Below are 50,372 nucleotides of genomic sequence, written 5' to 3'. Positions count from 1 at the left end.
AATATCCGACTCGCGAACGAGCCCGCCGCGACGTTGCTCGTTACATCGAATTCCGATACAATTCGAGGCGCCGCCACTCAGGACTCGATTACCGGACCCCGCAACAGGTCCACGACGAGTACCTGAACCAGCAGCTCGCAGCGTGAATTAGCCGTTAAGCAGCTGTCCGGAAAGCGTAGGGCGGATCACTGGCCCGTATCGCTCGTTGCCGGGCCTGGATACTGGCGCGGAGAAACCGCTCAGAGCGCTCCGAGACTAGCGGGGACCCGGCCGGATCTCCCTTCCACTGCGCGTGCGCTTCCTCAGCGTCGACCAGCCGAGTCCCGCTGAATAGATAGGACGGATCCTCCTGATGATCGGCCCAGTCCCGAGCCTGGTGATCGAGCCGCTGACGGGCCAGCAACGCAGCCCGGTTAACGGCGATCCACTCGCGTAATCGAGGCCAAGCGCGAATCAACGCCTCATGACTAATCTCGACCGTGTCCGCGTCCACAGTCAGCAGACGCGCTGCGACAAAACGGTCCAGGGCCTGCCGCCAAGCCCCATCACGCTCATCGGCGACCGGTAGCAAGTCAGTAATGGGGATCCTGATGCGGGTGTCCTCGGCACCCTCTCCCAGCCGCACCAACCGGGGCAGGAACTGCTTGACGGCCGACTGGCCAGGTAAATCCAGCCCCGCCAAAGTCGCATCGGCCGTCTTAGCCAACGCCCGACTGACCCCCCCGGTCGCCAGATAGCCGGCCACGGTCAACATATCGCCCTCGCGACGTTGCCAGATCGCCAACAACACGTGCGACAACAACGGCAACACGCTTGCGGAGCCACTGGCGTCCAGGTCAGCTCCGACATCCTCTAGCAACAGGCCGACCAGGCCGGGCTGGACGGTGAGCCCAGCCACCCGAGCCGGCCCCTCGATGGCCGCACGTAACTGCGCCACCGTCATCGGTGTGACGACCACCGGATGTTCCAGACCGGCTGCTAACTCGGGGTAACCCACGCACTTACCGAAAAAGTCAGCGCGCACCCCGATGACGACAACCGCGACGGCACACGCGGCGTGCAACGTGGCAAGAAAAACGCGACGCTGCGACTCCTCCTGACATTGAGTAAACAATTCCTCGAACTGATCCACAATGAGAACCCGCTGCTCAGACCCGGCCAGCAAAACCCGCAGCCGATCGGGATCGGACATCAGGGTCTGCCTCACCTCACCCGGCAGCGAGCCATCCAGGGGAGCAAACCGCTGCGCCAGCACGCCCACCGGGTCCTGGCCGGGCGTGAACACCACCACCCCGGTTCCCTGCGCCTGTTCCAGCGCGGGAATCAGCCCGGCCCGCAACAACGACGATTTACCCGCCCCAGAAGGGCCCACCACAAGTAAAGGCTCCTGGCGGACCAGTTGGTCGGCGACGCGATCAACTAGCTGAGCAGTCAGTTCGCTCCGGCCGAAGAAGACGTTCGCGTCCTGCGGCCCGAACGAAGCCAACCCCGGATAGGGGCTCTCCCGTCCAACCTGCTCACCGTCTAGGTGAGAGCGGGCCGGGTTGATGGTCAGAGGCTGCCGCTCACCGAATCCGGTGGCCTGTCGGCGAGGTACCGGCAACCCCTGCTCGTCCAGCGCGACCGACAGCGACCGATAAACATCGTCCACTGTCAGGTACAGCCCGGCCCTTGGGTCACCTCCGGCCAGCACGGAGATCAATGCCCCGGAGAAAGCGGTATGCCGCTCCCCTTCCACCGCCCAGGCCGCCTCATCGCGCCCCGCCGCAGCCAGCACGTAACTACCATGTCGAGCAGGAGCGAATACCGGATCCAGGCCCTGCTGAATCACCGCGTGCGCCCGCCCGGAAATACAGCAATCCAGCACGATCAACACGAGCTTCGCCCGGCACCCCGACAGCACCTCAGCGATCGTGGAATAAGGCAGCGCCTGATGGCTGGCGATACCTTGGGTCAGATCCACTGCCGAGCGGGTGCCCAGATGCAGCTGACCACGCGTGTCAAGCAGACCATGGCCCACGTAGTACAACATCAAGACGTCCTCGGCCTGGCCGACGACGTCGACCAGGGCAGAACCGACCTCTTGAGGATCTTTCGGGTTCACCAGCATGCTCAGGTGATCCGGATCAAGTCCGGCCCGCTCGATCAAACAGCGGCCCAGATCGGCGACTGTTCGCTCAACCGCGGGCACGGAGGACAGCCGCGATTCGATCGTGTATGCGCCGGATCCGACCAGCAGCACCCGAACACCTGGCCGGGCCAGCATCAACCCATGCGACTCATCCGGTCTCATCGCTCGCCCCGGCGTCGTTCAGAACCTGCGCGATGTGCTCGGTAAGCGCTTTGGTCGCTGCCGCGTCCAGATTCTTGACACCCGTGGCCGTCACTTCCAAACTTGCCTGGCCCTCACGACTGAGCTTCAGGCTCACTGTGCCGCGTCGGGTCCGCAACCAGGTGACCAGCACGGTGGCCGTCGAAGCAAACACCCCGCTGCCCAGCGCGAGTTGCAATACCTCAACGACCGGCCCCAGCGCACCCGGCTCAGGCTCCCGCTCCCGCAGCTTCACCCGCCCCCGCGACTCCGGTTCCTCCGACAACCAGCCGTAGAGGTCTCGCAACGTATCGGAGGCGTTCTCACTCTCGATACTCAGCCAAACAGCCAAGGACCCTCCCATGCCTGTGGCCCCCGCCCCAGTCCCGCACAATATGCAAGCATCTCGCCTACACACAGCAGACAACCGGAATGTATCTCGCGGCGGGCTGCACACACCACCGGTACGCGGCGCGGTCGTAGCGCCTCGCGACGTTGGCCCCGCCCGCAGTTCGCATCGAAGAGCTCACCTCTTGTGCGATCAGGCATGGAGGGTACGGCTGGATCGATGACCTTGCTAACACGGATGCTAACTGCGTCCCCAGACGGCCGTAGATGCCGGTAGAGGCCGATCAAGTGAATTGGGGCTCTGGGCAGGGGCAAAGAGATGCCGATGGGCGTCAGGAGACGATCTTCTTCCGGCTTTAATCCGTAGGTTCGGGGTTCGAGCCCTGGCGGATTGCGGGGAGCCAGGCAGGCTTTAACTATCGATTTCGTACCGGTACCAGCGCCGCCGGTCGCCGTCCTCGTGCAGCCACAGTGTCCAGTCCCGGCCGATCTTGCCGCGCGCCCAGCCCGCCGGCAGCCGGCCTTCCGGCAGCACCAGGGGCTCGCGGCCAGTCTCCACGACAGCTCCGCCCTCCTTGCGGGCCCTGCGGATCTCCCAGTGATACTTGCCGTTTACACCGCGCTGATCCAGAGAGGCGAGTTGGGGACCGCAGACGGCCAGGCCGCTACATCTGGTGACAGGGTTCGGCGTGACGGCACGGATGCCATTCGCGTCGATCTGGACTAGCGGGAAGTCGGTGTAAGGGCAGGCGTGGACCGTCTCGCGGCCGACGTTCAGTGCGTAGCAGTCACACCAGACGACACCTGGAGTGTCGGACGCCAGCCACGGCGGGCCTCCACCTTTGTCCCATCGGGCGAGGCCGAGCATGAATCGGTTGGAACAGGTGCCGTCCGGGTTGGCAGCCCAGTAGTTCGACTCGTCGAAGTAGCTGGTCCAGATGTTCCCCTGCGGGTCGGTCATGAGCTGCTCGATGCCGTCACCCGCGTAGAAGGCCGCCCGGGTCCACCCGTCGCCGTCGATCAGCCGGACGTTGGCGGTGAGCAGGAGCTCATCACTGGGCACCGGCTCCAGGTAGCGCTCGTACGGTATGCCGGAAGGAGGGCATCGGGCGGCCGCCAGCACGACGCCGTCGCCGAGGGTGTCGATGTCGGTGAACCACAGGCCGAGGTCGTCCAGCGGGATCTCGTGGATTTCGGTTTCGTCGCAGATGACAGCGATCGCGTTATAGCGCGGAGGCGGCCGGAGCGCGGAGAAGTGAGGGATGGAGACGAAGCCCTGGGCGGGATCAGCAACCAGGGCGACGAGCCGGCCGAGATGGTCGACGGTCGAAGCCAGGACCTCAAAACGGGCGTAGCGGTCGGGGAGCGTCGCGTGGAGCGCGAGCCGGCGGTCAGCAGGCATGAGCCTTTCTGGTCGTCATGGCCCCATGATCGCACACCTGAGGGGCCGCAGTCTTGGACGTACAGCCTCATAGGATCGCTCTGTGCAACGGCTTGCGCTCTTTGACCTGGACAACACTCTTGTGAACCTTGACGAGGCGTTCCGGGTGTGGGTCGCGGAGTTCGCCGGCGAGCATGACCTGGGGGCTGAAGCGGTTGACTGGCTGATCGCTCTTGACCGGGAGGGCTTTCCTCACCGAGAGGTGTTCTTCGCCACGGTCCGTGAGCGCTTCACGCTGCCGGAGTCGGTTGAGGAGCTGTGGAGCCGCTACCGGAGACGCATGCCCCACCTCGTGCGCTGTCAGCCCGAAGTCCTGGACGGCCTGGCCCGGCTACGGGCGACCGGGTGGCGCGTGGCGATCGTGACCAACGGGATGGCGGACAACCAGCTCGGGAAGATCCAGCAGACCGGGTTGGCCAAAGCCGTAGACGCCTACGCCCTGTCGGGAGTCGAAGGAGTCCGCAAGCCCGATGTCGCCCTGTTCGAGATCGCGGCCAAGCGCTGCGGCATGACTCTCACCGGGGGCGGGTGGGTGATCGGCGACAACCTCACCGCCGACATCGCCGGCGGACGCGCTGCGGGTCTTCGGACGATCTGGATCGACCGGGGCACCTGGCCCGGTGTCGATCACCAGGCCGACCACGTGGTCACGGACGTACTCCAAGCTGTCGAGATCTTGCAGGTAGGGAACGAGGGCGGCGGCTCGCCGCGACAGCAGCGGTGACAGCAACGTCGGCCACCAGCGGCATCGGGCCGCAGCCGTGCACCACCCTCTGACCTCGGTCTCAGGCAGGGGAGCAGGGTGGTTGTTCCGCCTGAAAAGCGGAAGGTCGGCGGTTCGACCCCGCCCCTGACCACCTTTAGACCAGCGAAAACTCCGAACCATGATCACGGTTCGGGGTTTTTACATCAACGGGTACATCAACCCGTTAAGCGATCTCTTTTCCAAGTCGCTTGAGCGCCTTCGTCTTCTCTTCCAATGACGCGTGCGCGTACACGTCCATTGTGACCTCTATGGCGCTGTGCCCGACGATCTCGCGAACCACGTGCGGAGGAACGCCCAGGTCGAGGAGGAGTGAGACGGCCGTGTGCCGGATGTCGTGAAACCGGTACGCCTCCAGCCCGGCCCGCTTCCGCACCGCGTAGAAGTGGCGCAGGAGGTTTCGCGGATCGATCGGCCTGCCCGACGAGGTAGTAAAGATCAGTCCCGTGTCTTCCCACTCCGAGCCCGCCTCTGCCCGCTCCTCCGCCTGGATCTTCTGTCGCTCCTCCAGCGCAGTGATGCAGAAGTCGGGCAGGGGCACGACTCGCTTCGAGCGCCGGGTCTTGGGGACGTTGATCCGAAGTTCGCCGGCGACCCGCTGTAAGGTCTGCTCGACCCGCAGCGTGCCCGTATCAAGCGGCGGCGCGGCGCGCCGCCGTACCTCCGTACCTCCGGCCCTCCGCCCGCCCGCTGTCCGGGCGTGCGGCCTGGGGGCCGGTCCCGAACGGCGGCGGGACACCGGGCCGGCCACCGCACGCCGACCCGCCATACCAACCGAACGCACCGACCGGGGTTGCCGTACCGCCGCACAGATGCAGCCCTACGATCGCCACCGCATGGCTGGCCACGGTACGTGCTTGGGGGCGATCGACGATCCAGGGTTCGTTCCTCACCCTGGCTCACCGTTCACGGTGGCTGATCGCCGCCGAGCAGTTGCTGCTGACTGGCCCGTAGATCATTCCGGCTGCGAAAGGTGGCGCCAGGCGTCCGCCCAGCGGGCTTCCAGTGACATGAAATCCGAGACAGTCCACCCGCCGCCCGACTGTCCGGTCGCATGCCTGGGCCGACAGGGTCGTGACCGAGTTATTCCTTGGTTGAATGACAAGGTGAGGGAGCCTCGATGCAGCAATGCACCGCGGCTACCCGGCGAGTGGAGGGTCGGATCAGGCCGCCTCGTCCTTGGGCTTGGGAGCTGGAGCCAGCCGCACGCGGCCAGGGTGAACCTCCTCGTCGGGGAAGACCCACTTCCGGAACGCCCAGAAACGGAAGACCATGGCGATCAGCGTGCCAATGACCTGCGCGCTCATGAAGTCGGCGATCTCCTGGGTGACCAGGCTCACGTCCGGGGTCTCCAGTAGGAACACGTACCGGGAGATCCATAGCGGCACGGAGCTGAGCACCAGACCGACGCCGCTGATCAGGAAGAACAGCGCAGCCTCGTGATGGCGCTCGCGACCGCCTCTGGTCCGGAACGACCATTCACGGTTCAGCACGTAGGACACGATTGTCGCCACGAGCACCGCGATGACCTTCGCGGTCACCGGCTTCGGTTCCAGAATGGTCAGCTTCAGCCCATAGAACACCGTGTTGTCCACCAGGAACGCTGTTCCACCCACCACCGCGAACTTCAGCAGCTCACGGTGCTTCAGCGCAAGGGCGTGCAGCGGTTCCGGCAATCTTGCGAGTACTGTGTTTGCTATTTCGAAGCATCCCGATCTTCTCATCAGCCCGTCTGCATCGAGCGCCGCGCCGCCGGGCGGCATGGATTCGGTCATCGGCGAAGCCTACTGCCCGCAACCCGACCTGGGTTCGGTTGTAGGCGCCGGAGCAGGCCCGCTGCCAGGACAGGCTGGTACAGCCACGAGTACAGCCAAGCCGGCGAACATCGGCGGAACTCAGCGAACATCCACGGACACCGAACACCCAGGTCAGAGCCGCAGTCCTTGATCGAGGCGTCTTCTTTTAATCCGCAGCTTTCCGAGTCGGCTGGCTCCCTGTTACGCAGGAGTGAGGACGGTCTCCGGTGCTATCCAGCCTCCCGATGTCGTGCCCGAGCGCCTACGGCCTGGCGGACCAAGCCGTACCCCTGCGGGGAGGGGCGGCGCAATGCCGGAGACTGTCCTTGATGAGGGTACCGCCGTGCCCGTGGCGTGCCCGATGGGGCGGGGAACAAGGGGGAACAGCGGGGAGTCGCGGGGAACGAGGTCAGCGCTGTGAGCTGCGTTGCCGCAGGTGAGCCAAGATCGGCGGGGGGTGATCGCCCGCGCAAGAGCGGGAGGCCGTAGCCTGCTGAGGTGGAAGCCTGATCACCCCGCCTGCCACGACCCAGGCGGAGCCCAGCAGACCGGCTCCTCCGGCGCTAGCCCGTCTGTGCCGGTAGGGCAACCAGCGGGCGAGGAAGCTCACCGGGAACAGGTACACGCCAAGACGGGCTTGCCCCGCCGTCCCCGGCCCGCTGCCGCTTCGCGGTGGGTCGAGGCATACGGGGCAATCAGTCAGGGGCAGGTGTGCGCGTCCGCGCGGGTATGTGCCGGTCGACCGCATCGCAGCACACCGTGAACCCGCTGTGCCGGGGACACTCCACCTCCTGTGAGGTCGGACAGAAGTAGATATCGGGACAGCCGCAATCGAAGAAATGCGGAAGCGGACTAGGGAGGTCGGCGCTGGGCATGTCGCCTAGCATGCCTGATCGACGGCAGACGGGACGCGGGGGGCAACGTGTACGTGTGCCGACAAACGAAGATCGTGCGGGGGCCGCAGGCCATAGCGTAGCCGCCCGCTGAGCGCTGGCATCAGCACAAGGGGTAGTGTGTGCGCCCAGTCAGGGGTTCGAATCCCCTAGGCTCCACCAGCAAAAACGCCGCTTCCCGCATCAGGGAAAGTGGCGTTCGTGCCATTAACGTGCCATCAGCCCGCCGGGACCAGCGCGCCGGCCAAGCCATCATCGCCATCCTTCCTTTCCGCTTCCACGCGCGCGCTCAGGGTATCCGCGATCTTCTGGTCAGCATCGCCCGTGGCGTGCTGGTAGATCAGCGCGGCCCGGTCGCTGTCATGTCCCATCCGTGCCTTGAGGTCCGCGAGGCTCGCCCCTGACTGCGCGGCGAGCGTATTGCCCGTGTGTCGAAGGTCGTGGAAGTGCAGACCCTTGAGACCCATCTCCTTGAGCGCGTCCGCCCACTTGGCCTCACGACGGAAGTTGCCACCCCGCAGGAAGCCGCCCCGAACGCCGAGGAAGACAAAGGCGTCCTGATCGTCCGCGACGAAGTCACGAAGGTGATCCGTCAGCGCGGGAACGATGGCCGCAGGGATACCGATCGTGCCCGTTGCGTGCCCGATCAGGCGGTGATCAAGGGGGAATCACGGGGAGTCGCTGGCAGAGGCACACGGTCTCTGACCAGCGGCGCAGCAGGTCAGGTGATCGTGAGCCGAAATCTTCCAAACTGGTGTCTCTGGTCATCGCCAAACCGCGAGATCACCGCCCGGCAGGGAAACGAGGAGCAGAGCGCCCGGACCGTGTGCGCTCCACGCCTCGTACTGATGATCAGGTTTCACGCTCAGATGTGCCCCGGTGTCGAAGACCAACCGCAGCGCACCGGACTTGAAGGCGACCGATGAGAACCGTTACGCCGAAGAGAGCCAGAGCCGGCGCTACTTCCTGGCGCTCGGGGACGAGCCGAGCCATCGTCGCGTCTGGAGCGCTCAGTGGACCGTGGCTGAGCATCGCCTCTGCCTCTATGTCCACGTGAGCACCGCTGTCCAGGAGCAGCGTCAATTGATAACTCACCCGAACGTGAATCACCTGCATCCCCCGGTAGGGCAGAAGCCAACGATCCTCCAGCTCGGCCAGCTCTATCTGTGCGTCCACACGCAAACCTTGCCAGGTGTCGACTGCAACCCGCTTCATCATTTCGACGCTCGGTGCTCGGCGTGCCCGTTGCGTGCCCGTTAGGATAGGCAAGGTGCGTTAGGGCGAACCCTCTATTCGACCCGGACGTGGGTCGTTCGGCACTCGCATGTGCTGTGATCGCCTTCCTGGTATAAGACTGTTCCACGTCCAATAACATCGCCTGATTTATCCCTGAGTACCAAATCTATGGTGCCGTCATAGCGGGGAGCGCTGATTCCCAACATTGCTCGCTCGCCCTTGTATTCTGCGACACCGGTTTTGGGGTCGCCCCATACCTGTGTCGCGCATGGATGCCCTGTTGGGCATACATCGAGGGCGTGAGCGCGGCTTGCCAGCGCGAGAGGGACGTCAGCATAGAACCCGTACCCAGGGCAAGGCCCGCACGAGACGGGCTGCGAGCAACCGCTCAGCACGATTACCAGCCCAAGTGCTTGCAGCGCCATGGCCCACCAAAGTCGACGCTCTCTATTCATGGGCTCACGTTAGTTGAAATGGCTGAACGAGTGTCTTGGCTGTACAGCCACGGGTACAGCCAAGAGGGTGAACGAGGGCGGAACTGAGCGAACGTCCACGGACGCCGCGCCCGCAGGTCAAAGCCTCAGACCTCGATCGAATCGTCCGAGCTCACACCAGCCCATGCACCCACACTTCAGCAATCACCCGGAGTGCTGGTGAGGCCGGAACACCTAGGTGAGCGATCATGGTGCCTACTCCTGAAAAGCGGAAGGTCGGCGGTTCGACCCCGCCCCTGACCACATCACCTGAACAGCCAAAACGCCCCGAGCGGATCTCGCTCGGGGCGTTCTTGTTTGGCTTTGACGACAACCGCTTCCTCGGCAGGTCGGGATGTCAGGTTCAGGAAACCCTGGCATGGGAGTGAGGGCGGTCTGGGGGAGCCGCCCGCCTGTGACGAGCCGATACCACGGGCCCTGGCCTTCCACCACGGTTAGGCACCGGACGTAGGTGGGGCGTCCACTGTGGTCCCGCCTGTCGGGCTCTCGCTCACCGAGTTGGAAGTCTTCGTACGGGCCAGCGCACCGAGCGTGAGCAGCAGCAATCCGGCCGAGGCCCACGCGACCCAGTCGCCCAGGGCGATGTAGAGGGTGGGCGAGCCCTCCCGAGGCAGGGTGGCCGTGACCGTGGTCATGCCCGTTCTGTCGCTGTAGCGCTCGGTCACGATCCGGCCGCGGTTGTCGCTGACTGTCAGCCATCCCTCGCGTGCGGCACGGGCCACCGCCACGCCGTTCTCTACGCCGCGCACCACCGCCATGCGGCTGTGCAGCCACGCGTCCTCGTCGAAGTCCCAGGCGGGCGCGAGCAGGGCGGCGACGCCGGCCTTGCCGTACTCCCTGACCAGGCCGGGGAAGTCGAGGTCCTTGCAGATGATGAGGCCGAGCCGATTGCCGTCGAGGAAGGCCAAGCTGGTGCCGGGCCGGAACTTGCGCTCCACCCCGGGGATCATGTGGTGCTTGTCGTAGCGCACGCCGGAGGGGTAGCTCACCGCGCTGTTGGTCTCCATGGCGATCCCCGCGACGACCTCCACGCCCGGGCGAGCGAACGGCAGGTCGGCGGTCTTGAAAACCTTCTCGGGCAGCACCACGATCTCCGCACCGCGAGCCACCGCAGTGTCAATGGCCTCGCCGTACCGGCGGACAAGATCCTCGGAGTTGTCCGTCGCGACCAGCGCGACCTTCCGTCCTCCGGTGTCGGCGGGCGTCGCGAGCCGTACGAAACCATGGCCGAGCGTGAGCGCGACCAGCACGCCCGAGACCAGCGCCGCGCGTGGCCGCAGGACCGCGATCGAGGCGGGCACGAACAGCAGGAGGAAGGTGATGCCCCAGACCCCGGTGACGGAGGCGGTCTGCAGCACGGGCAGGAAATCGGCCTGCGTGTACGCCAGGCTCCACCAGGCCCCGTGCGGTCCGGCGAGGTTCATGACGTACTCGGTGGTGACCCAGACGGCCGGTACGGCTGCCGCCGCCAGGAGCGGCCTTCCGCGCACGAGCAAGGTGCGGAAGAGCAGCATGCCCAGGCCGTAGCAGAGCGCGGGGCCGGCGATGAGGGCGGCGGCCAGCGCGGGCGGCATCTCGAGGGTCCGGGTGAAGTACGGCCACATCTGCGCCTGGCCGGCGAGCCAGACGAGCGTCCCGGCGGCGAAAGCCGTACCCGTGCCCGCCCGGCGAGCCAGGAACAGGACGGGCAGCGGCGCGAGCCAGGTGAGCCACCAGACGGGGTGGAGACCGGTGCCGAAGTGCATCAGGACGGCGGAGGCGAGGGTGAGGAGGATGCGTTCCATGCCGACGATCGTGCTTTTTCCCACCCTGCCGGCGCGTCAGTCTCGGGTGTGATCTCCGTTGTCACTCTCACCGGCGACCACCAGCCCGGACTCGTAGGCCAGCACCACGGCCTGGACCCGGTCCCGCAGGTCCAGTTTGGTGAGCATGCGGCTGACGTGCGTCTTGACCGTGTGCTCGGTGACCACGAGCGCGGCGGCGATCTCCGCGTTCGACAGGCCGCGCGCGACCAGCTTCAGCGTCTCGCGCTCGCGTTCAGTCAGTGCGTCCAGCCTGGCCGCCAGCCGGGGGGCGACGCCGTGGGCGGGCCTGCGCACCAGGTCCTCGAGCAGTCTCCTGGTCGCCGCCGGGGCGAGCAGGGCCTCACCCGAGGCGACGGTACGCACAGCGTGGGCGAGCTCGTCGCGCCGGATGTCTTTCAGCAGGAAACCGCTCGCTCCCGCCCGGACCGCGTCGTAGACGTACTCGTCGAGGTCGAACATGGTCAGCACGAGCACCTTGGCGGCGGTGGTGGCGCAGATCTCCCTGGTCGCCTCGATGCCGTTCTTGCCCGGCATGCGCACGTCCATCAGGACCACGTCCGGCTGGAGCCGCCTGGCCTCGGCGATCACCTCCTCGCCGTCGGCGGCCTCGCCGACCACCTCCATGTCCGGCTGCGCGTCCAGGATCAGCCCGAACCCCGCGCGGAAGAGGTCCTGGTCGTCGGCGATGAGCACCCGTAACATGCGGGCTATTCAAGCGGAAATTCAGCTTCCACCACGAATCCCCCGTCTCGTCCCGCCCCGGCCCTGAGCGTCCCGCCGCATACCGCCGCCCGTTCCCGCATCCCAGCCAGCCCGTACCCGCCGCCCTCACCCGGCCCCCGGCCGTCGTCGGCGATCTCCACCGTCAGGCTCTCCCGCCAGGTCAGAGTGAGGTGTACGGCACGCGTACCGGCGTGCTTGCGCACGTTGGTCAGCGCCTCCTGAACGATGCGGTAGACGGCGGCCTCAACGCTTTCGGCGACCGGGCGCGGGATACCGACGGTCGTGCTCACCACATCGAGGCCGCTGCGCTCGACCAGCGCAGGGAGGTTTGCCAGACGGGGCTGAAGCAGCATCTCGCCCAGGCGCTCGCCGGCATGGCCCCACGCCGGTCCGCCACCTTCGCTCTGGCTCCGCAGCGCGGCGAGCACCCCTCGAAGCTCGGCCAGCGCACCCCTTCCCGTGCCGGCGATCGCATCGAAAACCGCCTCGGCCTTGTCTGGGTCGCTGCGCACCACCACCGGCCCGGCTTCGGCCTGAACCACCATCAGCCCAACGGAATGGGTGACGATGTCATGCATGTCGCGCGCGATCCGGGTGCGCTCCTCGGCCGCCGCCGCGATGTGCTCCTGCTCCCGCCGCCGCGCCCGCTCGGCCAGCTCGGCAGCTCGCGAGCGGCTCGCCCTGACACTTGTGCCCAGCGCGTATGCGGCCACGAAGGCAGTCCCCACCAGGCGGAAGGTCTCGTCGTTCTCCCCCGGCAGCACCAGCGAGATACCCACAGCCGCCACGATCACCGGAGTCGCCGCCAGCCTCTTCCACGTGGGGCTCAGGTCGGCGATCGTGTAGACGGCCAGCAACGGCCCAAAGGGCAGAAACGGCTTCTCCCACGTCACCATCACCGACATCGCCGTCCCAACCACCACCGCTACCACCATCGGCGCCCGCCTACGCCACCACACCGGGACCGACGCCAACAGCCCCAGCCCGATGATCCACCACGGTTTAGGATCGGGCAGTAGAAGCGGCCCCACCGTAGCCAGGACCACTCCCACCGCAAGGGCCGCGTCAACCGCCCTATCAACCCGGCCCGCTGCAAGCATCCGCCCATTATCAGGATTTATCAGCCCATTGCCCTCACTCTCTAGAGTGATCATTTCCGGCCATGCCACCCCACTACACGCTGAACGCGCTGAGCTACTTATCGCGCTGGGCGAGAAGCTCGTGCGCCGCCACGTCTACGACAGTCGGCCTCCGTGATGTGGCGAGCCACCGCGGTGACCTGCTCGCCCATCCCGGCCAGCAGCCGCACCAGGGCCCGGCCGATGTTCCCTGTGGCACCCGTGACAACGATCAGAGCTGGGGCAGCCGGATCCCGACGGGCTCGCGGTGACCTTAGTGAGCGCGTATCAGGGCATGTCGCTGCTGGCCAACGCGCTGCGAGACCCGGAGATCATGACACGTGAGGGAGCCCGGCTCATCGCCTGGCTGAACTCTCTGTGAGCGCCTCGCGCTCGCGGGCCCGCTGGCGAGCACGAGGACGCAGCCGCCAGCTGAGGCGCAGCGCGGGGCCGGGGTCGATGCCGAGCTCTTCGGCGAGCTCTTGCCGTACGGCGCGCAGCGTCGCGACGGCGTCGGCCTGCCGCCCTCGCTAGTAGGACCGCTGGACGTAGGAATCGGGGCGGTCTGGGTGTGCCCTTGCCGTGGTGGCATACTCGTTTTGCCTGGTAGACAAGGCCGCCGGGCAAAGAACCACCCCTTGAGGAGAACTTCCCGATGAGCACCGTTGCCGCTTACGCCGCGCCAGCCGCCAAGGCTGCGCTGGAGCGCACCACTATCAAGCGTCGCCCAGTCGGCGAGTTCGACGTCCTGATCGAGATCAAGTACGCGGGCATCTGCCACTCGGACATCCACCAGGCCCGCGAGGGTTGGGGCGAGGCGATCTTCCCGATGGTGCCAGGCCACGAGATCGCCGGTGTCGTCGCCGAAGTCGGCTCGGGCGTGACCAAGTACGCCGTAGGCGACCGGGTGGGTGTCGGCTGCTTCGTCGACTCGTGCCGCGAGTGTGAGTACTGCAAGCAGGGTCTGGAACAGTACTGCGTCAGGGGCAACATCGCGACGTACAACGGCCTGGACAAGAATGGCGAGCCCACCTACGGCGGCTACTCCACCCACATCGTGGTCGATGAGAACTACGTCCTCCGTATCCCTGACTCGCTCTCGCTGGACGTGGCCGCGCCGCTGCTGTGCGCGGGCGTCACCACGTACTCGCCGCTCAAGCACTGGAACGCGGGCCCCGGCAAGAAGGTCGCCATCCTGGGCATGGGCGGCCTCGGCCACATGGGGGTCAAGATCGCACACGCCCTCGGTGCCGAGGTCACCGTCCTCAGCCAGTCGCTGCGTAAGAAGGACGACGGGCTCAAGCTCGGCGCCGATCACTACTATGCGACCAGCGACCCGAAGACCTTCGAGTCGCTGGCCGGCACCTTCGATCTGGTTCTCTCCACGGTGTCCGCACCGCTGGACTTCGGCGCGTACCTGGCCCTGCTGAAGACGGACGGCACGCTGGTGAACGTGGGGGCTCCTGAGGAGCCGATCTCGCTGAACCTGTTCCCGCTGATCGGCGGGCGCAAGAGTCTTGCCGGATCGATGATCGGCGGCATTCCCGAGACCCAGGAGATGCTCGACTTCTGCGCCCAGCATGGCCTCGGCGCCGAGATCGAGCTGATCCGAGCCGACCAGATCAACGAGGCGTACGAGCGGGTGCTCTCCAGCGACGTCCGCTACCGATTCGTGATCGACATCGCCACGATCTAGGCCGTGCCTCTTAGATCTTCTACCTACTCGCGACGAACCGGAGCTTGCCGGCGACCCGCAGGAGAGTCTGGACCCCTTCGAGCTTCTCGCCATCGAGGTCGACGTCTTCCCAGCGGAGCCCGAGCAGCTCACCGTGCCGCAGGCCGAGGCAGAGCGCCAGGACGTACAGCGCGAAGAGTCGATGATCCTGGGCGGCCTTGAGGACCGCACGAGACTGCGGCACGGTCAGGCCGCGGTTGACCCTGTACTTGGGCACCGGGACTTTGACGAGCTTGGCCGCGTTGCGCGGGATGATCTCCTCGCGGACCGCGCACTCCAAGGCGTTCCGGAGTACGGCATGCACTGACTGAACCATCCGGGTCGACAACCGCGAGGCGCAGCACTCGCCGTTCTTGGCCGCACAGCAAACGGGCACCTCCCGGGAGGCGTCCCATCCGTGCTTGCAGCACTGGCACTCCGTACGAGTGCGGGTGATGAAGAGCCGGACGTCCTGAGCGTTGAGCTTGTTCAGCCGCCGGCTGCCGAGGCCGGGTAGCGCGCCGGCCCGGCCAGGTATCCCACCTCGGCCGGGCCGGCGCCATTTCCGATTCCACTGGTTTGCCGGACACTCCCCGCGGATCAGGGGCGGGAGGCGAGGTAGGCGGGCCAGCTTTGGTGGGTGGTGATGTCGGGGGCATGGGTGAGGGCGTGGGGTTCGCAGAGGAAGCCGTGGACTTGGCGGCCGTCTTCCAGCTCTACGGTGCCGAGGCCGAGTGGGGGCGGGATGCGTATCAGGAGTCTGCCCAGGGCTTCTGGGGTCATCTGGTGGAGTTCGACCTCGATGTGCGCTCCGGCGGGATCCCTGATCATGCCGGGGCGGTCTCCGAGGTCGTGCAGGCGGTAGACAGGGGCCGTACGGGCCAGGCTGTCGCGCACGGCGCCGAGGGCGGCCAACTGGGGGTGGAGGGGCTGGCCTGTGCGATGGGCGCCGACCACGGCAAGCAGGGTGATTTCGGGTGGTTCCGGCACAGGCTGGATCCCGATGGAAGCCGTGGAGGGTGGCGTGGGCTCCTTGAGGAAGGTCGAGCCTAGACCCGCGAGCAGACCGTCGAAGCCTGCGGGGGCAAGCAGGGTAACTCCGTGGGGTCTGCTCGCGGGAGTCATTCCGGCCGGTACGGCCACCGCGGCCAGGTCCAGCAGGTTGGCGAAGGTGGTGTAGAGGCCAAGGGCGGCGTTTCGCCCGATCGGGTCGGCGGCCATCTCGGTCAGGGTGAACGTGGTCGGCACGGTCGGCACCGCCAGCACGTCGATCTCGCCCCAGGATCGGGCGGTCTCCGCACGTAGCTCTTCCAGCCTGTGCCGGCCTTGAAAGACGTCCACTCCGGTGATCTGCCGACCGCGTTCGAGCACCTGGCGGGTCACCGGATGCACCTCGCCGGGATGCGCGGCGAGGAAGTCCCCCACCGTCGCGAGCCGCTCGGCCAGCCACGGCCCCTCGTAGAGCAGCCTCCCGGCCTCCAGAAACGGCGTCAGGTCGATCGGGACGATCTCGTGGCCGAGGGCGGCCAGGCGGGCGGTCGCCTCGGCGAAGCCCTCCGCCGCGCCCGTGTCGCCGAGGAAGTCCGGACTCCGGGGCACGCCGATCCGCATTGCCCGTACGGGCGTGACGGGCACAGGCGAGGGCAACTCTCGGGACCAGGGGGCGCCCGCGTACGGCCCCGCCATGACGGCGAGCGCGGCGGAGGCCGTGGACACCGATCTCGCGAACACGCTCGGGCAGTCCAGCGACGCGCACGCGGGGAGCACGCCGAGCATCGGGACCAGGCCACGGGACGGCTTGAGCCCGACCGTCCCCGTCATCGCCGCGGGGACCCGGCCCGAGCCGGCCGTGTCCGTGCCGATGGCGAAGTCCACGAGCCCGGCGGCCACCGCGACGGCCGAGCCCGAGCTGGACCCGCCCGAGATCAGCCCGGCCACCAGCGGAGACTCGCACGACCCGTACGGGCTGCGCATGCCCGACAGGCCCGTGGCGAACTGGTCGAGGTTGGTCTTGCCGATCAGCAGCGCTCCAGCCGCGACCAGCCGTTCCACCAGCGGCGCCGAGCGCTCCGGGTGATAGGCGAAGGCCGGGCAGGCGGCCGTCGTGGGCAGGCCCGCGACGTCGATGTTGTCCTTTACGGCGAACGTCATGCCGTACAACCGGCCACCGGGATCGAGCCTGGCCAGGTCGGCGAGGACCTCCTCCTCAGGCCTAAGGGTGATCCAGACCCCGTCGTCGCCTCGCTCCTTGATCCTCTGGAAGATCCCGACGACCTTGGCCGCCAGGGTTTCCCTCCCCTGACCCGCGTCGCCGGATTCTCCGGCCGCGCCGATCGCCTCGGCCGCGCTGGACTCCCTGGCCGTACCTGACTCCCTGGCCGTAGGGGGGTGCGTGGGCTCTCTGCTCTCTGCGGTCCTGCTGGTCTCTTCTCGCATTTCCTGCTCAGCCGACACGCTCGGCCGCCCCTAGGGTGCGCAGGAGTGCCGATGACGGGGCGATGGCGCCGAAGACGCCGCCCTGCATCGTCACCATCTTGAGTGCCGCCTCGTAGTTGCCCTTGTCGGTGGCGCCCGTGCAGTCGGTCAGCAGGAGGCACTCGTAGCCCCGGTCGTTGGCCTCGCGCATCGTCGTGTGCACGCACACGTCGGTGGTGATGCCGGTCAGGATGAGGTGAGTGATCCCCCGGGTGCGGAGCAGCAGGTCCAGGTCGGTGGCGTAGAACGCGCCCTTTCCTGGCTTGTCGATGATCGGCTCGCCGTCGATCGGAGCCACCTCGGGCACGATCTCCCAGCCGGGCTCGCCTCTGACCAGGATCCGCCCGCACGGCCCTGAGTCGCCGATCCCCGCGCCGATCCTGCGTGAACGCCAGAGCTTGTTGGGCGGGCAGTCGGACAGATCGGGCCGGTGCCCCTCGCGGGTGTGGATCACCAGGATGCCCCGCTCCCGTACGGCCGCGAGCACGACGGCCGTGGGCTCCAAGCCCGCCCGGGTGAGGGAGAGGTCGTAGCCCATTTTGTCGACGTAACCGCCGGTACCGCAGAAGTCGACCTGCCAGTCGATGCAGATCACCGCAGTGGTCGCGGGATCCAGCTCGCCGTTGAACGGCCAGCCGTAGGGCTCGGCCTCTATCGTCGGATACTTCATGACATCGTCCTCTCGGTCGTCAGGACATGAAGAGCGTTCGCGACGGTTGTGCTGTCACCGACCGCTCCGAAAATCCCACCCGCCGCCGGCGGGGCCTGTACGGGCGACGGCCGTGCGCCCGAGGGCGTACGCGCGGGAGGCGCGGGGGACGTACGCGGACCGAGAGGATCAGACCGAGCTCGCGTACGGTCGCCGTCAGCTTCTCGACCGGGTGGTCCTGCCCGGTGAGGTGGGAGCAGGAGACGGCGAGCAGGGCCAGGCGGGTCCAGGCCGCCGTCCCAGGGCCACGGGTACGGCGTCGTGCCCTCGACCACGGTCACGACTTCGGCAGGGAGCCGACGACACCGGAGACGAAGTAGTCGATCTTCTCGATCGTCTCGTAGTCGGGGATGGTGCCCTTGGGGATGCGGACCTTGCCGCCCTGGTCCGTGATGGGCCCGGCGAACGGGGAGCCGGTGGAGAGCATGGCCTTCGCCTTGTCGATCGCCGCCTTGGTGCCGGCGTCGACCAGGGGCCCATACGGCGACTGGACGAAGGGGTTGTCGCCGGTTTTGTAGCCGACCCGGAAGTTGGCGTTGTACTTCGACCCGGTGAACGACCCGGCCCGCGCCGTCTTCACGATGTCGGTGTAGAGCGGCCCCCAGTTCCACTGGGAGCCGGTCAGCCAGCCCTTGGGCGCGATCGAGGAGGCGTCGGCGTGGTAGCCGACGCTGTACTTACCCGCAGCCTCGGTGGCCTTGATGACCGTGGCGGTGCAGTCCTGGTGCTGGGTGATCACGTCCACGTCCTGCTTGAGCAGGTTCGCCGCCGCCTCCGCCTGCTTCGCCGGGTCACACCAGGAGGAGGTGTTGACCGTGTACGTCTTCGCCGACGGGTTCACCGACTGGGCGCCGAGTTCGAAGGCGTTGATGTTGTCGATCGACTGGCTGATCGGGAAGGCGTAGACGTAGCCGAGCTTGCCCGTCTTGGTGGCCTTGCCAGCGGCGATCCCGGCCAGGTAGACCGGCTCGTAGACGGTGCCGAAGAAGGTGCCCGCGTTCTTCGGGGGCGTCCCAGTGATCAGGTTGCCCTGCTGGACCACCGCCACGTCCGGGTGCTCGGCGGCGACCTTGAGCGCCGCGTCGAGGTGGCCGTACGAGGTCGCGAAGATGATCTTCGCGCCCTTCGCGATCATCGAGTTCATCACGCGGGCGGCGTTGTCGTCCTCGGGCACGTTCTCCGCCGTGATCACCTTCAGATCGGGGAACGCCTTCGCCACCACCTGGCTGCCCTGGTAGGCGGCCTGGTTGTAGCCGTAGTCGTCCTTGGGGCCGACGAAGATGAAGCCGACCGACGTCGCGTCCTTGCCGGGGGCCGCGGGAGCGGCGCCGGGCGCCGCGGCGTCGGAGGTTCCGGCGGTGTTGGCGGAGCAGGCGGTCGCCAGTAAGGCGGCGGCCGCGAAGATGACGATCTTACGCATGGGAGGGCATCTCCTACTTGGACGGAGCGGATTCGAAGACGCGGCGCAGTTCCTCGGGGGCCGCGCGCAGCGTGCGCTTGCCGAGGACGGCGAGGATCACCAAGGTGATCACGAAGGGCAGGGCGTCGAGGGCGAACTGGTTGAGCGCGTACCCTCTGGCCTGCAACGCGGGAGCCAGCGCGAGCGCCGCCCCGAAGAGGTACGACCCCGCCATGACCCAGATCGGCCGCCACGCGGCGAAGATCACCAGGGCGACGGCGATGAACCCCCGGCCCGCCGTCATCCCCTCGAACCAGGCGTGCGCGTACGCCGTGGACAACTGCGCGCCGCCGATCCCGGCCAGCGCGCCTCCCGCGACCACCGCCCTGCCCCTGATCAGGCCGGGCCGGTAGCCGTGGACGTGCAGCACGTCGGCGCGTTCCCCCGCCGTACGGAGCAGGAGGCCGCCCTTGGTGTTGCGCAGCCACCACCACAGCGCGGGGGCGGCGACGAAGGACAGGTAGGTGACCGGGTCGTGCCGAAACAACACCTCGCCGATGACCGGGATATCGGCCAGCAGCGGCACGTTGACGGGGGCGAAGCCGGGGGCGGCCTTCCCGACGTACGTGGCGCCGTACAGGCTGGTCAGGCCGAGGCCGAGGAACATCAGCGTCAGGCCGGTGGCGAACTGGTCGGCGCGCCGCCAAATGACCAGCAGGGCGTGCACGAGGGCGAGCAGGCCGCCCACCACCGCTCCGGCCAGCAGCCCGAGCCAGGGGCTCCCGGTTTCTGCGGCCGTGGCGTAGCCACCGAGGGCCCCGATGAGCATGCAGCCCTCGGTGCCGAGGTTGACCACTCCCGCGCGCTCGGACACCGTCTCCCCGAGTGCGCCGAACATGATCGCGGTGCCACCGCGTACGCCTCCGGCGAGCACGTCAACGAAGAGCATCGGTCCTCTTTCCTGTTCCCTTCGAGGCCCAGCCGAGCACTGCGAGCAGCACCAGGCCCATCAGGACGTTCACGGTGGCGGCGGGCAGGCCGCTGTCGAGCTGGAGGCTGTCTCCGCCGATGCTGATCACGGCCAGCAGCACCGCCCCGCCGACGGCCGGGAGCGGCTTGTGCCTGGCCAGCCACGCGGCCAGGAAGGCGATGTAGCCGATGTTCGCGGTCAGGCCGGGACGGAGCTTGAACTCCACTCCGGCCAGTTGCATCACGCCCGCCAGCCCGGCGAGGGCACCGCCGAGCAGCATCGCGGTGAGCAGCAGCCGTTTCACCGGCAGTCCCGCCCGCCGCGCCGCCTCGGGGTTGCCTCCTGTGACGCCGAGGCGGAACCCGAACGCGGTGCCGCGCAGCACCAGCCAGACCAGGACCGCCGCGACCAGCGCGATCACGAGGCCCATGTGCACTGCCGTGGTCCCGATCAGCGGCAGCCTCGCCGCGACGGCCAGTGGCCGGGTCGCCGGCTGGCCTGAGCCGTTCGGGTCCTTCCATGGCTCGTAGATCAGGTAGAGCATCACGTCGAGCGCGACATAGTTGAGCAGCAGGGTGGTGACGGCCTCGTTCACGCCGACGGTGAGCCGCATCGCCGCCGCGATCCCGGCCCAGAGCGCGCCGCCCGCGGCGCCGGCCACGAGCATCGCGACCAGGGCCACCGGCCCCATCGAGTCGAACGCCAGCCCCACGCCCGCCGCGCACACCGCCCCGATGATCACCTGTCCTTCGCCGCCGACGTTGGCGAGACCGGTCCGCGCGGGCAGCACCACGGCCATCGCCGCGAGGATCAGCGGCGTGGCTTTGATCGCGATCTGCTCGATGCTGGCCGAGGTGAAGATCGAGGCGACCATGTCGCCGAGTGCGGCGATCGGGTCGGCTCCTTTGACCAGCAGCAACGCGCTGAAGATCACGACGGCGCCGACCAGGGCGCCGGCCCACCTGCGTACTCCGTCAAGGAGGTCGGCGGAGCGTCGCGAGGGGACCTTGACGGGTTCTGCAGGGGTGAGGGTCGTCGTCATCGGGCCCCACCCAGCATCAGGCGGCCGATCTCCTGGCGGTCGGCGTTCTTGGCGGAGACGATTCCGGCGATCTCGCCGTTGTGCATGACCGCGATACGGTCGCTGATGGCGATCAGCTCGTCCAGGTCCTCGGAGACGACCAGGACCCCCGCCCCCGCGTTGCGCCGTTCGAGCAGCAGCTCCTGGGTGCGGCGGGTGGTGGCGACGTCGAGCCCCCTGCTCGGGTAGGCGGCCACCACGAGCACGGTGTCCTCCCTGCCGAGCGCCCGGGTGAGCATCACCCGCTGGATGTTGCCGCCCGACAGCTCGGCCACCCGCCGGTGCCCGGCCGCCATGCGCAGCTCGACCCGCTCGCCGAGCTCGTCGCTCGACGCGCCGACCCGCCGCCAGTCCACGTTCAGCATGCGCCGGGGGATCTCCGCGAGGCCGAGCGCCATGTGTTCCACGACGCTCAGCCCCGGCACCACCGCGTCGGCCACCGGATCCTCCGGCACCTCCGCCACCCCGGCGGCCAGCGCCTGCCGGGGGCCGGTCAACGGGGTTCCCGCCGCCGTCACCGTTCCCGAGGAGACGGGCCGCAGCCCGCAGGCGACCTCGCACAGCTCCCGCTGTCCGCTGCCCGCCACCCCGGCTACCCCGACCAGCTCGCCGGGCATCACGTCGAGATCCACGTTCTTCAGCCGCAGCACCCCGCTCTCGCCGTACGCGCTGGCGCCCGACAGGTGCAGCGCCGCGGGCCCCGCGTCCTGCGGCGGCGCGGGACGGTCCGCGGGCAGCGGCGGCACGGCCCTGCCGACCATCGCCTCGACCAGCTCGGCGTCGTCGTACGCCGCCGGATCGGCGCCGTTGAGCACGACCTTGCCGCCGCGCAGCACGGTCACGCGGTCGGCGATCGCGCGCACCTCGTTCAGCTTGTGGGTGACGATCACGACGCCGTAGCCGGTGTCGCGCAGCCGCCCGACCACCTCGAACAGCGCGGCGACCTCCTGCGGCGCGAGGACGCTTGTCGGCTCGTCCAGGATCACGACCCGTGATCCCGTCATCAGGACCTTGAGGATCTCGGCGCGCTGCCGCTCGCCGATGGACAGATGGGAGATCCTGGCCCGGGGATCGACCGCCAGTCCGTGCTCGGCGGCGGCCTCGGTGATTCTCTTGGAGAGCCGGTCCAGCTTCGGCCTGCCCGGCAGGGCGAGCGCGATGTTCTCCGCGACCGTAAGGGCGGGGACCAGGCGGAGGTCCTGGAAGACCATGCCGATGCCCAGCGAACGGGCCTGCGCAGGGCTGGTCATGCGTACCTTCGCGCCGTCTACGGAAACCTCGCCGGAGTCGGGGCGGTGCACGCCGTACACGAGCTTGAGCAGGGTGCTCTTGCCCGCGCCGTTCTCACCGACGAGGGCGTGCACCTCACCGGCCCGTACGTCGAAGTCGACCGCGTCGTTGGCGAGCACCTCGCCGAACCTGCGGGTCAGCCCGCGCACGGCGAGCAGAGGAATGTCGGTGATATCAGTAGGACTGGCTTCGGTCAGGGTCATGGCGCCTGCCTCGATTGAGGGCCATCTGAGTAATCGCGTGGGCGGCCCGCCGCTCCACGACGTCCATGGACTCCCCCACGTGGCGATGCATCGCGGTCAGAGCCTCGGCGAGCCGGCCTGCCAGGACCTCCTCGGCTATCTCCAGATGCTGGAGGATCGTCAGGGTGATGCGATCCGCGGTGAGGAAGTCGTACATGCGTACGGCCCGGATCCGCGAGTTTACGGAGGCCAGGGTGTTCGTCAGCGTCGCGTTCCCCGAGGCGCGGCTCATCGTGATGTGGAAGTCCTCGTCCATCAGTACGAACTGCGGGTCCGGCTCCGGCTGGTCGTCACGCAGCGCCCGCCACTGATCCCGGAGCGGCTCCAGTACGGCCACGTCGTGCCCGCGCACGTTGGCGTCCAGGGCGCGGCTGATCCCGCGCATCTCCAGGGTGATCCGCAGCTCGTACAGATCTCTGAGGTCGGATAGGTCGGGCTGGGCGACGTAGTAACCGCCGTCGTCACCCCGCTCGACAAGCCCATCGGCGAGCAGCCGCACCAGCGCCTCGCGCACCGGGGTCCGCGAAACCCCGAGCAACCCGGCGACCCGCTCCTCCACCAGGCGGGTCCTGCTGCCGAACTCGCCCACCATGAGCCTGCGCCGCAACTCGCCGTACACCTGGTCGCGCCGCAGTTTGATCGGTGTATTCGAGTCTGTATACAGCCCCGTATCCATGGCTCAGAAGCTAGAAAGCCCAGATTTCCCGACAAGTAGGCCGCAGTTAATTCACCGTTGCCAGATCATCACCCCACACCGGTGCACCCGGTGCGGGCCGGAACCGCACTAACAGCGCTCGTCCCGTCCGCGGCGGAATACCACGGGCGTCGAGAATGCCCGACGCCAGTCACTGCATCAGCCAAGGTGACGAAGCCGAGCCGAGTAATGACACCCTTCAGCCTGAGCGCATCCCTGTTCCGTCGTGGCGGGGCCGAACCAGGTTCGGGGCTGCGCAGGTCACCGAGGCCGGTGGCCCTTCCTCTTACGGCTGGCTGGTATGGCCCGGCGACCGGAACCATTCTGTGCGGGTTTTTGTGCCTGCCGATGTGCCGGTTTCTCCGCAGGGGAGGCAGGGGTACGGCCCCGCGAGCTGTTCACTGTCCGGCCGCGGACGATGCCGATGAAATCTTCCACCAGGTCAGTGGTCGCGTCCGTGGGCCAGGTCAGCGCGACCTGAGACCGCGGCGCGTCCAGCACCGGCCGGTAAGTGAGATCCCTGCGGTGGTGGAGGCGTGCCAGCGACTGCGGAACCAGGAGGATCCCAGCGCCGGCCGCTACCAGCTCGACCGCGTCCGCCGTTGTAGCCGGGCGAGTGAACGCGGGCAGCCCGGGCCGGACCGTCCACTCGATGGTGTCGTCCAGAGGATGGAGCACCTCGTCGTCGATAAGGTCGGCGATGGCCACCTCGTCGTCGGCGGCCACCGCATGGTCCTTAGGCACCACGACCACCGTGGTCTCCACGTAGAGAGGAATCACGCTGAGCCCGTCCCGGTCGACCGGCAGCCTGACGAATCCGGCGTCGGCGCCGCCATTCCGCAGGAGTCCCACCACCTCGGCGGCAGGAACCGCGACCAGGCTGACCGGCACGCCGGGCATCCTCTCGGTCCAGACGTTGACCCATTTCGCGGGTGTCACCCCGGGCACGTACGCCAGCCGAAACACCTTGCCGGTCTCTCCATCAGTCACTTCTTCAGGGTAGCGATGTCAGGGGAACCCGTTCCGACTGACTACTCTTGGCGCCATGACCTCGCCCAAACCGAAGACCATCCAGACGATGAAGCCCGCGACCGCGGCCAAGAAGCTGGGTGTCCTCCTCTCGGCCACTCCCGTCGAGTTCCAGGAGGGTGTCGTCTCGAGGGACGAGCTGAACGAGTTGCAGTCGACGCCACCCGCCTGGCTCGCTGACCTGCGTCGCAATGGCCCGCACCCCAAGCAGGTCATCGCCGCGAAGCTCAGGGTCTCCGTTTCCGGTCTGATCAGAGGTGGGATCACCGGACCGCTCACCACCGCTGAGATCGATGCGCTGAAAGCGGAGAACCCGGCGTGGCTGGAGCGAGAGCGGTCCATCCAGGCCGAGGCCCGCAAAGAAGCACTCCGCCTCAAGCAACGCTAGACAGCTGAGATCCTGCCGTCTCCGACCCCAGACGCGCTGGTCCCTGCGTCAAGAAGCACGGCGTGGAAGCGGGTGCGGGTGGCGTTCAAGGGCGCCGAGGTGGACGCCATCGCGGCGGCCCCCGGTGGCCGTGCGTGGCTGGCCGCGGGGCCGTACCTTCGCGCTTACAAGGGCGGCAAGTGGCGCGCCGCCGCCCTGCCGCGCCGCCCGGACGGCAGGCCGCGCGTGTGCGCCCTGACCGCGGTGCCGGGCAAGGACCGGGTGTGGGTGTACGCGAGCGTGGGCGGCGACGTGGAGGGCGAGAACCTGATCTACGAGTTCTCGTAGACGACACGCCACCGAGATCGAGCGCCCGGCGCAGCTCGCCGGACCGGTCCGCGGTCGAACGTCACGGCGAGCAGTTCCTCAGCCATGGCGGGAAGCGACTCCGACGCCGCCTCAGTCCCGGTCGCGAACAGCTCGGACACGGCTTCAGCTCTCAGGGCCGAGGCCGGCGAAGGCGGCGGCGATGAGGCCTTCCACGAAGGCGGCGTCGGGCGGGTCGCCGATGATCAGGAAGCGATAGTAGAGCGGCCCGTAGAGCTGGGCGATGACCAGGTCGGCCGGGATCGCCGTAGCCAACTGGCCCTCTTGCTGGGCCTGCACGATGCGGTGCTTGGCGGCGGCGTAAATCGGACCTATCAGCCGCTCGGCCATGAGCTTGGCCATGTCGGGCTGCTGCTGCGCCTCGCCGATCAGCGCCGCGTATTGGGGTCCGAGATCGGGGTCGGCCATGAGCGCGGCGACGGCCGTCATCTGGTTCCGCAGGTCGGTGACGATGTCGCCCGTGTCCAGAAACGGCGAACGCGCCTGTGCCTGGGGAAGCAGCGCGTCGAGCAGCACCGCCCCCTTCGAGGGCCACCATCGGTAGATGGTCTGCTTGCCCACGCCCGCACGCGCGGCGATGCCTTCGATGCTCAGGCCGGCGTAGCCGACCTCGGAGGCCAGTTCCCAGGCCGCCCGCAGGACGGCGTCGTGGGACTGCTGGCTGCGGCGAGCCGGATTCGGCGAAGGCGTCGGCATCCGCCAAGGTTACCGCCAAACGAGACGATTCGGTTCGTCTTGACGCGATCGCGGGCCTGTGGCACTCTTCTAACGAGACGGACCGGTTCGCCTCGTTAGCGCCACCCTGCACGAAGCCCGTCGAGCGCTTTGGTTTTCCGCGCCACCTCGCGAAGCCTCGCACCCAAGTAAGACAAGGACCCAACATGCGCCAGATCAGCACGTCCATCGAGGTCAAGGCCCCGCCCGAGGCGGTGTGGATGGTCCTCACCGATCTCGACCGCTACCAGGAGTGGAACCCGTTCATCCAGAAGGCCTCCGGCCGCCTCGCCGAAGGAGCGACCCTGGAACTCCTCATGTGTCCCGCGCAGGGCAAGGCGCGGACCTTCCACCCTCGCGTCCTCACCGTCGATCCGGGGCGGCGTCTTCGCTGGATCGGGCGGTTCATCATGCCGGGCGTCTTCGACGGCGCCCATGAGTTCATCCTGGAGCCCACTGTCGAAGGCGCGCGCGTCGTGCAGCGGGAGGACTTCTCCGGGATCCTCGTCCCGTTCGTCGGCAAGATAATCGACAACACCGAGCGGGATTTCACCGCGTTGAACCAGGCGCTGAAGCTCCGAGCCGAGAGCTGAGCGCGTCCCCCCGAGGGCCGGACCCCATCGCCGGCCCTCGGTGCCGTGAGACAAGTCGCATACCCGTTTGCAGCCATGTAATCGACTACATGCCGGTTCTGCCGGCCCGGCGGTCGCGCCGATGAGCGGGGGCGAGATCGTGGCCGCGTCCGCAGTGGGGCAGTCCACTGTCTCGCACCATTTGAAGATCCTGTTTCCCGACCGCCGGCGACGCGGTCATGGGCAATCCCGTTCCGGCCGCGCCTCAGCTCACCGCCTGCTTCACCAGCGCGCTGATCCGCGCCTCCACCTCGGGTGTCACCTCGGTCAGGGCGAATGCGGCCGGCCACATCGTGTCCTTGTCCAGTTTCGCCTGGTCGCTGAACCCGAGTGTCGCGTAGCGTGTCTTGAACTTCTCCGCAGGCTGGAAGTGGCAGACGATCTTGCCGTCCAGCGCGTAGGCGGGCATCCCGTACCAGAGCTTCGGTGCTAGGACCGGAGCGCTGGCCATGATGACGGCATGGACGCGCTCGGCCATGATCCGGTCCGAGTCCTGCATCTCGGCGATCTTCGCGAGCACGTCCCGCGCCGCCTCCGCCGCCTTGTCCGCGCGCGAGCCGCGTCGCGCTGCCTTCTTCCCATCTTTGGCGTGCTCCTTCATCGCGGCACGCTCCTCGACCGTGAATCCCTCGTACGTGCTGCTTTCGGTGCTGCTCATGGCGGAACTTCCCCCTTGAAGATCTTGATGTTCGGAGTTCATGGTCCTCGGGTCGGTGTCACCGGGCCGTGGTTGGCCCTGCCCGACCGCGAGCTCATGCGCGACGCGGGAGATTCGAGTCCATCGGCGGCTCATTGGGTTGCCCCCCGAATCGGGGGCGCCGTACGGCGGCTGCCCTGTCGGTTTCCCTGGATGACCTCGGCACCACTGGCCCGTACCTGCGTGATGATGGTGTTGAGGTCGGCCCATTGCCTGCCTCAGACGGATGCGGTCTCCCACACGAACCCGTCCGGGTCGGTGAAGGGCCCGGCATCGCTGCCGATCACGAGCCGGTGCGATCCAATGCCCTCCCGGGAGACGCCGGTGTCCTTGGCGAGGGCGCGGTGCGGGTAGAGCGCCAGCGTGACGGCCGACGACGGGGTGTCGAACTCGACGTACTTGCCGCCGAAGCTCTTGGCCACGGCCAGGCCGCGCTCGACGTAGAACCGCTTGCTCGCCTTGACGTCCGCCACTCCCAGCAGGAGCGCGACCTGGTCGATGCGCCGGGCGGCAGGGCCGGTGTCCTTCTTCTTCGAGGTCGCGACCTTGCAGATCGTCCCGTCCGGGGCGCATACGACGCCGCCGTAGCCCCAGAACCCCTTCGTGGCGGGCTTCAGCGCCGTGGCGCCGGCGTCGAGGGCGGCGCCGATGAAGGCGTCGACGTTGCCCGGCTGGGACACCACGAGTGACAGCGCGAACCCACGGAAGCCGGTCGTCGGCGCATCCGAGGCGCGTACGTTCACGTAAGAGCCCAGACCGAAGGCGTTGTAGAAGGCGTCCGCGGCCGTGGGGTTGGGAACTTCCAGGGTGACGGATTCGAAGGAGGTCATGGCAGGTCCTTTGAGCGAGGTGGGTTTGTCGGCGGCCGCTACGCGGCGGGTATGGCAGGGGCAGGTCGGCGCTCACCGGTCCTGGATCAGCCCGAGGACGTTGCCGTCGGGGTCGGTGACGGTGGCGACCAGGCGGCCGCCACCGACCTCGTGCGCGGCCTCCTTCACGGTGGCCCCCGCGGCGGTCACCTCGGCCAGCTTCGCCTCGATGTCCGGTACGTGCCAGTAGGCCACCGGTGAGGTCATGCCCTGCGGTCCACCGCCCGGCACCAGTCCGATGTGCTGGCCCTCGGCCTCGAAGCCGACGTAGTAGGTCGAGTCGGTCTGCGGCGGGATACCGAGCAGGGCCTCATACACCGCCTTGGCCTTTGCCAGGTTGGACACGGGGTGTAGCACGGTCTTGATTCCCTGGGTGGAAGAGCCGGTCATGGTCACTCCTGTAGTCGTGGGTCACATCGACCCGCTGTTTGCGTATTCACAGCTTTTCTTCCGGTCTGGCCGGTCCGCATCCGTGGTGACCACGGAACCGCCCACGGATCGACGGCACGGATCGCGGACGGTGGCCATTGCGGATGGGGGTGCGGAGGGGGTGCGGCAAACTGGGACAGTGGTGACAGGAGTGGAGATCTCACCTCGGGAGGCCGAGGTGCTGGAACTGGTCGGGGCCCATCTCAGCAACGCCGAGATCGCGGCACGGCTGTGCATCTCGGTGCGTACCGTGGAGAGTCACGTCTCCTCGCTGCTGCGCAAGCTGGAGGTGCCGGATCGGCGGGCGCTCGCCCAGCGTGCGCCCGAGCCGGCCGGCTCCGGCCCGTTTCACCCGGCACCGGTTCTGCCGGCCCCGCTGACCTCGTTCATCGGCCGGGTGAGCGAGCGGACCGAGCTGACCGAGATGATCAAGGCACACCGCCAGGTGACCGCGGTTGGTCCCGGCGGAGTGGGCAAGACCCGGCTCGCATTGGCGGTGGCTGCCGAAGTAGCCGGCGCGTACGCCGACGGGGTGTGGTTCGCCGACCTGGTTCCGGTCACCGATCCGGGCATGATCGCGACTACGGTCGCCGGGGCGCTCGGCCTCGGTGAGCAGCCCGGCCGCGACATGACCGAGTCCGTGGTCGCTGCGCTGGCCGACCGTCATGCGTTGCTGGTGCTGGACAACTGCGAGCAAGTGGTGGACGGGGTGGCGCTGTTTCTTGAGCGGCTGCTGGTGACGTGCTCTCGGGTGACGGTGCTGGCGACCAGCCGGGCCCGGCTGATGGTGCCGTTCGAACGGGTGTATCCGGTCCCGCCGCTGTCGCTGCCCGTTGATGGTGAGTCAGACGCGGTCGCGTTGTTCATGGAGCGGGCGGCGGCGGTGGGCCGGTCGCTGGATCCTGCACTGTGCGACCAGATCGCCTCGATCTGTGAGCGGCTGGATGGGATGGCGCTGGCGATCGAGCTGGCCGCTGCCCGGTATCCCACGCTCGGGCTGGACGGCATCACCGCCGCCCTGTTCCACCCGCTGCGGATGCTGACCGGCGGCTCCCGTGCCGATGAGCGACACCGTTCGGTGCGGGGGGCGCTGGACTGGAGCCATGCTTTGCTGGAGCCGGCCGACCGGGCGCTGCTTCGCCAGGTGTCGGTGTTCGTGGCGCCGTTCACCACCGTGGCAGCGGCGGAGGTAGCCGGGGGCGAGGAAGGCATTGTCGCCGAGGGACTGGCCCGGCTGGCCGAACAGAGCCTGCTAGTGGTGACGGCGTCCCCCGGCAGGACCGAGTACCGGGCATTGGAGACCATCCGCCAGTACGGGATGGAGCGGTTGTCCGAGGCCGGTGAGCTGGTCGACACTCGATCCCGCCACGTTCGCTGGTGCCTGGCCAAGGCCGCCGAGCTGGCGGTGGCACGGGAGGACTGGCGGGCTCGGTTCGACTCGGTGGCGGACGACCTGCGCGCCGCCCTGGCGTGGGCGGCCGACCGGCCGGAACAGCGCACGGACGCGTACCGCCTCGCCCGTTCCCTGGCGGAGCTGACCTTCACCCGTCACCTGATCGGCGAGTCCCAGGGGCGCTATGAGCAGGCCGCCGCGCTTGCCGACGACCCCGCCGTCTCCGCGTCGATGCTCCGGCAGGCCGCGGCCGTGGCCGGCTGCCGGATGCATGGTGATGACATGTCCCGCCTGCACCGCGCGGCCGCGGACGCCGCCCGCCGGTCCGGCGACACCGCCGGCACCGCCTGTGACCTGGCGACCGCCGCCGCCAACGCCTACAGGTTCTCCAGCAAGTTCGTACGGAAGCTGCCACAGGAAGAGGCGATCGCGCTCATGGCCCAGGCGCGGGAGCTGGCCGGCGACGACCCGGCCGCCCAGGCAGCGGTGGCGCTGGCCGAGGCCGGGCGGGCGCTCACCGACGCGATCGGTGCCGCACAGGGCCTGTACGACACCGCGGTCCCGGTGACGATCGCGCGCGCCGAACGAGCGGTCGAACTCGCTCACCGCACGGGTGACCCGCTCGCCGAGTCCGCCGCACTCGATACGCTCGCCGGCGCCCAGAGCTGGGCCGGTGACACGTTCGCCGCCGCCGACACGGCTCGGCGCCGGATCACGTTGCTCTCGTCCACACCGGATACCCCGGCCGGTACCCACGAGCTGATCGAGGCGCTTGGTGAGGCCACCGAGGCCAGCCTCGGCGCGGGGGACCTGCCGGCTGCCCGCCGGTGGGCACGGCAACTCGCGGATCATCCGTTGCTGGCGGAGGTCGGCCATCGTGCCACGGGCTGGCTACTTGTGGCCGACGCGTTGGCGGGCAACGTAGAGGAGATACTCGCCGGCAGCGTTCGGTTCCTCGACGCGTGGCAGCGGGCCGGCGGCCCCGCCAGGTCCATCCTCGGTCCGCCGGCGGCCGCAGTGGCGACGATCCACGGTCTACGCGACGACCACGACGCGCGGCGTGACTGGAGCGCGGTGCTGATTCAGCTTGACTCCTCACCGGGGAATACCTACGGCTATGGGGCGGTCTTCGATGCGATGCTTCTGCTCCACCGTGGGCAGGCACCGGAGGCGCTGGAGCGGATGGCGCCTGAGCCCGCCGAGGTGTGGCAGTGGGTCACCTGGATCTGGCTTCACTGGTATGTGGCGCTGCGCGCCGAGGCCGCCGTGCTCGCCGGGAGCCCCGACGCTCGCGACCGTGTGGCCGAGGCCCGGACCATCGTGGCCGGCAACCCGGTCGCCGGTGCCATCGTGGAGCGAGCCGAAGCCCTGCTCGATGGCGACCAGGAGGCGTTGCTCGCCACGGCAGATGCCTTTGACGCCGCCGGCTGCCGCTACCAGTCCGCACGGACGCTGGTGCTCGCCGGCGGCGACCATGCCGAGCGCGGCGCGGCCGCGCTCGCCGACCTCGGCCTCGCCCCGATGGCCCCTGCTCCGACACCGATGTGACCTAACAGCGATAGTCGCTGAACAGCGGCACCATCGCCCGCATCCTCGGCGACTTGCAGAACTACCTGCACTTTTGCTGCTGACCACCTCAGGCGCTGGCGGTGTGCTCAACCGGCTGCCGCGGACTGGCGAGCCGGTGACGAGCCTCTTGCACGTTCAGCTGGGTGCCGCAAGGGACAGAGCGAAGCTGATCCGCGTGCTCGAAGCACAGTGAAGGGCCCATGGCGCGGCTCTCGGCGTCCGGCTAATCCACGGCCTCAACCCGGACCAAGAAGCAAACGACGTCGGCGAGCAACCACCCTCGACTTTCAGCCCAAAACGGGCTCTCCCGCGGGGAGATCGGGGACTAATCCGATGCTCTACCCGGCGTGTCCAACCCCCGCGGGGCGGGGCTGCCACTGGCGCTAGAAATCCCAGCAGCTCTCGCGAGCAAGGGTGAGTGACCAACCGAGTGACAACCGCCACGAACAGCAGGGGACGCCAGCGAGCTCTGCTCGTCGGGGACCGGTCCCGGGAAGTCCCCCTCCAGCAGTTTCTCCACCCGCTGCTTCTCGCGGGTTCGTTCGCGTACCAGGCTGCGCCGATACCGGGTCAGGTCGCGGAGCTGGCGGATCGGCTTGGGGTGCACCAGGCTGGGCCGGCACATGCCGCGTTCGACGACCTTGGCCAGCCAGACTGCATCGAGTTTGTCGGTTTGGGTCGTCCGGGGACGTTCTTGACGTGCTTGGCGTTCAGCAGCCAGCAGGTGAATCCCTCGGCTTCTAGCAGGTAGTAGACGGGCTTCCAATAGTCCGACGTCGCTTCCATGGCGACCAGGGTGACGCTCTGGCAGCGCAGCCAGTCGGCCAAGGCGAGCAGGGACGCGTGCCATCCGGCCGTAGAGGTCGGTGACCTTGCTCACACGAGCCCTGATGGCCATTTAGTAATCGGTACCGTATCGTTTATTAAGTGACTGACACTGTACTCATCACAGGAGCCGGCCCCACGGGGCTCGCCCTGGCCATTCATCTGGCACTGCACGACGTCCCCGTTCGCGTCATCGACGCCGCTAGCGGCCCTGCCACCACCTCCCGGGCTCTTGGCCTGCAACCACGCGGCGTGGAGGTGCTGGAACGGATCGGCGCGCTCGGCGACCTGCCGGAACGCTCCCAGTCCTCCCTCAACATGTCCTACAACGAAGGATCGCGCACCGTGCTGCGCCTCCACGTCGGCCAGGCCGTTGCGGACCGGCCGAAACAGGCGCTGCTGATCTCGCAGGCCGAAGTCGAAGGTGCGTTGCGGCAGCGGCTGGCCGAACTGGGCGGCACGGTGGAGTGGGGGACCCGGCTGGCGGTAGCCCAACAGGAGGCCACGAGCGTCACCGTCACCGTCCAGACAGCCGACGGCGCCGAGCAACAGATCGAGGGCCATTGGTTAATCGGCTGCGACGGTGCACACAGCACGGTACGCAAACTCGCCGGAATCGGCTTTCCCGGCCGCAAACTCCTAGAACGCCTGCTAATGGTCGACGTACGGGCTCAGTGGCCATTCGACAAGAACGGCAGCACGACCTGGATGGAGTCCGGGCACATGCTTTCGGTCACCGCGCTGCCGGACGACACCTGGCGGGTCTTCACCGAGCCATCGCCAGACCTGCCCGACCAGCTGTCCGATAGCGAGATCACCGATCGGGTGCTGAGCGAGTTCTCCCACCGCAGCGGCGTCAGCCTCGACACGGTCACCGAAATCCGCTGGGCCTCCGAGTTTCGGATCCACCGCCGACTCGCCGACGCCTATCGCCACGGTCGGATCCTGCTGGCGGGCGATGCTGCGCACATCCAGAGCCCCACCGGCGGACAGGGGCAGAACACCGGACTGGGCGATGCGGAAAACCTCGCCTGGAAGTTGGTACTGGTCGCCCGCGGCCGCGCCGACCAGCGGCTCCTCAACACCTACGAAGGCGAGCGGCGCCCACTGGCCCGCAACGTCCTGCGCGCCACCAGCGCCGCAGTCGACATCATGTTGCCCCACAACCTGTGGAAACGTCTGGTCCGCGACAAGCTGGTCCTGCCGGCCGTCCGCCTGCCCGCCGTACAGCGCCGGCTGTGGCTGGCCGCCTCCCAACTCGGCATCAACTACCGGGGCGGGCCGCTCGCCCCCACCTCGCACCGGTGGCTGCCCGGCCTGCATCCAGGCGACCGGATGCCCGACCTCACCTGCCGACGCCTCGACGGCAGCCAGACCACACTCCACGCCGCGATCTCTGGACGCTGGGTAGTGGTCGCCGCCGGCCCACACATCGCCGACCGCCACGCTCAGGCCGCCGCCGCACAACTGGGCACAGACATGGTCACCGCGCTCACCCCGGTTGAGCCCAACTCGCACGACGTGGTGCTGATCCGCCCCGACGGGCACATCGGTTGGCGCGGCCGTCCGGCACCCGACAAACTGACCGCATGGCTGAACCAGGTGCTGTGGCCGGCGTAGGACGCCACGGCCGCCCACGCGACCCGGAAAACGACGCCGCCATCCTGGACGCGGCGTTGGACCTGCTGATCGAACGCGGCGCGGCGGGCACCAGCATCGAAGCGGTCGCCCAACGCGCCGGCGTGGCGAAACTGACCGTCTACCGGCGCTGGCGAGCCAAAGAGGACCTGCTGATGGCCGCCCTGGAGCGCGCCCGCAATCCCGACATGGAGGCGGCCCCGGCCGGGCAGTCCATCGACGAGCTGGTCGCGTCCATCGCCGAGCTCCTCAGCCGCCCCCGCTTCCGCGCGCTGATGGCGCGAGTCATCGGCGCCTCGGTGGATTACCCGCAACTGGTAACCGCCTACACCAGGCGCTACCTCCAGCCGCGGCTGGATGCCCTGGCGCAGATCGCGCAGCAGGCCATCGACGCCGGCCGCTTCCCACCGGGCACCGATCCGAGCGTCATCCAGGACATCCTCGCCAGCTCCATCGGATCCGTCCTTCTCCATCATGACCAGGACATGACCGCAGCACAGGTTGAGCGCCGACTGCAGGTCCTCCTGCGCCACATCGGATACCAGCCTTGATCGCCTGGGCCGACCAGTACCTCCCACCGGAGTTCGAAATGGCGGGGGTATCTCTCCAGCCGGCGAACACGCCTCCTTGGAGCCCGAGCGGCCGGTCCGTCAGCCGGAGCGAGCCGGCACCCGGCGCGTCGAGGTCGCCCCAGGGGCTGTCCGCGCTGTCCAACCGCGCCATCGCGGCCCGGCTGACGATCATCGAGCGTAGGTCGAGGCGCACGTGGCGCAGAGCTTCGCCAAGCTGGGGTTGCACGAATCGCCCGACTCACACCGCCGCGTCCTGGCGGTGCTCACGCACATCCCGTCGGGACGGCAGGGCGCGGGCTGAAGCTGGACGGCGCGGGGCGTGCGGTGTGAGCATCGACCTCGTGACACTGCACGCCCTCGTGGGACGAGACGCCGAACTGCGTGACCTGTTGGCACTGCTGGACGGCGTGAAGGAGGGCGGCGGCGCGCTCGTGTTGAGCGGCGCGGCGGGCGTCGGCAAGTCGGCGCTGCTCGGAGCAGCCACGGCCGAGGCCGCGGCCAGGGGCGCGCGCGTGCTGACCGTGACCGGCGTGCCCGCCGAAGCCCAGGTCCCGTACGAGGGTCTGCGCAGGCTGCTCGCGGGGACCGGGCTCGCGCCCGGCGACCTCGAAGGCGGGCCGCTGCGCACCGCGATGTCCGTGCTGCACCGGCTGTCCGCGCTGGCGGGCGACACGCCCGTGGTGCTCGCCGTCGAGGACGCGCACTGGCTGGACGAGCCGAGCTGGGAGGCGCTCGCGTTCGTCGGCCGCCGGCTGCGCTCGGACGCCGTCGTGCTGCTGGCGACCCTGCGCGATGACGCCGACGCGCTGGCCAGGCTCACCGCGTCGGGGCTGCCCGCGCTGACGGTGCCGCCGCTGACCGACCAGGCGGCGGCGGAGCTGCTGGCGAGGGTCGCGCCCGACCTGGGCGCCGCGCTGCGCGCCCGCGTGCTGGCGGAGGCGGCGGGCAACCCGCTCGCGCTGATGGAGTTCGCCGCGCTGGCTTCCCGGCAGGACCAGGAGGTGCTGGCGTCGAGCAGGCTGCCTTTGACGGAGCGGCTGGAGCGCGCGTTCGCCCAGGCGCTCGCCGCGCTGCCCGCCGACACCAGGACCCTGGCGCTCGTCGCCGCCGTCAACGAGGACGACGCGATCGAGGAGAACACGCGGGCCGCGTCCCTGCTGGCGGGCGCGCCGATCGAGGCGGCCGCGCTGGCCCCCGCGACCCGGGCGGGACTGATCGTGGCCGACGCCGTGCGCGTCAGGTTCCGGCACCCGCTGATCAGGTCGGCGATCGCCCAGGCGGCCGGGGCCGACCTGGTACGCGACGCGCACGCCGCGCTCGCCGCCGCCCTGCCCGATGACGACGACCGCAGGATCTGGCACCGGGCGGCCGCCGCGACGTCCTACGACGACGACGTCGCAGCCGGGCTCGCCGCCGCCGCGCTGCGCGCCGAGGGCAGAGGCGCGTCGGGGTTCGCGCTGGAGGCGATGGAGCGCGCCGCCTACCTCAGCGCCGACCCGTCCCGCCGGGGCGCGCGGCTGATCGACGCCGCCATGATGGCCTTCGACATCGGCGACCGTGCCGCCCTGGAACGCCTCGTCGGCCGCGCGGAGGACGCCGACCTCGCCCCGATCGACCGGTCCAGGCTCACCTACTTCCGCGACATCAGCCTGCATTACGTGTGGACCGGCGTGGACCGGCTGTCCGACCTCGCCGGGTTCCTCGACGAGATGCGCGCACGTGACGGCTCGGCGTTCGCGCTGCGCTGGCTGGCCTGGGTCAGCATGCGCTGGTTCTTTTCCAACCCCACGCGGGAGGTCCGCGCGCCCGTGCTCGCCGCGATCGAACGGCTGGCCGTGCCTCCGGACGACCCGCAGATCGTCACGTCGCTCGCGGTGATCGCCCCGGTGGAGCGCGGCAGGCAGGTGCTGGCCCGGCTCGACTCGCTGAGCAGGGCGAGCTGGGTCAGCCCGGGCAACCTGCTACAGCTGGGCTTCGCGGCGGACGCGGTCGGGGCGTTCCCGCTGGGCGCGCGGCTGTACGCGGAGGCGATCGCGGGGATGCGGGCGCGGGGGCCGTTCGGGTCGCTCGCGCAGGCGCTCGTCGGGCAGGCGACGTCGGCGGCGCGACTCGCCGACACCCGGTTCGGGGTCGTCGCCGCCGCCGAGGCCAGGGCGCTGGCCGTGGAGACCAGGCAGCCGCAGTGGGTGCTCACCGCGGACGCCGTATCCGCCGAGATCCACGCGCTGCGCGGCGCGACGGATGTCGCGCGCGACCTCGCCGCGCAGGCCGAACGGGGGTTCCTGTCGGCGGGCGCGCATCCGATGCTGGCCCTGGTGCAGCTCGCGCGCGGAGCCGCCGAGCTGGCCGACGGGACCTTCGGCGCGGCCTGGGACGCGCTGCGCCCGATCTTCGACCCCAGCGAGGTCAGCTACCACCAGTACGTGCGGCTGTGGGCGCTGCCGCACCTGGCGGAGGCGGCGTTGCTCAGCGGACGGCAGGAGGAGCTGCGCGCGGTCGCCGACGAGCTCGCCCCGGTGATCGAGGAGAGCGGGTCGCCGGTCGGGCACGTGGCGCTCGCCTACGTCAGGGCCATCACCGCGCCCGACGAGACCGCGGAGGAGCTGTTCACGCAGGCGCTGCGCGAGGACCTGGTCGGCTGGCCGTTCGAACGGGCGCGGCTGCGGCACGCGTGGGGCGCGTGGCTGCGCCGCCAGCGCCGTGCCGCCGAGGCCAGGGCGCCGCTGCGCGCGGCGGCCGAGGCGTTCGACGCGCTCGGCGCGGTGCCCTGGTCGGAGCGCTCGCTGCGCGAGCTGCGCGCGAGCGGCGAGCGGATCCGCCGCAAGCACGACACCCGCGACCGGCTCACCGCCCAGGAGCTCCAGATCGCGCAGCTCGTCGCGGACGGCCTGACCAACCGCGACATCGGCCAGCGGCTGTTCGTCTCGCCCCGCACGGTCAGCACGCACCTGTCGCGCATCTTCCCCAAGCTCGGCATCACCACGCGCGGCGAGCTGAGCCGTCTCATGGCCGCGCGGGAGGGCGATTACATCATTTGACGTACGCGAGGGGAGTCGCCCGGTTCCTACCGTGGGTCGTGTTCCCACCCCTTCTCCCCTCACAGAGGAGCGACATGATCCGCAACATCGTGCTCGTCCACGGCGGCTTCGTCGACGGTTCGGGCTGGCAGGCCGTCTACGACCTGCTCGTCGCCGACGGCTTCCGCGTGTCGGTCGTGCAGAACCCGACCCTGTCCCTGGCCGGGGACGTCGCCGCCACCCACCAGGTCGTCGACGGCCTGGACGGCCCGTGCGTCCTGGTCGGCCACTCCTACGGCGGCGTCGTCATCAGCGAGGCCGGTACGCACCCCGACGTCGCGGCACTCGTGTACATCGCAGCCTTCGCCCCGGACAAGGGCGAGTCGGTCAACACGCTCATCGCCGACCCGCCGCCCGGCGCGCCCGTCCCGCCGATCCTGCCCCCGGTGAACGGATTCCTCTTCCTCGACCGGGACAAGTTCGCCGCGTCGTTCGCGGGGGACCTGCCCGCCGACCAGGCGGCGTTCATGGCCGACTCGCAGGTCCCCTGGGGCGTGGACGCCCTCGGCGGCGCGGTCACCGAACCCGCGTGGCGCGCCAAGCCGTCCTGGTACCTGGTGGCGACCGACGACCGGATGATCCCGCCGCCCGCCCAGCACGCCATGGCCCAGCGCGCCGGGGCGACCATCGCGGAGACGCCGGGCAGCCACTCGGTCTACCTGTCGCAGCCCGCCGCGGTCGCCACCCTCATCCGCCAGGCCGCCGCCTGATGACGGCCGTCATCGGCGCTCCCTGACGGGACCACCGGCACCGACCTCTATCTGCAGGCCGACAAGCTCCGGCAGGTGTTCGCCGCCCTCGTGGGGGCTCATCGCCACCCAGGGCAAGGCGATACCCCCCGGAATCATCCGTCGGTGCACTGGGCGCATCGGGTACGCGGCCGGTTCCTTGATGGGCAGCTCTACGTGAACCTGCACGGGTACGGCGGGAGCCGCCCGGTGCCCCCGATCGAGGCCCTGGCCAGGCTCCTGCGAGCACTGGGCGTGGACCGGGTGCCCGCCGATGTGGATGAGGCGAGTGCCCTGTACCGCAGCCTTCTGGACGGCAAACGGGTGCTGGTGCTGCTGGACGACGCCCGCGACGCCGGGCAGGTGCGGCCGCTCCTGCCTGGCAGCCCCGGCTGTGTCGCCCTGGTCACCAGCCGGGAACGGCTGACCGGGCTGATCGCCCGCGACGGCGCGCGCTCGATGGTCCTCGACGTCCTGTCCGACCGCGAGGCCCGAGACCTGCTGGCCGACCTGCTCGCCGACCGGGCCGTCGCACACCCGAAGGCGACCGCGGAACTGGCCACGCTGTGCGGCAACCTTCCGCTGGCGCTGCGTGTCGCCGCCGCCAACCTGGCCGCCCGCCCGCACACCAGCATCGCCGCCTTTGTCGCCGCCCTGGCCGCCAACCGACTCGACGGCCTGGAGGTGGACGGAGACCCGCACAGCGGGGTCAGGGGAGCCTTCGACGCCTCGTACGCGACGCTCGCGGAAGACGCCCGCCGCTTGTTCCGCCGCCTGGGCCTGCTTCCCTGCATGGAATCCACCGCGCAGGAGGCGGCCACGCTGATCGGCGCCGACGTCACGTCGGCGGCATGCCTGCTGCGCCGCTTGGCCGCCGCTCACGTCATCGAGGAACACGCCGCCGGCCGGTACGGCTTGCACAAGCGAGTGCATCGCGCCCTTGGTCCGGCTTCCGTTCGTCTTGTTGGTCACCGGCCTGGGTCAGGGCCGGTAAGTTCCTCGCTGAGCGCCCACAACCGCGCGGCAGCCCAGGCGTTCCTGGCCAGGGCGCTTGGCTCGGCAGGCTTGCACTTGACGAAGTAGCCTCCGGTCACGCTGGCGACCTCCGGCGAGCCGGCGAGGTACACCGAGGTCTCGGCGCCAGTTGCGGCGCCGAGCATGTGCCGCAGCGCCGTCTCCTTGCCGATCCCACTGGTCGCGCCGGTCACCAGGCAGGTCTTGCCCGTCATCGTCCTCACGCGACCTCCTGTCGAGGCATTCGAAACTGCGACCCTCTTCTCTAGTGTCCTGTGACAGGGAACCTTTCGCGTTTGCCACTGACGTTTGAGCGCTCGCAAAGACAGTGACCTGGGTGAGTGTCCTTGAACGGCATCGCTGTGCTTTGCGCACCACGGCACGGACCCGAGCGGGACGCGAGAAGTTGGTAAGCGTCTGGCTGTGCTTGTGCGTATAGGGGATGTGGAGCATCTGGAGTTCGAGGAGTTTTACGAGGAAAGCCGGGATGCCTGCCTCCGGGCGGTGCTAGCCACCACGGGTGACCGGCAGTTGGCGGAGGACCTGGTCGCTGAGGCGTTCACGCGGGCGTGGATGTCATGGCGAAAGGTGAGCCGGCATCCAGCGCCGCACGCCTGGATCGTTCGCGTGGCGCTGAACACCCGGGTCACCTGGTGGCGACGACGCCGCCACGAGGTCGCCCTGACAGGTCACGAAGCCGTGGTCCCCGCCGCGGCCGACGGGCCCGACGTGGACCCCGCTCTGCTGGCGGCGCTGCGGCGGTTGCCACGACGGCAGCGGGAGGTGGTCGCGCTGCGTGTCTTCCTCGATCTGGACACCGAAACCGCGGCCAGGGCCCTCGGGATCGCTCCAGGAACCGTCACCGCACATCTGTCGCGCGCTGTCGCGGCTTTGCGCGGCGAACTCGCGACAGTCAACAGCCAGGAGGGCGAACGATGAACGACAATGACGTACTGGGCACGGTGCGGGACGCGATGGCCGAGGTGCACATGCACACGCCGGTGCAGCAGCTCGTGGCGGCGGGCCGGTCTCGCCGCCGCCGCAGGATCGCGGGGACGACGGCCGGCGCCGCATTGGCGACGGGCCTGGCGTTGACGCTGGCGATCGACAGCCCCCAGGTGAACGCACCGCCGGTGGCCGCCGGCAATGAGGTGCACGTGCACCTGGCCGCATTCTCCGTCGACACCAACCCCGACGGCACGGTCACCGTGAAAATGACCAAGCAGGAGTCACTCGACCCGGAGATCATGCAGCGGACACTTGCCCAGGCCGGCATCCCCGCCCAGATCACGATCAACAAGTGGTGCCAGCCAACGGACGAGTCGCAGAACCTGGAAGCGGACCTCAAGAAGGTCGTCGGGGAGGAATGGCAGCCCGACGCCAAGGGTGACGTCCGGCAGGACGAGCAGCGTGACCTCAAGAAGGACGCCCAGCAGGACGAGCAGCGTGACCGCAAGAATGACGCCCTGCAGGGCAAGAAGCCCAACATCAACAAGGACGTCAAGCAGGACGATCACTCTGGCCAAAACCCCGTGATGGTCATCACGCCATCGGCGATGCCCCCGGCGACCAAGCTGATCATCGGCATGAGGACAGAGGGCTACCAGCCCGACTCCCCGAGCCGGGTCGCGGTCTCGATGGGCCTGGTGCCCGACGATGCCCCGCTGACCTGCACCACGGACGTCCCGGCCGGTTCGTCGCCACGCTCCTAGATCACCAAGGACTCTACAGACGGCGCATAGCCAGGTGGGCGCTCGGGCGGCCACCTGGCACGTCTACTTTGCGGACAGAGCCCGAGCCACGGCAGTTCCAGGTCCCGGGGTAACAGGCCTCTGATCAGCCGCAGTGCTCCCAGCCTGAGGTCCACGATTTCATGTCGTAAGCGCCGAACCACTGGATTGGGAACGGACCTGACGCTGGTGAGCTGGACGGAGTTCGGGAAGGTGATGGCGGAAAGCAACGTCAAGGAGCGGCGTTTAACCTGGTCAGAGTAGGGAGGCGAAAGTCGTGGCCGAGGACAGCCTCGTTCTGGTGACCGGTGCCGGCGGGGGCGTTGGAGGCGTGGGCCGCACCGTCGTCAAGTTGCTGCGCGAGCATGGTCTCGCCGTACGAGCGATGGTGCACCACGACGACGAGCGCGCGGAAGCCCTGCGGGAGCTCGGCGCGCACGTGGTCGCCGGGGATCTCACGCGGCCCACCGACGTGGCGCGGGCCCTCGACGGCGTCCGCCGGATGTTCTTCAGCATGAGCGTGTCACCGTCCTATCTGGAGGCTGCCGCCACCGTCGCGACCGTGGCCCGTGCGGTCGGCGAACTCGAGGCTCTGGTCGGCATCTCCCAGATGACCGTGTCGCAGATGGACGTGCTGAGCACCGAGGAGTCACATCAGCAGCGGTTGCACTGGTTGTCTGAGCAGGTGCTCAATTGGTCCGCGCTGCCGGTCGTGCACATCCGGCCGACCATTTTCCTGGACAACCCGTTGTTCACGACGCTTGCCGCGCGATCCATCGCGGACAGCGGAACCCTCCAGTTGCCCTTCGGGACGGGCCGGACTTCACCGGTCGCGGCCGATGACGTCGCCCGGGTCGTAGCCACGGTTCTGCGGGATCCGCGGCCGCATATCGGACAGGTCCATGAACTGACCGGACCCCGGTCCCAGGCGATGACCGGTGTCGCCGAGGAGTACTCGCGGGCGCTGGGCAGGCCGGTGTCCTACGTGGACGTCCCGCTGGACATCTGGGTCGACCGGGTCCTCTCCCGCGCCGGACTAGGGCCGCACGCCGAAGAGCACATCGTCACCATGGCCCGTCTGCATCGTCAGAACCGGTACGACCGTTCGACCCGCACCGTTGAGCTGATCACCGGGCGACCGGCCCAGACGATCGAAGAATTCGTCGTGCGACGGACCGATCTGTTCACCCGGTAGGCGGAGACCACGACGGATCTCCCCGCAGCGATCGCGACCGCATTCGTCATCGCCCTCGCCACAGCCACCGTCGCCACCGGCACCAGGAGATGAGGTGCGTTCTTGTCGGTGCCGTCGGGCACAATCGGCGGATGGAGAGACCCGAGATCGCTTCGGCCGCAGAGTGGCAGCTGGCCCGTGATGAGCTGCTCAAGGCCGAGAAGGAAGCCACCCGCGCGCTGGACGCGCTCGCCGCGCGGCGCCGCCGCCTGCCGATGGTCAAGTTCGGCAACGGGTACGCGTTTGACACGCCGACCGGCACGAAGACCCTGCTCGAGCTGTTCGAGGGCCGGGGGCAGCTGGTCGTCTACCAGTTCATGGACAACGGGCCGGACCACTACTGCCCGGGCTGCACCTGGTTCACGAACAGCGTTCCCGCCGCCGGGCCGGCTCTACTGGCCGACCGCGGGGTCACGTGGGTGACCGTGTCGAACATGCCGCTCGCCCAGATCGAGGCGTACAAGGCGCGGATGGGCTGGACGGTGCCGTTCGTGTCGTCGCACGGCACCTCGTTCACCGACGATTGCGGTGCCGGTGGCGGCTTCATGCTCAGTGTGTTCCTGCGCGACGGCGAGGACGTCTACCGGACCTACAACACCACCTCCCGCGGCGTTGACCGGCTCGTCTTCGTCAACAGCATCCTCGACCTCACCCCGTACGGCCGCCAGGAGGACTGGGAGGACTCACCGCCCGGCTGGCCGCAGCATCCCACCTACGGATAGATGAGCAGGCGACGTGGTCCCGGTGGCCGGAAGCTCGTTGAAAGGCCCTCTGATCGGAAGCCTCTTCAGGAAGCCCCTTGATCGGGGGCCTTCTCCAGAAGCCTCTGGTCGGATTCGCCGGCCGGTCTGAGCAGGCCGGTCTCGTATGCCGCCGCGACCGCGGCCGCCCGGTCGTTCACCTCGAGTTTGGCGAAGATGTGCAGCACATGCGTCTTCACCGTCGCCTCGGTGATGAACAGTTTCGCGGCCACCTCGCGATTGGTCGCGCCTCGGGCGATGAGCCCCAGCACCTCGACCTCCCGGCGGCTCAGCGTCCGCTGTTCCGGCATGCGCATTCTCTGCGTCAGCACGCCGGCCACGGAGGGGGACAGCACCGTCTCACCGCGGGCCGCCGCCTGAACAGCGCGGCGCAGGTCGGCGCGCGGGGTGTCCTTGAGCAGGTAGCCGGTGGCGCCCTGTTCGATCGCGGGCAGGACGTCGGCGTCGTCGTCGAAGGTGGTTAGGACGAGCACGCGGATGCCGGGCGTCTGCTCGCGTAGCCGGCGGATGACCTCCGCGCCGCTCATCTTCGGCATGCGCAGGTCCATGAGGACGACATCGGGGTTGGTCCGCATGGCGACGACGAGCGCCTCCGGCCCGTCGGCCGCCTCTCCGACGACCTCGAAGGTATCGTCGCCGGCGAAGATCCCGCGGAGCCCGTCGCGGACGACCGGGTGGTCATCCACGATGATCATACGGATGGCCATGTCTCACATCGCGTTTCTGGAGCGGCCGGCGGATCCCGGATCCGCGTCGGCGGGGATGGCGGGGACGGTGGCGGAGATTCCCGTTCCCTGGCCGGGGGCCGTCTCGATCTCGAAGTTCCCGGCCAGCCGGGTGACGCGCTGACGCATCGCGATGAGCCCGAAGCCGCCCGCGTCCGAGGAGCCCGCGGCCTCACGGGTGAAGCCGGCCCCGTCGTCACGTACGTCCAGGGCCACGACATCCTCCATGTACGACAGTGTGAGGCCGGCCCGGGTGGCCGAGGCGTGCTTGCCGACGTTGGCCAGCGCCTCCTGCGCCACCCGCAGCAAGGTGGTCTCCACCTCCGCGTGCAGCGGCCGAGCGTCGCCGGTGACCGACACGGAGGCGGGTACGCCCGTGGTCTGCGACCATTTCGCGGCGATGACGTGGAGGGCGGCGGCGAGCTGGGCCTCCTCCAGCGGCGCCGGGCGCAACGCCTGGAGCGATCGGCGGGTCTCGCTCAGGCTCTCTCTGGCCAACGCGCGCACCGTGTCCAGGCGCTCCCGAGTGGCGGGTACGTCGTCGTTCGCACCGTCGGCGGCTTCGAGCTGGGTGAGGATGGCGGTCAGGCTCTGCGCGATGGTGTCGTGGATCTCCCTGGCCATCCGCTGCCGCTCCTCGAGCACACCGGCCTCGCGAGCGCGGGTCAGCAGCCGGGCCTGCAGGTTCGCGTTCTCCTCCGCCAGCGCGGTCAGCTTGGCGCCGGTCTCCCGTAATTGCGCGATCATCACCTTGCGCTGATCGTTCTGCGCGGAGACGGTCCGGATCAGCAGGCCGACCGTGGAGGCGACCAGCACCGCGATGAGGAAGGAGGAGAGCGTCTCGCTCGAAGGCCGCCCGGTGTCAGGGCGAGCGGCGACCAGCACGCCGGCCGTCGCGGCCACCCCGCCGTACGCCCACCGCCCGGGCAGCAGGGAGAAGGACTGGATGAACGCCCCGAGGCCGGTCACCGTGAACAGCGGATCGATCCTGACCAGTGCCCCGATGACGGCGAGCGTCACGACGAAGTAGACGATCACCGCTGCCGGCCGCTCGATCCGGCCGGGGCGCGACGTGACCATGAACCAGTGCCAGGCTCCGGCGAACGACGCCAGGGCCAGCGTCTCCGGCCTCCAGTCCCGCAGCAGGGCGAAGACCGCCGGAAGCAGGATGAACAGGTACGGCAGAGCGGGCCAGGCGCGATCCCAGCGCGAGACGCCGGGGTCGGTGGTGGTCACCACCGGAATGCCCTGAGGGCGGCGCCGCCGGCGAGGAGGAAGATCCCGACCATGACGCCCAGACTAACGGGGGACACCGCATCGCCGGCCCGGCCGTCGCGGATCGCCTGGACCGCGGACCGGACCGTGAATCGCTCTGGTCCACCGGACAGGATGCCCTGGTACGAGCCGTCCAGCGGCCACAGGTTGCGCGGGCCGATCGGTCCCGGCCGTACCGCCGGCAGTTCGGCCACGGGTCGAAGAAGCGTTCATCGGCTGTCGCCGGCCGCCCGAGGGGTGAACGAGGCGTTCGAGGTGGCAGCGGCGCTATCGGGCGGCGGCCGGTCCGGCGGAGTTCACGAAGTCCATTGACCGCTTGATCCAGACGACGTACGTTGCCCAGAAATGATTCGGAAATAGTTCGAAACATTTCGGAGCCGATGCGCCCGTCACGGGCGAAGCCGATCGGAGAACAGCGATGCCAGGCTTCCTTTCCGCACTCCTGTCGGCACTGCACGACGGCCGTGCCCCCACGTCGAAGAGGCCCAGGCCGGCGCCGCCCGCGCTCGCGCACCCCATGGACAGAATGCCGTCGATCGTCAGGCTGGCCGTCACGGGAGCCATCGCGGTCGCCGTCGTCGCGGCGTCACCGGCGCTCGGAGCCATGGGCGCCCAGGGCAGCCCGGCCGGCGCCAAGGTCGCGCCGCAGATGAACGGCCACTGGGTCGGCACCTGGGTCTCGATGCCGCAGCTCACCGAGCCGAACAACATGCCGCCCGCGCCGTTCACGCAGGAGAACCTCGTCCTCGCGGACAGCACGTTGCGGCAGACCGTGCACATCTCGGTCGGCGGGCGGCAGACGCGGCTGCGCTTCTCCAACGCGTTCGGGGGCACGGCACTGCCCATCACCAGGGTCTCCGTGGCACTCCCGCTCGGCGGGCAGGCCGGCGTCAGCGGGATCAAGGCGGGGACCGCCCAGCCGGTGACCTTCCATGGCCGGTCCTCCGTGGTCATCCCGGTCGGGGCGCAGATGGTCTCCGATCCGCTGAACTTCACCCTGGCCCCTCGGTCCAACATCACTGTGACGACCTACCTGGCCGAAGGCCAGAAATCGAATGCCATCACCTCCCACCCCGGCTCGAGGACCACCTCCTACCTGCTGGCCGGCGACCATGCCGAGGCCGAGGATCTGCCCGGGGCGACCCCCGTCGATCACTGGTACTTCCTCAGCGGCGTGGAAGTGTGGTCCAAGCACACCACCGCGGCGGCCGCCGTCCTGGGCGACTCGCTGACCGATGGGCGCGGCTCCACCACCAACATGAACAACCGCTGGCCGGACCAGTTGCTCGACCGGTTGCAGTCCCACCGCGGCACGGCCGACATCGCGATCGTCAACCAGGCGGCCGGCGGCAATCGGGTGCTGAACGACGGCCTCGGCCCCAACGCCCTCGCGCGGCTCGATCGGGACGTGCTCGCGCAGAGCGGGGTCGAATGGCAGATCGTCTTCGAAGGCGTCAACGACATCGGCACGGCCGCCGCCACGGAGGCCGCCCAGACACAGGTGTCGGCCGACCTGATCGCCGCCTACGACCAGATCATCCTCCGGGCCCACGCGCAGGGCATCCGCGTGTACGGCGCGACGCTGACGCCGTTCGGCGGGAACGCCACGTACGACGACGCGGGAGGATACCGGGAAGCGGCTCGGCAGGCGGTCAACCAGTGGATCCGCACCAGCCGCCGGTTCGACGGCGTGATCGATTTCGATCTGGCGGCACGAGATCCGGCGAACCCCCGGCAGCTCCTGGCGACGCTCGACGTCGGCGACCACCTGCACCTCAACCCGGCGGGTTACAAGGCGCTCGCCGACGCCGTCCCGGCCGGGTTGTTCGAGCGGAAGCCGCTCCCGTGGGGATTCGGCTTCGAGTAGCCCTCCGCGCCACCGACCGGAAAGCGCTGTTCTGGTGCGAGTAATATACCGGCCTGCTTTTGGTCCGGATATGGGCCGTTCGTTGAACGCTCTCTTCGTTGGAGGTTACCGTAAAAGTGACCTGACCTGGACCTTTGCCTGAAGGAGAGAGCCGTTTGAGATCCAAACTGGTGTCGCTTCTTCCACACTCGCTTCTGGCGCGGACGACGCTGGGTGTCGCGGGGCTGTCTTTGCTCTTTCTTACCGTGATCGGCGCCAGCCTCGACTTCCTCGTCCTCGACAAGGTCCAGGGCGAGGTCTCCCAGGAGACGCAGCGGGTCGCCACCAACTGGCTCGGGACCTTCCAGCCGGGCGACATGCCGAAGGCGGTCACGAAGACCCGCATCGACCTCCTCCAGCTCGTCGACGCTCACGGCCACGTGGTGGCGGCCAGCGCGGCCGCGGCGGGCAGGCCCCCCTTGGGCACGGTGCAGCCGCCCCTCGACGATCGGATCAAGGACGGCACCGCGTGCTCCACGCTGGGGTGCGTCATGTTCACCGTCATCCGGGTCCCGCCACTCGAGACGCGCGAGATCTGGCGGGGTGAGCCCCACTACGTCTACGCCGGGATGGTTCAGCCGTCCATCCTGAGCGGTGATCGTCTCGAGCTCTTCACCGTCGGCGGGGTCCTGCTGGCCACCGCCTTCATCGCCTGGGGGAACTGGTGGCTGGGGCGCCGCGCGCTGCGCCCCGTGGCCGCGATCCGGGCGACCATGGCCGAGATCACGGTGAGCGACCTGAGCCTGCGGGTGCCCGAGCCGTCCGGTAGCACCGAGTACGCGCTGCTCGCCCGCACCGCCAACAGGACTCTGGCCCGGCTGGAGGAGGCGGTGAAGCAGCAGCGCCGATTCGCCTCCACCACCTCCCACGAGCTCAGGACCCCGCTCACCGGTCTGCGTACCCGGCTGGAGGAGGCGGTGCTCTATCCCCGCGACGTCGACCCCCGCGCGGTCATCCGGGACGCGTTGTCGGCCACCCACCGGCTGGAGACGATCGTCGACGACCTGCTGGTGCTGGCCCGGCTCCGCGCCGGCCGCCCGGCGGAGCACGAGCCGATCGACCTCGGCGCGCTCGTCACGGAGGAGGTGAAAGCCCAGGCGGACGGCGTGCCGGTCCACGTCCACGCCGGTCCTGGTGTGATCGTCCGAGGCAACCGGATCCAGCTGATCCGGGTCTTCGGCAACCTGCTGGCCAACGCCCGGCGGCACGCCGACACCAGAGTCGAGGTCACCGCCGAGCGTGCGGGCGGCCAGGCCGTCGTCACGGTGACCGACGACGGTGACGGCATCGCGCCGCAGGACCGTGAACGCGTCTTCGAGCGCTTCGTCCGCCTGGACGACGGGCGGCGCCGTGAACCCGGAGGAAGCGGGCTCGGCCTGGCCATCTCCCGTGACATCGCCCACGGCCACAACGGAACCCTGGTGGTCGAGGACTCGCCGCGAGGTGCCCGGTTCGTGCTTCGGCTGCCCCTGACGGAGACGACCGGGGGGAGTCCGCCCCCCGGCGAGCTTTCTCCCGGCGTACGCGACGTCGCCGGGGGGGCCGCGCGCCCGCTCGGCGGACCCTGACCGGCTCCCGAGTGTCCCGGGGCGTGATGGTGACCGCTGGAACCGGCCGTGCGAGGAGCATGCCGGCGCACTACCGATTCGGAGGGCTGATGGTGTCCGTTGATCACGAGATCAGGGACGGGTTGATAGACGCGTTCAACGCGCATGATTCCGCGAGGGCGGCGAATCTCTTCGCCCCGCGCGGCGCGTACGTGTGTCCGGGCGGCCTCGCCGAGGGGCCCGAGCAGATCGCGTCCTATTTCGCGCTGTATTTCACGGCGTTCCCGGACGTCATCGTCACGCCCCACACCAAGGACACGTGCGGGGACCTCGTGGTGATCGAGTGGACGGTCACCAGCACCCACACCGGCCCGTTCCTGCTGCACACCGGAGAGGTCCTCGAGGGGAGCGGCCGGCGGGTCGCCGTCCGCGGCTGCGACGTCCGCACCATGGAGAACGGGCTGATCGCCAGCCTGCGCGTGTACTACGACCAACTGGAGATGCTCACCCAGCTCGGCGTCGTCGCCCACCTCTGACCGGGTCCGTGGCGGCGGTGATCTGCCAGAGGCCTGCCGGGAGGTGGTAGCCGGCGCCGGGGGTGCGGTATCGCGCGAGCAACCGTGCCACCGAAGAGCGCGCGGAGGCCTGTCCTGACGGCGCGGTCGCCCGGTACGCCGCGCCGGCCGGGCCGACCTCGATGAGCCATTCGGCCACGGTGCCGGGTTCGTCGGGGGCGTCCAGGGTGACCTCGTGGGGCTGGATCGCGATGGCGCCGAAGCCGGCGGCGGCCAGGACGCGCTTCACCCGCGCGGGGTCGGCGAAGGCGAACGGGCCCGGCTCGTCACCGATCGGCAGAGGTGGAAGCGACCGGACGTGCGGTGCGGCGCCGAGCATGGCGGCGGCCAGCCATGGGTTGGCTCCGCCGTCCCGGAAGACGGTGGCCGCGAGCCGGCCGCCGGGACGCAGCGAGCGCCGGATCGTCGTGCAACCCGCGACGGGGTCGGCCAGCAGCATCAGCGTCATGCGAGAGAACGCCGCGTCGAACGGCGCGCCCGGCACGGCGTCGATCGTCTCGATGTCGGCGGTGACGAAGCGCAGCCGGGGGTGTCGTTCGCGCGGGAACCGCTCGCGGGCGGCGGTCACCATCGACTCGGCCAGGTCCACGCCGACGGCCTCACCGCCCGCCCCGACCGCCGCCGCCAGTTCGGCCGTGGTGCCGCCGCAGCCGCAGCCGACGTCGAGGATCCGCTCGCCGGGCCGTGGCCGCAGCCCGTCCATGGCGGCGGCGCCCAAAGGCCGGCCGATCTCGTCCTGCCGGTCGGCGTGCCGGACCCACCCGGGCGCGGTCTGCGTCCAGAACGCGAAGTTGCGGGCCCGGAGGGTGGCGGTGTCGGCCATCAGAAGGGCATCTCGGTGCCGTCGACGGTGACCGAGGTGAACCCGGCGGCCTTGCCGGGGTCGAAGCCGTCCTCCTGGGCGGCCAGACCGGCCGCTCTGATCAGCCGCTCGGACTGGAACCGGCGGAACGCCTCCTCGCTGTCCCAGATGTTGATGATCCGCCAGCCGTCCTCGGTCGGACCGGCGACGTGGGCGAGCAGGCCGGGCGGACGGCCGGGACCGAGGTGCTTCTCCACCTGGCGGTACTCCTGCTCGCCGACTCCGGGCATCTCTTGCAGCACTCCGAACGGCATGGAACCACTCCTTCGATAGAGCAAGCCTCTATCGAATAGAGGACTACACTCACAACGTGGC

Annotated in this window: 50 protein-coding genes, 1 tRNA gene and 3 pseudogenes (1 of these 54 only partly in view); 22 read left to right on the top strand and 32 right to left on the bottom strand. The window is 69.0% G+C overall.

Annotated features, from left to right (window positions below; translation table 11 throughout):
• Positions 1–146: pseudogene (locus MYF83_RS30915) on the top strand (IS3-like element ISAar4 family transposase); the annotation flags it as partial.
• 8 nt (positions 147–154) lie between these two features.
• Here MYF83_RS30915 and MYF83_RS30910 read toward each other — a convergent pair.
• The 3 genes from MYF83_RS30910 to MYF83_RS30900 all read right to left on the bottom strand — a co-directional run bounded on the left by MYF83_RS30910 (position 155) and on the right by MYF83_RS30900 (position 4,061).
• The gene (locus MYF83_RS30910; RefSeq protein WP_248964275.1) at positions 155–2,293 is read right to left on the bottom strand and encodes a caspase, EACC1-associated type; all 2,139 of its coding nucleotides are present in this window, start codon (positions 2,291–2,293) and stop codon (positions 155–157) included.
• Complete coding sequence (locus tag MYF83_RS30905) at positions 2,280–2,663, bottom strand: effector-associated constant component EACC1 (RefSeq protein ID WP_248964274.1); 384 nt, start codon at positions 2,661–2,663, stop codon at positions 2,280–2,282. The genes MYF83_RS30910 and MYF83_RS30905 overlap by 14 nt, the downstream gene beginning before the upstream one ends.
• A gap of 408 nt (positions 2,664–3,071) precedes the next feature.
• Positions 3,072–4,061, bottom strand: coding sequence for a hypothetical protein (locus tag MYF83_RS30900; RefSeq protein WP_248964273.1), 990 nt, complete (start codon positions 4,059–4,061; stop codon positions 3,072–3,074).
• Positions 4,062–4,143: 82 nt separating this feature from the next.
• Between MYF83_RS30900 and MYF83_RS30895 the strand changes: the two genes are divergently transcribed.
• Both MYF83_RS30895 and MYF83_RS30890 read left to right on the top strand, forming a co-directional pair.
• Positions 4,144–4,824 (top strand): HAD family hydrolase, encoded by a 681-nt coding sequence (locus tag MYF83_RS30895; protein WP_248964272.1) that lies wholly within the window; start codon positions 4,144–4,146, stop codon positions 4,822–4,824.
• Between the two features lie 68 nt (positions 4,825–4,892).
• Positions 4,893–4,957: transfer RNA gene (locus tag MYF83_RS30890), tRNA-Ser, on the top strand.
• A gap of 72 nt (positions 4,958–5,029) precedes the next feature.
• Here the strand turns inward: MYF83_RS30890 and MYF83_RS30885 are convergent.
• From MYF83_RS30885 to MYF83_RS44515, 5 genes are all read right to left on the bottom strand, one after another.
• On the bottom strand, positions 5,030–5,632 hold the full coding sequence (locus tag MYF83_RS30885) for a site-specific integrase (RefSeq protein WP_248964271.1): 603 nt from the start codon (positions 5,630–5,632) through the stop codon (positions 5,030–5,032).
• Between the two features lie 394 nt (positions 5,633–6,026).
• Positions 6,027–6,638, bottom strand: a complete 612-nt coding sequence (locus MYF83_RS30880) for a GtrA family protein (protein WP_248964270.1) — start codon at positions 6,636–6,638, stop codon at positions 6,027–6,029.
• 1,132 nt (positions 6,639–7,770) lie between these two features.
• Positions 7,771–8,160, bottom strand: a complete 390-nt coding sequence (locus tag MYF83_RS30875; RefSeq protein ID WP_308201524.1) for a tyrosine-type recombinase/integrase — start codon at positions 8,158–8,160, stop codon at positions 7,771–7,773.
• Positions 8,161–8,316: 156 nt separating this feature from the next.
• On the bottom strand, positions 8,317–8,415 hold the full coding sequence (locus tag MYF83_RS44520) for a DUF6188 family protein (RefSeq protein WP_372500285.1): 99 nt from the start codon (positions 8,413–8,415) through the stop codon (positions 8,317–8,319).
• Positions 8,405–8,668, bottom strand: a complete 264-nt coding sequence (locus MYF83_RS44515; RefSeq protein ID WP_372500287.1) for a DUF6188 family protein — start codon at positions 8,666–8,668, stop codon at positions 8,405–8,407. Before MYF83_RS44515 ends, MYF83_RS44520 begins: the two co-directional genes overlap by 11 nt.
• A gap of 802 nt (positions 8,669–9,470) precedes the next feature.
• Between MYF83_RS44515 and MYF83_RS30865 the strand changes: the two genes are divergently transcribed.
• Positions 9,471–9,650, top strand: a complete 180-nt coding sequence (locus tag MYF83_RS30865) for a hypothetical protein (RefSeq protein ID WP_248964268.1) — start codon at positions 9,471–9,473, stop codon at positions 9,648–9,650.
• Between the two features lie 66 nt (positions 9,651–9,716).
• On the opposite strand, the gene MYF83_RS30860 is transcribed toward MYF83_RS30865, so the two are convergent.
• The 5 genes and pseudogenes from MYF83_RS30860 to MYF83_RS44510 all read right to left on the bottom strand — a co-directional run.
• Complete coding sequence (locus MYF83_RS30860) at positions 9,717–11,066, bottom strand: nitrilase-related carbon-nitrogen hydrolase (protein WP_248964267.1); 1,350 nt, start codon at positions 11,064–11,066, stop codon at positions 9,717–9,719.
• A 36-nt stretch (positions 11,067–11,102) separates the two neighbouring features.
• Positions 11,103–11,789 carry a response regulator gene (locus MYF83_RS30855; protein ID WP_248964266.1) on the bottom strand — a complete coding sequence of 229 codons (687 nt, stop codon included), beginning with the start codon at positions 11,787–11,789 and terminating at the stop codon, positions 11,103–11,105.
• A 5-nt stretch (positions 11,790–11,794) separates the two neighbouring features.
• A complete protein-coding gene (locus MYF83_RS30850) occupies positions 11,795–12,910 on the bottom strand; it encodes a sensor histidine kinase (RefSeq protein WP_443729303.1) in 1,116 nt (371 codons plus the stop codon).
• Positions 12,911–13,008: 98 nt separating this feature from the next.
• Entirely contained in the window at positions 13,009–13,161 is a 153-nt protein-coding gene (locus MYF83_RS30845; protein WP_308201523.1) for an NAD-dependent epimerase/dehydratase family protein, read from the bottom strand.
• A 123-nt stretch (positions 13,162–13,284) separates the two neighbouring features.
• Positions 13,285–13,443, bottom strand: a pseudogene (locus MYF83_RS44510) (hypothetical protein); the annotation flags it as partial.
• A 140-nt stretch (positions 13,444–13,583) separates the two neighbouring features.
• Here MYF83_RS44510 and MYF83_RS30835 point away from each other — a divergent pair.
• The gene (locus MYF83_RS30835) at positions 13,584–14,624 is read left to right on the top strand and encodes an NAD(P)-dependent alcohol dehydrogenase (protein WP_248964263.1); all 1,041 of its coding nucleotides are present in this window, start codon (positions 13,584–13,586) and stop codon (positions 14,622–14,624) included.
• A gap of 19 nt (positions 14,625–14,643) precedes the next feature.
• On the opposite strand, the gene MYF83_RS30830 is transcribed toward MYF83_RS30835, so the two are convergent.
• From MYF83_RS30830 to MYF83_RS30790, 9 genes are all read right to left on the bottom strand, one after another.
• Positions 14,644–14,967 (bottom strand): site-specific integrase, encoded by a 324-nt coding sequence (locus tag MYF83_RS30830; protein ID WP_248964262.1) that lies wholly within the window; start codon positions 14,965–14,967, stop codon positions 14,644–14,646.
• A gap of 275 nt (positions 14,968–15,242) precedes the next feature.
• Entirely contained in the window at positions 15,243–17,078 is a 1,836-nt protein-coding gene (gene atzF / locus MYF83_RS30825; RefSeq protein WP_248964261.1) for an allophanate hydrolase, read from the bottom strand.
• A 7-nt stretch (positions 17,079–17,085) separates the two neighbouring features.
• Positions 17,086–17,787 carry a biuret amidohydrolase gene (gene biuH / locus MYF83_RS30820; protein WP_248964260.1) on the bottom strand — a complete coding sequence of 234 codons (702 nt, stop codon included), beginning with the start codon at positions 17,785–17,787 and terminating at the stop codon, positions 17,086–17,088.
• 316 nt (positions 17,788–18,103) lie between these two features.
• Positions 18,104–19,246 carry a BMP family ABC transporter substrate-binding protein gene (locus tag MYF83_RS30815; RefSeq protein WP_248964259.1) on the bottom strand — a complete coding sequence of 381 codons (1,143 nt, stop codon included), beginning with the start codon at positions 19,244–19,246 and terminating at the stop codon, positions 18,104–18,106.
• 13 nt (positions 19,247–19,259) lie between these two features.
• Positions 19,260–20,174: an ABC transporter permease gene (locus MYF83_RS30810; protein WP_248964258.1), complete on the bottom strand. Its 915-nt coding sequence runs from the start codon at positions 20,172–20,174 to the stop codon at positions 19,260–19,262.
• On the bottom strand, positions 20,161–21,237 hold the full coding sequence (locus MYF83_RS30805) for an ABC transporter permease (protein ID WP_248964257.1): 1,077 nt from the start codon (positions 21,235–21,237) through the stop codon (positions 20,161–20,163). The genes MYF83_RS30810 and MYF83_RS30805 overlap by 14 nt, the downstream gene beginning before the upstream one ends.
• Positions 21,234–22,769, bottom strand: a complete 1,536-nt coding sequence (locus MYF83_RS30800; RefSeq protein ID WP_248964256.1) for an ABC transporter ATP-binding protein — start codon at positions 22,767–22,769, stop codon at positions 21,234–21,236. Before MYF83_RS30800 ends, MYF83_RS30805 begins: the two co-directional genes overlap by 4 nt.
• Entirely contained in the window at positions 22,741–23,484 is a 744-nt protein-coding gene (locus tag MYF83_RS30795) for a GntR family transcriptional regulator (protein ID WP_248964255.1), read from the bottom strand. The genes MYF83_RS30800 and MYF83_RS30795 overlap by 29 nt, the downstream gene beginning before the upstream one ends.
• A 279-nt stretch (positions 23,485–23,763) precedes the next feature.
• Positions 23,764–24,468, bottom strand: a complete 705-nt coding sequence (locus tag MYF83_RS30790; RefSeq protein ID WP_248964254.1) for a LysR family substrate-binding domain-containing protein — start codon at positions 24,466–24,468, stop codon at positions 23,764–23,766.
• Positions 24,469–24,547: 79 nt separating this feature from the next.
• Here MYF83_RS30790 and MYF83_RS30785 point away from each other — a divergent pair, with 79 nt between their 5' ends.
• On the top strand, positions 24,548–24,919 hold the full coding sequence (locus MYF83_RS30785) for a DUF5997 family protein (protein WP_248964253.1): 372 nt from the start codon (positions 24,548–24,550) through the stop codon (positions 24,917–24,919).
• Between the two features lie 78 nt (positions 24,920–24,997).
• Positions 24,998–25,246, top strand: coding sequence for a hypothetical protein (locus MYF83_RS30780; RefSeq protein ID WP_248964252.1), 249 nt, complete (start codon positions 24,998–25,000; stop codon positions 25,244–25,246).
• Between the two features lie 144 nt (positions 25,247–25,390).
• Here MYF83_RS30780 and MYF83_RS30775 read toward each other — a convergent pair whose 3' ends face one another.
• On the bottom strand, positions 25,391–25,981 hold the full coding sequence (locus MYF83_RS30775) for a TetR/AcrR family transcriptional regulator (protein WP_248964251.1): 591 nt from the start codon (positions 25,979–25,981) through the stop codon (positions 25,391–25,393).
• Positions 25,982–26,166: 185 nt separating this feature from the next.
• Between MYF83_RS30775 and MYF83_RS30770 the strand changes: the two genes are divergently transcribed.
• Positions 26,167–26,592 (top strand): SRPBCC domain-containing protein, encoded by a 426-nt coding sequence (locus MYF83_RS30770; RefSeq protein WP_248964250.1) that lies wholly within the window; start codon positions 26,167–26,169, stop codon positions 26,590–26,592.
• 244 nt (positions 26,593–26,836) lie between these two features.
• Here MYF83_RS30770 and MYF83_RS30765 read toward each other — a convergent pair whose 3' ends face one another.
• The 3 genes from MYF83_RS30765 to MYF83_RS30755 all read right to left on the bottom strand — a co-directional run bounded on the left by MYF83_RS30765 (position 26,837) and on the right by MYF83_RS30755 (position 28,587).
• A complete protein-coding gene (locus MYF83_RS30765; protein ID WP_248964249.1) occupies positions 26,837–27,289 on the bottom strand; it encodes an iron chaperone in 453 nt (150 codons plus the stop codon).
• 257 nt (positions 27,290–27,546) lie between these two features.
• Positions 27,547–28,158 (bottom strand): VOC family protein, encoded by a 612-nt coding sequence (locus MYF83_RS30760; RefSeq protein ID WP_248964248.1) that lies wholly within the window; start codon positions 28,156–28,158, stop codon positions 27,547–27,549.
• A 72-nt stretch (positions 28,159–28,230) separates the two neighbouring features.
• Positions 28,231–28,587 (bottom strand): VOC family protein, encoded by a 357-nt coding sequence (locus MYF83_RS30755; protein WP_248964247.1) that lies wholly within the window; start codon positions 28,585–28,587, stop codon positions 28,231–28,233.
• Between the two features lie 190 nt (positions 28,588–28,777).
• Here MYF83_RS30755 and MYF83_RS30750 point away from each other — a divergent pair, with 190 nt between their 5' ends.
• Positions 28,778–31,567, top strand: coding sequence for an ATP-binding protein (locus MYF83_RS30750; RefSeq protein WP_248964246.1), 2,790 nt, complete (start codon positions 28,778–28,780; stop codon positions 31,565–31,567).
• 346 nt (positions 31,568–31,913) lie between these two features.
• Here MYF83_RS30750 and MYF83_RS44505 read toward each other — a convergent pair.
• Positions 31,914–32,425: pseudogene (locus MYF83_RS44505) on the bottom strand (IS110 family transposase).
• A 90-nt stretch (positions 32,426–32,515) separates the two neighbouring features.
• On the opposite strand from MYF83_RS44505, the gene MYF83_RS30745 reads away from it, so the two are divergent.
• From MYF83_RS30745 to MYF83_RS30705, 9 genes are all read left to right on the top strand, one after another.
• Positions 32,516–34,033: an FAD-dependent monooxygenase gene (locus MYF83_RS30745; RefSeq protein WP_248964245.1), complete on the top strand. Its 1,518-nt coding sequence runs from the start codon at positions 32,516–32,518 to the stop codon at positions 34,031–34,033.
• Entirely contained in the window at positions 34,021–34,602 is a 582-nt protein-coding gene (locus MYF83_RS30740; RefSeq protein WP_248964244.1) for a TetR/AcrR family transcriptional regulator, read from the top strand. Before MYF83_RS30745 ends, MYF83_RS30740 begins: the two co-directional genes overlap by 13 nt.
• Positions 34,603–34,949: 347 nt before the next feature.
• On the top strand, positions 34,950–37,661 hold the full coding sequence (locus MYF83_RS30735) for a helix-turn-helix transcriptional regulator (protein ID WP_248964243.1): 2,712 nt from the start codon (positions 34,950–34,952) through the stop codon (positions 37,659–37,661).
• Between the two features lie 74 nt (positions 37,662–37,735).
• A complete protein-coding gene (locus tag MYF83_RS30730; protein ID WP_248964242.1) occupies positions 37,736–38,410 on the top strand; it encodes an alpha/beta fold hydrolase in 675 nt (224 codons plus the stop codon).
• 144 nt (positions 38,411–38,554) lie between these two features.
• A complete protein-coding gene (locus tag MYF83_RS30725; RefSeq protein WP_248964241.1) occupies positions 38,555–39,511 on the top strand; it encodes an NB-ARC domain-containing protein in 957 nt (318 codons plus the stop codon).
• A gap of 375 nt (positions 39,512–39,886) precedes the next feature.
• Positions 39,887–40,381: a sigma-70 family RNA polymerase sigma factor gene (locus MYF83_RS30720; protein ID WP_248964240.1), complete on the top strand. Its 495-nt coding sequence runs from the start codon at positions 39,887–39,889 to the stop codon at positions 40,379–40,381.
• Positions 40,378–41,154, top strand: coding sequence for a hypothetical protein (locus tag MYF83_RS30715; RefSeq protein WP_248964239.1), 777 nt, complete (start codon positions 40,378–40,380; stop codon positions 41,152–41,154). The genes MYF83_RS30720 and MYF83_RS30715 overlap by 4 nt, the downstream gene beginning before the upstream one ends.
• Positions 41,155–41,449: 295 nt before the next feature.
• The gene (locus MYF83_RS30710; RefSeq protein WP_248964238.1) at positions 41,450–42,367 is read left to right on the top strand and encodes an NmrA family NAD(P)-binding protein; all 918 of its coding nucleotides are present in this window, start codon (positions 41,450–41,452) and stop codon (positions 42,365–42,367) included.
• A gap of 131 nt (positions 42,368–42,498) precedes the next feature.
• Positions 42,499–43,128: a DUF899 domain-containing protein gene (locus MYF83_RS30705; protein WP_248964237.1), complete on the top strand. Its 630-nt coding sequence runs from the start codon at positions 42,499–42,501 to the stop codon at positions 43,126–43,128.
• Positions 43,129–43,193: 65 nt separating this feature from the next.
• Here the strand turns inward: MYF83_RS30705 and MYF83_RS30700 are convergent, their stop codons facing one another.
• From MYF83_RS30700 to MYF83_RS30690, 3 genes are read right to left on the bottom strand one after another with little or no spacing between them, the layout of a single operon-like run.
• Positions 43,194–43,874: a response regulator gene (locus MYF83_RS30700; RefSeq protein ID WP_248964236.1), complete on the bottom strand. Its 681-nt coding sequence runs from the start codon at positions 43,872–43,874 to the stop codon at positions 43,194–43,196.
• A gap of 3 nt (positions 43,875–43,877) precedes the next feature.
• On the bottom strand, positions 43,878–45,128 hold the full coding sequence (locus MYF83_RS30695; protein WP_248964235.1) for a sensor histidine kinase: 1,251 nt from the start codon (positions 45,126–45,128) through the stop codon (positions 43,878–43,880).
• Positions 45,125–45,361 (bottom strand): hypothetical protein, encoded by a 237-nt coding sequence (locus MYF83_RS30690; protein WP_248964234.1) that lies wholly within the window; start codon positions 45,359–45,361, stop codon positions 45,125–45,127. The genes MYF83_RS30695 and MYF83_RS30690 overlap by 4 nt, the downstream gene beginning before the upstream one ends.
• A gap of 224 nt (positions 45,362–45,585) precedes the next feature.
• Here MYF83_RS30690 and MYF83_RS30685 point away from each other — a divergent pair, with 224 nt between their 5' ends.
• The 3 genes from MYF83_RS30685 (at position 45,586) to MYF83_RS30675 (ending at position 49,156) form a co-directional block, all read left to right on the top strand.
• Complete coding sequence (locus MYF83_RS30685) at positions 45,586–47,034, top strand: SGNH/GDSL hydrolase family protein (RefSeq protein ID WP_248964233.1); 1,449 nt, start codon at positions 45,586–45,588, stop codon at positions 47,032–47,034.
• A 155-nt stretch (positions 47,035–47,189) separates the two neighbouring features.
• Entirely contained in the window at positions 47,190–48,641 is a 1,452-nt protein-coding gene (locus tag MYF83_RS30680; RefSeq protein ID WP_248964232.1) for a sensor histidine kinase, read from the top strand.
• An 89-nt stretch (positions 48,642–48,730) separates the two neighbouring features.
• A complete protein-coding gene (locus MYF83_RS30675; RefSeq protein WP_248964231.1) occupies positions 48,731–49,156 on the top strand; it encodes an ester cyclase in 426 nt (141 codons plus the stop codon).
• Here the strand turns inward: MYF83_RS30675 and MYF83_RS30670 are convergent.
• Together MYF83_RS30670 and MYF83_RS30665 are read right to left on the bottom strand one after the other, a co-directional pair.
• Complete coding sequence (locus MYF83_RS30670) at positions 49,125–50,018, bottom strand: class I SAM-dependent methyltransferase (RefSeq protein WP_248964230.1); 894 nt, start codon at positions 50,016–50,018, stop codon at positions 49,125–49,127. The two genes, MYF83_RS30675 and MYF83_RS30670, sit on opposite strands and share 32 nt — an antisense overlap.
• Complete coding sequence (locus tag MYF83_RS30665) at positions 50,018–50,311, bottom strand: hypothetical protein (protein ID WP_248964229.1); 294 nt, start codon at positions 50,309–50,311, stop codon at positions 50,018–50,020. The genes MYF83_RS30670 and MYF83_RS30665 overlap by 1 nt, the downstream gene beginning before the upstream one ends.
• Positions 50,312–50,367: 56 nt before the next feature.
• Here MYF83_RS30665 and MYF83_RS30660 point away from each other — a divergent pair, with 56 nt between their 5' ends.
• Positions 50,368–50,372, top strand: the beginning of a protein-coding gene (locus tag MYF83_RS30660) for a TetR/AcrR family transcriptional regulator (RefSeq protein WP_248964228.1). The gene runs 637 nt beyond the window's last position; 5 of the gene's 642 nt are visible here — the first part of the coding sequence; its start codon is at positions 50,368–50,370; its stop codon lies beyond the right edge, outside the window.

Source organism: Sphaerisporangium perillae, assembly GCF_023276435.1.
Classification (GTDB): domain Bacteria; phylum Actinomycetota; class Actinomycetes; order Streptosporangiales; family Streptosporangiaceae; genus Sphaerisporangium; species Sphaerisporangium perillae.
Note: the sequence above shows the minus strand (reverse complement) of the source record. Positions and strands in the feature narration are given on the sequence as shown.

What these genes read in the sequence shown, in the direction of transcription:
- MYF83_RS30910 (WP_248964275.1), bottom strand. Translation starts at nt 2,293, where the DNA reads ATGAGACCGGATGAGTCGCATGGGTTGATGCTGGCCCGGCCAGGTGTT.
- MYF83_RS30900 (WP_248964273.1), bottom strand. Translation starts at nt 4,061, where the DNA reads ATGCCTGCTGACCGCCGGCTCGCGCTCCACGCGACGCTCCCCGACCGC.
- MYF83_RS30885 (WP_248964271.1), bottom strand. Translation starts at nt 5,632, where the DNA reads ATGGCGGGTCGGCGTGCGGTGGCCGGCCCGGTGTCCCGCCGCCGTTCG.
- MYF83_RS30880 (WP_248964270.1), bottom strand. Translation starts at nt 6,638, where the DNA reads ATGACCGAATCCATGCCGCCCGGCGGCGCGGCGCTCGATGCAGACGGG.
- MYF83_RS44515 (WP_372500287.1), bottom strand. Translation starts at nt 8,668, where the DNA reads ATGCAGGTGATTCACGTTCGGGTGAGTTATCAATTGACGCTGCTCCTG.
- MYF83_RS30865 (WP_248964268.1), top strand. Translation starts at nt 9,471, where the DNA reads ATGGTGCCTACTCCTGAAAAGCGGAAGGTCGGCGGTTCGACCCCGCCC.
- MYF83_RS30860 (WP_248964267.1), bottom strand. Translation starts at nt 11,066, where the DNA reads ATGGAACGCATCCTCCTCACCCTCGCCTCCGCCGTCCTGATGCACTTC.
- MYF83_RS30855 (WP_248964266.1), bottom strand. Translation starts at nt 11,789, where the DNA reads ATGTTACGGGTGCTCATCGCCGACGACCAGGACCTCTTCCGCGCGGGG.
- MYF83_RS30850 (WP_443729303.1), bottom strand. Translation starts at nt 12,910, where the DNA reads ATGCTTGCAGCGGGCCGGGTTGATAGGGCGGTTGACGCGGCCCTTGCG.
- MYF83_RS30835 (WP_248964263.1), top strand. Translation starts at nt 13,584, where the DNA reads ATGAGCACCGTTGCCGCTTACGCCGCGCCAGCCGCCAAGGCTGCGCTG.
- atzF (WP_248964261.1), bottom strand. Translation starts at nt 17,078, where the DNA reads ATGCGAGAAGAGACCAGCAGGACCGCAGAGAGCAGAGAGCCCACGCAC.
- biuH (WP_248964260.1), bottom strand. Translation starts at nt 17,787, where the DNA reads ATGAAGTATCCGACGATAGAGGCCGAGCCCTACGGCTGGCCGTTCAAC.
- MYF83_RS30815 (WP_248964259.1), bottom strand. Translation starts at nt 19,246, where the DNA reads ATGCGTAAGATCGTCATCTTCGCGGCCGCCGCCTTACTGGCGACCGCC.
- MYF83_RS30810 (WP_248964258.1), bottom strand. Translation starts at nt 20,174, where the DNA reads ATGCTCTTCGTTGACGTGCTCGCCGGAGGCGTACGCGGTGGCACCGCG.
- MYF83_RS30805 (WP_248964257.1), bottom strand. Translation starts at nt 21,237, where the DNA reads ATGACGACGACCCTCACCCCTGCAGAACCCGTCAAGGTCCCCTCGCGA.
- MYF83_RS30800 (WP_248964256.1), bottom strand. Translation starts at nt 22,769, where the DNA reads ATGACCCTGACCGAAGCCAGTCCTACTGATATCACCGACATTCCTCTG.
- MYF83_RS30795 (WP_248964255.1), bottom strand. Translation starts at nt 23,484, where the DNA reads ATGGATACGGGGCTGTATACAGACTCGAATACACCGATCAAACTGCGG.
- MYF83_RS30785 (WP_248964253.1), top strand. Translation starts at nt 24,548, where the DNA reads ATGACCTCGCCCAAACCGAAGACCATCCAGACGATGAAGCCCGCGACC.
- MYF83_RS30775 (WP_248964251.1), bottom strand. Translation starts at nt 25,981, where the DNA reads ATGCCGACGCCTTCGCCGAATCCGGCTCGCCGCAGCCAGCAGTCCCAC.
- MYF83_RS30770 (WP_248964250.1), top strand. Translation starts at nt 26,167, where the DNA reads ATGCGCCAGATCAGCACGTCCATCGAGGTCAAGGCCCCGCCCGAGGCG.
- MYF83_RS30765 (WP_248964249.1), bottom strand. Translation starts at nt 27,289, where the DNA reads ATGAGCAGCACCGAAAGCAGCACGTACGAGGGATTCACGGTCGAGGAG.
- MYF83_RS30760 (WP_248964248.1), bottom strand. Translation starts at nt 28,158, where the DNA reads ATGACCTCCTTCGAATCCGTCACCCTGGAAGTTCCCAACCCCACGGCC.
- MYF83_RS30755 (WP_248964247.1), bottom strand. Translation starts at nt 28,587, where the DNA reads ATGACCGGCTCTTCCACCCAGGGAATCAAGACCGTGCTACACCCCGTG.
- MYF83_RS30730 (WP_248964242.1), top strand. Translation starts at nt 37,736, where the DNA reads ATGATCCGCAACATCGTGCTCGTCCACGGCGGCTTCGTCGACGGTTCG.
- MYF83_RS30715 (WP_248964239.1), top strand. Translation starts at nt 40,378, where the DNA reads ATGAACGACAATGACGTACTGGGCACGGTGCGGGACGCGATGGCCGAG.
- MYF83_RS30705 (WP_248964237.1), top strand. Translation starts at nt 42,499, where the DNA reads ATGGAGAGACCCGAGATCGCTTCGGCCGCAGAGTGGCAGCTGGCCCGT.
- MYF83_RS30700 (WP_248964236.1), bottom strand. Translation starts at nt 43,874, where the DNA reads ATGGCCATCCGTATGATCATCGTGGATGACCACCCGGTCGTCCGCGAC.
- MYF83_RS30685 (WP_248964233.1), top strand. Translation starts at nt 45,586, where the DNA reads ATGCCAGGCTTCCTTTCCGCACTCCTGTCGGCACTGCACGACGGCCGT.
- MYF83_RS30675 (WP_248964231.1), top strand. Translation starts at nt 48,731, where the DNA reads ATGGTGTCCGTTGATCACGAGATCAGGGACGGGTTGATAGACGCGTTC.
- MYF83_RS30670 (WP_248964230.1), bottom strand. Translation starts at nt 50,018, where the DNA reads ATGGCCGACACCGCCACCCTCCGGGCCCGCAACTTCGCGTTCTGGACG.
- MYF83_RS30665 (WP_248964229.1), bottom strand. Translation starts at nt 50,311, where the DNA reads ATGCCGTTCGGAGTGCTGCAAGAGATGCCCGGAGTCGGCGAGCAGGAG.